Raw genomic sequence first — 57,671 nt, 5'->3', positions numbered from 1 at the left:
ACAATAGCAGGATTTCTCATTCGTTCCTCATTCGAAATGACAGGGGGCGGGGTTGAGACGTGCTGCTCTTTTTTTGACAACCGTCGTCTCGATCCGCCGGCAGGCGGAGAGAGATCTTGCTACAGTTTAGTGTATTACCGTTTTATTCTCCATAAACCTTAGCAGGATTTCTCATTCGTTCCTCATTCGAAATGACAGGGGGCAGGGTTGAGACGTGCTGCTCTTTTTTTGACAACCGTCGTCTCGATCCGCCGGCAGGCGGAGAGAGATCTTGCTACAGTTTAGTGTATTACCGGTTTATTCTCCATAAACCTTAGCAAGATTTCTCATTCGTTCCTCATTCGAAATGACAGGGGGCGGGGTAGAGACGTGCTGCTTCTTTACGACAACTGTCATCTCGAGCGCAGGGAGAGATCTTGTGCTATTCCAAGACAGACATCTTTCATAAATGTAGCAGGATTTCTCCTCGTTCCTTATTCGAAATGACAGGGGGCGGGGTTGAGACGTGCTGCTCATTTTTTGACAACCGTCATCTCGATCCGCCAGCCGGCGGAGAGAGATCTTGCTAAGTTTAGGTATTACCGGTTTATTCTCCATAAACCTTAGCAAGATTTCTCATTCGTTCCTCATCGAAATGACAGGGGGCAGGGTTGAGACGTGCTGCTCTTTTTTTGACAACCGTCATCTCGATCCGCCGGCAGGCGGAGAGAGATCTTGCTACAGTTTAGTGTATTACAGGTTTATTCTCCATAAACCTTAGCAAGATTTCTCATTCGTTCCTCATTCGAAATGACAGGGGCGGGGTTGAGACGTGCTGCTCTTTTTTTGACAACCGTCGTCTCGATCCGCCGGCAGGCGGAGAGAGATCTTGCTACAGTTTAGTGTATTACCGGTTTATTCTCCATAAACCATAGCAGGATTTCTCCTCGTTCCTCATCGAAATGACAGGGGGCAGGGTTGAGACGTCTTGCTCTTTTTTTGACAACCGTCATCTCGCAGGCGGAGAGATTGCACAGTTTAGTGTATACAGGTTTATTCTCCATAAACCTTAGCAAGATTTCTCATTCGTTCCTCGTCGAAATGACAAGGGGCAAGGAGAAAACGTGCTGCTTCTTTACGACAACTGTCATCTCGAGCGCAGGGAGAGATCTTGTGCTATTCCAAGACAGACATCTTTCATAAATGTAGCAGGATTTCTCCTCGTTCCTTATTCGAAATGACAGGGGGCGGGGTTGAGACGTGCTGCTCATTTTTTGACAACCGTCATCTCGATCCGCCAGCCGGCGGAGAGAGATCTTGCTACAGTTTAGTGTATTACCGGTTTATTCTCCATAAACCATAGCAAGATTTCTCATTCGTTCCTCATTCGAAATGACAGGGGGCGGGGTTGAGACGTGCTGCTCTTTTTTTGACAACCGTCATCTCGAGCGCAGGGAGAGATCTTGTGCTATTCCAAGACAGACATCTTTCATAAATGTAGCAGGATTTCTCATTCGTTCCTCATTCGAAATGACAGGGGGCGGGAAAGGGACGTGCTGCTTCTTTACGACAACTGTCATCTCGAGCGCAGGGAGAGATCTTGTGCTATTCCAAGACAGACATCTTTCATAAATGTAGCAGGATTTCTCCTCGTTCCTCATTCGAAATGACAGGGGGCAGAATAGAGACGTGCTGCTTCTTTACGACAACTGTCATCTCGAGCGCAGGGAGAGATCTTGTGCTATTCCAAGACAGACATCTTTCATAAATGTAGCAGGATTTCTCCTCGTTCCTCGTCGAAATGACAAGGGGCGGGGTAGAGACGTGCTGCTTCTTTACGACAACTGTCATCTCGAGCGCAGGGAGAGATCTTGTGCTATTCCAAGACAGACATCTTTCATAAATGTAGCAGGATTTCTCCTCGTTCCTCGTCGAAATGACAAGGGGCGGGGTAGGGACGTGCTGCTTCTTTACGACAACTGTCATCTCGAGCGCAGGGAGAGATCTTGTGCTATTCCAAGACAGACATCTTTCATAAATGTAGCAGGATTTCTCCTCGTTCCTCATTCGAAATGACAGAGGGCGGGGTAGGGACGTGCTGCTCTTTTTTTGACAACCGTCGTCTCGATCAGCCGGCAGGCGGAGAGAGATCTTGCTACAGTTTAGTGTATTACCGGTTTATTCTCCATAAACCTTAGCAGGATTTCTCCTCGTTCCTCGTCGAAATGACAGGGGGCAGGGTTGGAACGTTCTGCTTCTTTACGACAACTGTCATCTCGAGCGCAGGGAGAGATCTTGTGCTATTCCAAGACAGACATCTTTCATAAATGTAGCAAGATTTCTCATTCGTTCCTCATCGAAATGACAGGGGGCAGGGTTGAGACGTGCTGCTCTTTTTTTGACAACCGTCGTCTCGATCCGCCAGCCGGCGGAGAGAGATCTTGCTACAGTTTAGTGTATTACCGGTTTATTCTCCATAAACCATAGCAAGATTTCTCATTCGTTCCTCATTCGAAATGACAGGGGGCGGGGTTGAGACGTGCTGCTCTTTTTTTGACAACCGTCATCTCGAGCGCAGGGAGAGATCTTGCTGTTCCTGGCAGATATTCTCCATAAACCTTAGCAAGATTTCTCATTCGTTCCTCATTCGAAATGACAGGGAGCGGGGTTGAGACGTGCTGCTCTTTTTTTGACAACCGTCGTCTCGATCCGCCGGCAGGCGGAGAGAGATCTTGCTACAGTTTAGTGTATTACAGGTTTATTCTCCATAAACCTTAGCAAGATTTCTCATTCGTTCCTCATTCGAAATGACAGGGGGCGGGGTAGGGAAAAATCCGAAACGATTACAGCGCTTTTCTGATTTTTTCTACCAATTCTATGGACGGTCTCACTATGCTTGTATCAAAACCTTTTCCTTCCAAAATCCGCCGGTAGGATGCCGTATGCAGGTCCGCGAAGCCATCCGTAAACTCATGCATGACACCATTGATAATCATTTGCCGCTTGGGCGGCACATCGGGTTCAATGCTCAGATGCCAGCGAACACGGGCATTTTGCAGCTCTATTGTTCCGATACTTTCTGTCGGGGTCTGTTTTTCCGTCTGCACTTCTTTAACATCCCCAAACAGCCACACCACCAAATCAAACAGGTGAATACCGATATTCGTGGCAATACCTCCGGATTTACTGATGTCTCCTTTCCAGCTGGCATGATACCATTTTCCACGAGGAGTAAAATATTCAATCTGCACATCTGCTACCTCTTGCGGAGATGCTTCTGTCGCCTCCTTCAGTTGCTGCAATTTGGGATGCAGCCGTAATTGTAAAATGGTATAAATGTGTTTTCGGGTGTACTGTTGAGCTTCCTCCAGATGGGCCAGGCTTTCTGTGGTCAGCGTCAGCGGCTTTTCACAAATGACATCCGTATTCAGTTTTAATCCGGCGTAACAGTGCTCCTCATGTAAATGATTAGGGGAACAAACCACCAGATAATCAACCGGCTCTTTATCCATTAAAAAATCATAGAACGCAGACTCCTCTGTAAAGAATGCACAGTCCGGAAAATACGGATCCAGTATACCCACCGAATCCGCGATATCCAGCGCCGCCACCAGGTCGCCGCCCACCTCTTTGATGGCTTTCAGGTGGCGTGGCGCGATATAGCCGGCAAGTCCTATGAGAGCGAATTTTTTTGTCATCTGCAGCAGAGATTATATCCTGACAACACGGTTATTTTCGAGCTTGTATTTTTTATGGTCAATAGGGCAGGTGGCTGCTCCGTCTTCAAACACCAGTTTACCGCCCGCTTCGCTCATCCAGCCGGTTTGCCGGGCGGGATTACCCGTTACCAGTGCATAATCCTTCACCTCTTTTGTTACCACGGCACCTGCCCCGATAAAAGCATATCTTCCAATGGTGACCCCGCAAAGGATGGTGGCATTCGCACCGATGGTGGCCCCTCTTCTGACAATGGTTTTTTGGTATTCTTTCTTACGTTCAATAAAACCTCTCGGGTTGATGACATTGGTAAATACGGCGGATGGTCCAATGAAAACATCGTCTTCGCACAACACCCCGTCATACAGGGAAACATTGTTTTGAATTTTTACGCCATCCCCGATTCGTACATTATCCGCCACAAAAACATTTTGCCCCAGTATACAGTTATTTCCTATCACCGCATTCATCACATGGCAGAAATGCCATATTTTACTGCCGTGTCCAATGGCTGCACCGTCATCTACTACAGCGGTTTCGTGTTTATAATAATGCAGGGACATTCTTTAGTTGTTTTGAAAAAAATCACTGATTGCCGTACAAATATACAATAATTGTGTTTCGGAAATTTCAGGATAAATTGGAAGCGACAAGACGGATGAACACAGACATTCCGTGTTCGGTAAACGTATCTTATCGTTAAAATAGGCCTTTTGCCGATAGGCGGGTAAGGGGTAATAAACTGCAGTGGAGATATGTTTCTCTTTCAGGAATTGCTGCAATGCACTTCTTTGTTCCGGTGCCACCCGGATGGTATATTGATGGAAGGTGTGTCCGCTGTTTTCAATTGCTGCGGGAAGCTCAATGGACGGAATTTCTTTTAAATGCTGATGATAAAAAGCGGCGGCTTTGCGTCGCTGTTGGATATATTGTTCCAGGTATTTCAGTTTAACATTCAATACCGCGGCCTGCAGGGTATCCAGCCTTGAATTGATACCGATGGTTTCATGCGTATATTTTTGAGATTGTCCGTGCGATGCAATACGGCGCATCCGGGTTGCCAGGGCATCGTTGTTTGTAAGGATGGCACCCCCGTCTCCGTAAGCGCCTAAATTTTTGGTGGGGAAAAAGGAGGTGGTGACCACAGAATCGCGTTGAATGTTTTTTTCACCTCCCAATGACTGGGCATTATCCTCTATCAAAAACAACCGATGTTCTTTGGCGAATAAGGCAATTTCAGTCATATCTGCCGGTTGTCCGAACAAATGAACGGCAATTATAGCCCTTACATCTTCGGTATATACCTGCCGCACCTGTTCCATCCCTATATTAAAGGTAGTTAGGTCGACATCAGCAAAGACAGGTTCCAGTCCAAGCAGGGCAATCACCTCCACCGGCGCGATATAGGTAAACGCCGGAATGATAATTTTGCTGCCTTTGGGCAGATTCAGTGCCATAAGCGCTATCTGCAGGGCATCGGTACCGTTGCCGCAGCTGATGATATTTTTCATGCCCGTATATTCCTTCAGGTTCTGTTCAAATGCTGCCACAACGGGGCCTCCAATAAATACAGATTGCTGTAAACACTGCTCAATGGCGGCATCTATTTCCTTTTTTAATAGGGCATATTGCTGCTGCAAATCAACCATCGGGATTGTGTGCATATAGAAAAGATTATTCGTCTGATTTTTCATAAATTTACGCAGAATTAGCCATTCTTTATGCAAATCGCGCAACAAGCCCTCTCTGTTCTGAATAAAAAAACCACCTTTTATTTTCTCCTGGCGGTATTGTTGGCAGAAACCTTGTTTTTATTTGGCTATAACATCCATTATATCTCCGGCGACCAATATACCTACATGAATTATGTGAAGGGTTTTCAGCAGGGCAGATACACCTACTGGTATTTTCTGCCGCAGTATGTGCCGGACACCTTCCGAAACCCGGGATATCCGCTGTTTTTATACGCCTGCAGCCTTATAAGTGAATCGGTCATTTTCATCAAGATGGTGCAATTGGCGCTGTTTTTCGGTGCAATCTGTCTTATGCTGCGAATCTCTGACAGATACAAACAACCGCTGGCAGTAAAAAATCTATTCCTGTCCTTCGTCATCCTTAATTTTGTGATACTGCCTTACCCGGCGCTTATTTACCCGGAAGCATTGATGTTGTTTTTAATTACGCTTATCGTGTATGTGGAGGTTTGCATTCCCGTTAACAGCTGGAAAAAAATGACAGGGCTGGCTTTGCTGTATGGGTTTTGTTTCCAGGTTAGACCGGTCATCTTATTTATTCCTATCCTGCGTTTTTTATGGCCCCTGCTTCAGTATAAAAAGTTATCCCCGGCTAAAAACAGTGTTTTCCTGCTGTTGTTTATTGCCACCCTGCTGCCCTATGGTTTCTGGAATCTAAAACACCATCATCAGTTTAAGATTACGCCGCTGGAAGGAGGCGCCGGGGCCTTATATCTGGGTTATTGGAGCCCGAAAATGGTCAATTATGCGGCAGGAAGGTATTGGACAAATGCGACCTACAAAGATGCGCTCATTAATTTTGCGACAGACGAAGAAACCAGCAAAAACATTCCGGTCTTTAACCGTGAATGGGACAGTATTGAACGACTCTGCAGCAAGTACCTAACCGCTCAGGACAGCGCCAACCTGATCATAATGAAACAGCATCCGGAACTGTTTGCGACCTACAATGCGACCTACACGTCTGAAAGGGAACAATTATTAAGCACAATTGCCGTCAACCATTATTTATCAGACTTTGGATATTCCGTTAAACTGAAATGCTATACCTTCTTCAGGCTTTGGTATACGGGCTTGTCTCTGAATCAATATACCCTGATGAACAGGTTTGAACTAACCAGAACCGTCATTACTTTCATCGCTACTTCGTTCACCCTGCTGCTGTTTATCGGATATTTTTTGGTTTGTATGCTAAAACGGCGCGATTTGCTGGTCATCATTTGGCTGCCGCTCTTTTTTTGCCTCTATTTTGACATTTTTCACCTGCCTTTCGTGATTCAGTCCAGATATACTATACCTGTACGATTTTTATACTTATTTTCGCTGTCCTTCATGATCTATCAAATTCATTTCAATAAAACGGAAAAACATGAATCATAACAGAATATACGAATACCGCTTTGCGGATGTAGATATGCAGAAAAAGAATGTCGTTTGGAAAGAAATTGCTCATTTCCTGTACGATACACATTTAAACAAACCGCAAAAAACACTGGACCCGGCGGGTGGTTTATGTGAATTTATCAATCATGTCCCTTCTGCCGAACGCTGGACGATTGACCTTTCCGATGAGGTGAAAAAATTTGCCGCGCCGGATATTAAAACCATCATCGGAAACAACCTGGAAGTGGAGTTGCCGGAAAACTATTTTGACGGTGTTTTTATTTCCAATTTTCTGGAACACCTGAACTCCCAGTTTGAAGTGGCGGAATTTTTAGAACGTATGTTCAAGACGCTGAAAAGCAAAGGGCGTATCGTTATCATGGGCCCGAACTTCCGTTATACCTATAAAGATTACTTCAATTTTGCCGACCATACGGTTATCCTGACAGAACTGGGTGTCGCCGAACACTTATACGGCGCCGGATTTAATATCGTAAAAAACTATCCGCAGTTTCTTCCCTTATCTTTTCGGAGCAAAGGGTTTCTGCCCGTTAACAGTTTTATTATAAAGACATATCTGAATATGCCGTTTGCCTGGAAGTTTTTAGGCGAACAATTTTTACTGGTTGCCGAGAAACCTTAATTCATTTCGCGTTCGTCATGCAAAAGAAAAAAGTACTTTTTCTGTCGCCGTATCCATTCGGGAAAGCCGCCAGCCAACGGCTGAAATATGAACAATATTTTGAACACTTCGAAAAGAACGGTTTTCGCCCCGTCACCAGTTCCTTTGTAGATGATGACTTCTGGGAAATCATCTACAAACCGGGATTCCTGCTTCGAAAGGTGATGGGTACTCTGCGCGGCTACCTGCATCGTTTTCTGGATCTGTTCCGCCTGCACAAATATGATATCGTTTATATCCATTTATGGGCAACCCCGCTTGGCCCTCCGTTCTTTGAATGGATGATACGCAAACTATCCAAAAAAATCGTGTATGATATCGATGACATGATTTACAAATCGGAAGGCTCGGCGATGAACCATTTCATCTATATGCTGAAAGGAAAAGACAAGCCGATAGCGTTGATGAAGTATGCCGACCATGTCATTACCTGCACGCCGGACCTCAACGCATTTGCACTTCAGTATTGTAAACAATGTACCGATATTTCCTCCACGCTGGATACAGAACGGATGTTTCCGGTGAATACCTATACCAACGACAAGCCGGTAGTGATTGGCTGGACCGGCACCCATTCCACCGTGCCATATTTGTACCTGCTGACGAATGTCTTTCAGCAACTGGCAAAGGAACGGACGTTTAAGTTGCGTGTCATTGGAAATTTTACCTTTCATATGAATGGAGTGGATTACGAATACCTCGACTGGAAAAAGGAAGAAGAAGCAACGCAACTGCAGGGGATGGATATCGGAGTATATCCGTTGCCCATGGATGCCTGGGTGATGGGCAAGAGCGGGCTGAAAGCATTGACCTATATGACCTTCGGATTGCCGGTGGTAGCCACGAATGTAGGTGCTGCCATCAACCGGGTTATCACGGATAATGAAAACGGGTTCCTGGTAAAAACAGAGGCTGAATGGCTGGAGAAACTGAAATACCTGATAGACCATCCGGAAGAAAGGAAACGAATCGGTACGAACGCACGGCAAACTGTGTTATATAATTTTTCCATAGAAGCGAACAAACCCGTATATTTGGGCATACTGAAATCGTTGGTGTAAGTTCAACCATTGTAACGTTGCACTTCTTTCCAAACTTGTTTCGGAGTCTATTTGTGAACTAAAAATAATGCTGATGAAGTTCAGTATGAAAATATGGAGATGAAGAAAAAAATATATATCGCCGGCTGTGGCGGCATGCTGGGAGAAGCCTTCCACAAAATATTTCAGGATACATTTGAATTGAAATGTACCGACAAAGATATCAATGAGGATTGGTTGTCTTTTCTGGACTTCCGTGATTTTGAAGCCTATAAGAAAGACGTGTTTGAATTTAAACCGGATTATCTTTTTCACTTGGGCGCACATACGTCTTTGGAATATTGCGACACCCATCAGGATGACGCTTATTTAACCAATACCATTGCTGTCGAAAATGCCGTACATATTTCCAATGCACTAAACGTCCCTATGCTTTACATTTCTACCGCAGGGATTTTTGACGGAACACAGGATATATTTGATGACTGGGACAAACCCAATCCGCTCGGACATTATGCACGCAGCAAATGGGCCGGAGAGGTCTTTGTGCAGCAAAATAAAACCCGGCATTTAATCTGCCGGGCTGGCTGGATGATGGGAGCCGGACCAAAAAAGGATAAAAAATTTATCCAGAAACTGATGCAGCAATTAAAAGACGGGAAGAAGGAATTGTTTATCGTAAATGATAAACTGGGAACACCTACACTGACGTACGATTTTGCCCGCAATGTGAAGCTGCTGCTGGAAAAAGAGGTTTGGGGTTTGTACAACATGGTTTGCGGCGGCATTACCGGACGCCTGGAAGTGGCCACGGAGCTGGTGCGATTGGCAGGGAAAGAAAATGAAATAAAAATCACTGCCGTTGATTCCGATTTCTGGAAACAGGAATATTTTTCTCAGCGACCGCCAAGCGAGCGGCTTATCAATAAAAAACTGGATCTGCGCGGATTGAACATCATGCGCGACTGGAAGGTTTGTTTAAAAGAATATGTGGAGGAATATTATCAGGGTTACCTGGATTAATACCCTGTAATTGCCGTCCTCCCGAGCGAGGTACAAATTAGAGAACTTGACGATTTAAATAAATGCCCTTTCTTTATTGTCCTGAGCATCGGGTGGTTTGGGTACAATAAATTTTAGAGCTTATTCAACGCATCAATATATGCTTTGGCTGTCGCATAAATCACATCGGTATCATTTCCAAAACCATAATAAAATACCCCGTCTTTGGAAACCTGGATATGTACCTTTCCGGTATCATCACTACCGCCGGTGATGGCCTGCACCAGATACTCCTCCAGACGTACAGGCTGCTGCACAATTTTATCAATTGCTTTCAGCGTCGCATCCACAGGACCGCAGCCATCTGCAATTTCTACTGTTCTTACACCATTTTTCAATAATGCCACCGTTGCTGTCGCCTGATGGCGTTTACCACAATGAACTTCCAGATAATCAATCTCATAAATTTTGCCTTCGCGGCTGTGACCCATCATCTCCAGCAAATCCTCATCATAGATTTCTTTGCGCTGATCAGCCAATTCCAGGAATTTCTTATACGTTTCATCCAGTTCTGCCTGCTCCATCTTAAAACCGATGTTTTCGAGACGATGCTTCAATGCAGCACGGCCGCTTCTAGCTGTCAGCACAATCAATGACTCCGGCACACCCACATCATGCGGGTCGATGATTTCATAATTCTCCCTGTTTTTCAATACCCCATCCTGATGAATACCGGAAGAATGGGAAAACGCATTTCTGCCGACTATTGCCTTATTCGGCTGCACCGGCATGCGCATCAAGCGGGTAATCAATCGGGAAGTAGGATATATCTTTTTGATGTTGATGCCGCAATCCAGGTGTAAATTGCCCTCATGCGATTTCAAAATCATGGCAACCTCCTCGAGGGAAGTATTTCCGGCCCGCTCCCCGATTCCGTTCATGGTCACCTCCACCTGCCTGGCCCCGTTTTTAATCGCCGCTATGGAATTGGCTGTCGCCAACCCTAAATCATTGTGGCAGTGCGCCGACAAAATAGCCTTGTCAATATTTGGCACATTATTCATCAGATAGGCAATCTTGGCGCCGTATTGTTCCGGCAGACAATACCCTGTCGTATCCGGAATATTGACGACAGTAGCACCGGCAGCGATCACCGTTTCCACCATTTTCGCTAAAAATTCTAAATCTGCACGGCCTGCATCTTCGCAGAAAAATTCCACGTCATCTACATAATTACGGGCATACTTAGTCGCCCACGCCGCCTTCTCCAATATAGCTTCACGTGTTGTCTTCAGCTTATTTTTAATATGGATATCTGACGAGCCAATGCCTGTGTGAATACGGCCGCGTTTGGCCAGTTTCAAAGCCTCCGCCGCACAGTCAATATCTGCAGCCACCGCACGGGTCAGCGCACAAATGGTAGGCTTGAATATATTCTTGGTAATCTCTACCACAGATTTAAAATCCCCGGGAGATGAAATCGGAAATCCGGCTTCCAGCACATCCACTCCCAGTTCTTCCAGGGCCAGTGCTACTTCTATCTTTTCAATCGTATTCAGCTGGCAGCCCGGCACCTGTTCGCCGTCTCTGAGTGTTGTGTCAAAAATAAAAACCTTGTTGTTCATTTGGGTGGTTGGTTGACAGCGCACCGTTCACTGTTTTTAATGTGAAGCAACTGACTGTAATAATTGAAATGATGAATCAATTAAAATTACAAAAAGAATGCACGCATAGCATTCGTTAAGAAGTTAAGAATTGTTTAAATGAATGTGGTATGATGCTTAACCGGCGTGGAGGACAAAATGCTCCATGAGCAACACCTGCAGTTCGCCCACCATAAATCCCAGCACAGCACCCACGGTAATCAGAATCCATTCGTCCTGTTTGAAGGCAGGACGCAGAACGCCTTCAAACTCATCCGGCGTCAGTTCCTGCATTTTGGTGACCAGGGTATTTCTGATGTCCATGGCATCTTCGGCATATTTTTCAATGTGTTTCAACGCAACCGGCAGTTGCTTGACCATGTTTCCGGTAATGGCCGTTTTCATGGCTCTGTATTTCTCAGAACCGACAGCAAACACTACGATTGGCTTTAAAACGCCCGCCTGTTCATCCACCATCTGCTGTACATTTTTCTGAATCATATTGAATAGGTTATCGGATAATTTTCCTGTCAGTATAGATTCTATCATGTTGCTCGGAGTGAGGACTTTCTGGGCAATCAGTGCACCGTAGGCGGAGGCGACCTCCTGCTGCCGTTTGAAAAACAAGCCATGCCAGTTGAATAAACCAATATATTTTTTGGGGGTTTTAGGCAGAAAAATCATCTTCAATGCCAGCCAGTCGGTGAACCAACCCGTAAACAAACCAAATATGGGCATAATCAGCGGTTCCTGTGTCAGCATCCATACAATCATCTGCACCAACCCAATCAGGAAGCCAAAATAGATACCTGAGTTGCGGATGAACTGAAATTCTTTTTCACCGCTTTCCAGAAATATTTTATTCAGCAGTTCTTTGTCTTTGGTAAGATTTGTGATGACCATATCTTTCAGGTCAAAAACTTCGTCCAAGTTATCCTTGGTTTGCTGCATCAGCTGCCGCACCATGGCCGGTGATTCCTGTTGTATCCGTTTAATCAGCAATTTTTTGGCATTTTCCGGAATGCTTTCCCACAGGCCGGGCTGATAGTGGCTCATCACGTCGTGGGTAATCTTTTCCACTATCGGAAGCATGGGTTTTTCCAATTCTTTTGCCACCCGGTCAGGGTCGAGGCGTGAAAATATTTCTTTGGGTGTAATCAGTCTGGATGTCAGCGTATCACAGGCAATGGAACTCATGATGGCCGCCTTGCGCGGAATGATGCCCTGCCAACCCAGAAATGGTTTGATCCCGAAAAATTCCAGCGGTTCAAACATCATCCTGATGGCCACAATTTTAGTGGCATAACCAATCACAGAGGCGATGACGGGCATGGACAAATAGAGCCACCAGTGCTCTTTGAAATCCGCCATCGTTATCATTTGAAATAATAGAACCATAAATACAACAGATAGAATTACGAATATCGAGATTCTATTTTTGAAATACGAATATTTAAGAATGATTATGGCGATATCTTTAAAAAATAAGGCCATCGCTGGGCGATGGCCTTATTGACATTCTGGTCGTCATGCTGCAGTATTAAGCCGGTAATAATTTGGCTTTGATCTTCGCTTCAATTTCATCCGCCAGTCCCGGATTATCGGACAGCAGTTGTTTTACCTGATCCCTGCCTTGTCCAATCTTTTGGCCTTCGTAGCTGTACCAGGCTCCGCTTTTCTGAAGGATGCCCAATTCGGAACCCATATCGACAATTTCGCCTTCCTTGGAAATTCCCTTGCCAAACATGATATCAAACTCAGCCACTTTAAACGGCGGAGCCAGTTTGTTCTTCACCACCTTCACCTTGGTCTGATTGCCGATGACATTGTTTTCCTTGTCTTTGATTTGTCCGGCACGTCGGATATCCAGACGGATGGATGCATAGAATTTTAGGGCATTTCCGCCTGTAGTGGTTTCTGGGCTGCCAAACATCACACCTATCTTATCGCGCAGCTGGTTGATGAAAATACAGCTGCAGTCGGTTTTGCTGATGGCGCCGGTGAGTTTACGCATCGCCTGGCTCATCAGGCGGGCATGTAAACCCATCTTGCTGTCACCCATTTCGCCTTCAATTTCGCTGCGTGGTACCAGTGCCGCCACGGAATCCACCACCACCAAATCAATTGCAGCGGAGCGAATCAACTGCTCTGCGATATCCAGCGCCTGTTCACCGTCATCCGGCTGGGTGATGTACAGATTATCCGTATCCACACCCAATGCTTCCGCATATTTTTTATCAAAGGCATGTTCCGCATCAATAATCGCGCAAACGCCTCCTTGTTTTTGTGTCTGGGCAATGGCATGGATCGCCAATGTCGTTTTACCGGAAGATTCCGGCCCATAGATTTCAATAATCCTTCCGCGCGGAAAACCGCCAATACCTAATGCCAGGTCCAACCCCAGCGAGCCGGTAGATATCACTTCCGATTCTACGATGCTGTTATCGCCTAATTTCATTACGGTTCCTTTACCGTATTGTTTGTCCAATTTTTCCAGTGTCAGTTGCAGTGCTTTCGCTTTGTCGTCTTTACTCATAATGTGTTCGTTTTGTGATTTACAAATTTATACTATTAAGATACCGAAAGGAAGCAAATTCCATAAATTAAAATCAAAAAAAATACACACCGCCACTAATAAATACATAAAACACTAACACTCAAAAAATTATGATGAAAAATAAATCATTTGCAATTACAATCCCATATTTTTGTTTTGTCAAAATAAGATGAGTTGTATTAATTTTAAAGCATAGAAAATGGCTTTGAACAAATAACTAAATTTTAAGTTGACAAGATAATATAGTATTTTTGAAAGCTGGAACAGCTTAGACGTGCCGTTAAGTAAACCGCTCCTTACGAATGAAAAAAAGAATTACCAATCTCTATGTTTTAATCCATGCTTTAGGTGATTTGCTTATCCTGAATGTCGCCTACTTTCTAGGGCATGTCTGGGGTTTTTGGAATTACGTGCAGATGTTTGATACCAAGTATCTGCAGCTGTGGATTTATCTCAACGTCATTTATCTATTTGCAGCACAGCTTTCCGGTACGTTCGACATGTACAGAAACACGCGTTTCTTCACGTTGCTGTCCGCTTTGTTGAAATTGTTCTTTCTGGAGGTTGTTTTATCTTTTTCCTATATCGTTGTCTTTAAAGATTACAACCAGACTTTCAAGTTGTCGCGCGAGGTGCTGATGATTACCTATATCACTGCGTTTATTTTCACAATGATCTGGCGGTTCGGTTTCATAAAAATCGTGCGCATATACCGGGCGCGAGGCTTTAACAACAGAAAGGTAATGATTATTGGTGCCGGTGAAACGGCGCAGGAATTTAAGACCATGCTGGAGCATAAAATAGAATACGGCTACCAGTTTCTCGGATTTTATGATAATAATCCGGAAAAATATACGGAGAATGTCAAAAAGCATATTTTGGGAACGGTGGAAGACGCCAAAAGATATGCGGTGGAACATCAGATAGATGAAATGTTCTGCGCCCTGCCGTATGATGATGAAGAAAACATTAAAGGGCTGATACAATTTGGCGATGAGAACCTGATTCGTGTTAAAATCGTTCCGGATCTATCCCGCTTTCTGACACACCACCTCAATAAGGTTGAAATCGATTATTACGGACAAATCCCCGTGATGACCTTGCGCAGCGAACCACTTGAAAACATTGTCAACCGCTTTATCAAGCGACTGTTTGATATCGGATTTTCCATACTGGTGCTGTTGTTTATCCTGTCCTGGTTTATCCCGTTAATGGCAGTCATCATTAAACTGACCTCCAGGGGACCGGTGTTTTTTATTCAAAAGCGTTCGGGCATTAAGAACAAATCTTTTTCCGTTATCAAATTCCGTACGATGTACGTAAACGGTGATGCGCACCACAGACAGGCAACGCGGCACGACCAGCGCATCACTCCCATCGGGAAATTTTTGCGAAAGACCAACCTGGACGAGCTTCCCCAATTCATCAATGTTTTCACGGGACAAATGTCCGTTATCGGTCCACGACCTCATATGCTGAAGCACACGGAAGAATATTCAAAAATTATTGATAAATTTATGGTTCGGCATTTAATCAAGCCCGGCATTACCGGGTGGGCTCAGGTGAACGGGTATCGAGGCGAAACCAAAGATGTGAATGATATGGAAGGAAGGGTTCGCGCGGATGTCTGGTACATAGAAAACTGGAGCTTCGGACTGGATGTCAAAATAATTATCATGACCATCATCAATATGCTACGAGGTGAAGAAAATGCATTCTAACAAATACGCTCTCTTATATTTACTGTTCTCTTTTTCTATTTTTGCGCAGGCTCAACAGGAAAATATGCCGCTCAACCGAAACATGGTGCTGAGCTATGAGAAGTATCTAAACGGCTGGGATAAGGGGGTCTTTCATAGCGCCGTAAAACCTTATAAAGCGGCAGAAGTTTACAATTTCGTTTATCCGGATACGGTACAGCATTTCGAAAGGATGCCGCATACCAACTGGTTCAGCAAACTGGTGAATCAGGTAGGGTTCGAAAATATTTTAGAGTTTGATGAGAAAGGTTATGTCAAACACTTCGGAAAAATCCTGGCGAAGGACTCCGTTTTTTATGAAGACAATATCTACGATACCCAATACAAAAAACGAAAAGTGTATGTGGCCGTCAATCCTATTTTCAATGTCGGGTTCGGATATGACCTGACGGAAAAGAAAGTATTGAGCTATAACCAGAAAGGGCTGGAGCTGCGGGTGGATATCGGCAGCAAGGTTACCCTGTACACTTCCTTCATTAACACGGTTGGAAAATTCCCTCCTTACGTAACCATTTACAGTTTGCTGACCAGCGCCATTCCGGGCGAAGGTAATATTCGCAACAGGGGCAGCGGCGGGCTGGATTTCTCCAGTATCAATGCGTATTTATCCTATTCTCCTGTGAAGCAGTTCAACATCGAAGTCGGTAACGGAAAACATTTCATCGGTGACGGATACCGTTCCTTATTTTTATCGGACAACTCTTACACATATCCTTACATAAAATTCACCACCACCGTATGGCGCATCAAATACACCAGTATCTACGCCGAGCTGATTGACAACCTGAATAACTTCAACGATTTCGGGCAAGGCTATCCGCGCAAGCTGGCGAATTTTAATTACTTAAGTATCGATGCGGCAAAGTTTCTGCAGATTGGCATATTTGAAGGCATCACCTGGAGAAGGACCACCGAAAAAGGAAACACCTATTTCAATTACAACTACATCAATCCCATTTTAGGAATACGTGCCTTTCAAAAGAATCTGGCACCCAACACAACCAAGGTGTATGGCCTGAACATAAAGGTTACATGCCCGAAATACATCGTCTTATACGGGCAGTTCATGTTTAACCGTTACGGTAAGAAGAATACTTCAGACCGCAGGATGGGATGGCAGGCCGGTGTGAAATATTTCGATGTGGGCGGCGTGAAAAACCTGAACCTGCAGGTGGAATACAACAGTGTCCGGCCTTACTCTTATCAGGGACAGGACAGCGCAATCGGCTATTCACATTACAACCAGGCGTTAGGACACCCGATGGGGGCGAACTTCAACGAGTTTCTGGTAATGGCCAATTATCAATACAAACGGGTGTATGCATCCTATAAAATGTCGTACACGCAAACCGCTACAGATACCTCCCTAAACCAGAATTACGGAAACAACATTTTGGATATCGGCTCACAGGCGACGACGACGACGAATGTAAAAATACAGAATGGATTTGGCTATAATGTGATGGACCATGACATACGTGTGGGATATATCCTGAATCCAAAACTCAACATGATTATCGAAGCAAAGGGACAGTTTCGGAAATATACCTCCAAGGTGGCCAATACCACTGACCTTAAAAGCAATTCTTTTATGATCAGCTTCGCCACAAACATCTTCAACCGATATTACGATTTGCCTGTTTTGTTTTAATTAATAAAGGTTAATTGTCCGATTTAACCAATAAAAACCGTATTTTTGCAGTCTATTTTTAATAAGAAAAAGGATTTATGCGTAAAATTGGATTCAGTCTGTTCTTTTTATTTTGTACCACCGTTATGGTGTTCGGACAGCAGGATGCCTCCACGGCTGGCCCCAAAGGAATATCGGAGGCTGTAAAGAAGAGAATCAATAAATCTAAAGACCGACTGGTACTGGAATTTTGCATGATGAACGCATTCATCAAAAAAGACGGCGGCGTTACTGTTCCGAATGATTTCAGTCTGGAAAACTTCAACCGCGGATTCAACGCTTACTTTTATTACGATTTGATTTTGGGCAAGAAAACCAAATTCCAGCATTTCAGCCTGGCGCCCGGAATTGGCGTAGGCTCTGAAAACTATTATTTCAAAAAATTCGGCATGAGCTGGATAGGAGATACCGCCACCCGTTTTTATGCATTCGGCGACTCCATCTCTTCCAAAAAGTCCAAACTGAATATGACCTATATCGACATCCCGTTTGAATTCCGCTACCGTTCCAAACCTCATAAAAAAACAGGTATGGCTATCAAGGTATCGGTAGGATTCAAGTTTGGATTCCTGGTAGGCAGCAAATGGAAATACGAAGGGGAAGAGTTAAACAACAGCGGTAACAATATCAAATTTAAACAACTGGGTGTTGCCAATATGAATAAGCTGCGTTACGGCCCTTATATCCGGGCCGGTTATGGCCTGTTCAATCTGTTCTGTTATTATTCCCTGTCCAATACGTTTGTGAACAACAAAGGACCCAGGATGAATCCGATTGTATTCGGATTATCTATAAATGGATTGTAACCTGAAATACTTACCGTAAGGAATACAAAAAAACGCACATCATATGATGTGCGTTTTTTGATTTATCATGCCATGATAATCGTGGCATAAATTACAGCTTGCGTTTGACTTCTACCTGTTCGAATGCTTCGACGATATCGCCCACCTGTATATCGTTATAGCCTTTTATTTTCAGGCCGCATTCGTAACCTTTCACCACATCTTTAACGTCGTCTTTGAAACGTTTCAATGATTCCAGCTCTCCCGTATGGATAACAATACCATCCCGGATGATTCTGATTTTATGGTTACGCGCCACCCGTCCGTCCAATACATAACAACCTGCGATGGTTCCCACTTTCGTTACCTTAAACACTTCGCGGACTTCAATATTACCAACAATCTTTTCTTCGAATTTCGGCTCTAACAAACCTTCCATCGCCGCCTTGATTTCGTCGATTGCATCATAGATGATGTTGTAGTACTTGATTTGAATATCTTCTTTTTCCGCCAGCACTTTTGCATTCATGGATGGCCGCACCTGGAATGCACAAATAATCGCATCGGATGCGGATGCCAGCAACACATCAGACTCGCTGATAGCTCCCACACCTTTGTGTATGACATTCACCTGAATTTCTTCCGTCGTTAATTTCAGTAAAGAGTCGGCCAATGCTTCCACCGAACCGTCCACGTCACCTTTGATGATTAAGTTTAATTCCTTGAAATTACCCAAAGCCAGACGGCGTCCGATTTCATCGAGTGTGATATGTTTCTTAGCACGCATTCCCTGCTCCCGAATGATCGTAGCGCGTCTGTTCGCTGTTTCTTTTCCTTCATCTTCATCTTCGTATACTCTTATCTTATCACCTGCAGTTGGTGCTCCCAACAGGCCCAATACCTGTACCGGTGATGATGGCCCTGCCTTCTCAATACGAACACCCCGCTCATTGGTCATGGCTTTTACTTTTCCAAAGTATTGTCCGGCCACCACAAAGTCACCGATTTTCAGAGTACCTTCCTGCACCATGATGGTAGATACGTAACCCCGGCCTTTATCCAGCTGTGCTTCAATGACAGAACCGATAGCCGGTTTATTCGGATTGGCTTTCAAATCCAGCATTTCGGATTCCAGCACTATCTTATCTAATAATTTATCAATGTTTAAGCCTTTTTTTGCGGATATTTCCTGACACTGGAATTTACCGCCCCATTCTTCCACCATGATATTCATCTGAGACAACTGGTTCCTGATGTTATCGGGATTGGCTCCGTCCTTATCAATTTTATTGATGGCAAAAATCATCGGAACTTCCGCTGCCTGCGCATGCGAAATGGCTTCTTTGGTTTGTGGCATGATGCTGTCATCCGCCGCAATTACTATTACTGCTATGTCTGTGAGCTTTGCACCACGCGCACGCATCGCGGTAAACGCTTCGTGACCCGGTGTATCTAAGAACGTAATGTGTTCCCCTTTGACGGTTTCCACTTCATATGCTCCTATATGCTGAGTGATACCGCCCATTTCTCCGGCAACCACATTAGCACTTCGTATATAGTCCAATAAAGATGTCTTACCATGGTCAACGTGGCCCATGATGGTTACAATCGGAGGGCGCTTTACCAAATCTTCCGGCTCATCTACGTATTCTTCTTCCTCATCGTCTTCATCCGCCAGGTTGATAAACTGCACCTCATATCCAAACTCACTTGCCACTAATTCTATCACTTCCGCATCCAACCGCTGATTAATGGAAACGAATACCCCCAATCCCATACAGGAGCTGATGACCTGTGTTGGGGAAACATCCATCAAGCCGGCTAAATCACTTACGGTAATAAACTCGGTGAGCTGTAAAACATTGGACTCCTGGTTTTCACCTTCCGCCCGGGTGGCGTGTTCGTCCCGCTTTGTTTTTCTATATTTGGATCGGTCTGATTTTGCTTTCGTTCCCTGCAATTTTGCCATAGTGGAACGAATCTTTTCCTGAATATCTTTCTCTGAAATTCCTTCTTTAGAATCCGCGGGTTTTGCTCGTCGGTTATCCGGTCTGCTGGTAGCTGTTCTGGTTGGGCGGGTATCTTTAGAGGGCTCAAATTTCTTGATGTCTACTTTTGTCTGAGAAATACGGGCTCTCTTCTGCTTATCATCCTTGCCTTTGTCTTTCTCTTTTTCCCGTCTGATTTTTTCATCTTCACGGTGTATGTCTTCCGGTCTTCTTTCCTGTTTAATGGGTAATTCTATTTTGCCTAATATTTTAGGTCCGGACAGCGTCTCGGTTTTTGCGCGGATAACCTCGTCCTGTGCTTTTTCTGCAGGGACAATGGCAGCTTCTGTTTTTTCCGTTACCGTCGTTTCTGTATTATCCGGCTCCGCAGCTGTTTCTGTAGTCTTTTTAGCTGTTTTTTTAGGCTTTTCTTCCTCTGTTTTAGCTGCTTCCTCCTTCTTTTTCTCTTCTGACTTTTTAGGTTTCTCCGTAAGGTCAATCTTTCCCAAAACCTTTGGTCCTTCAACGTCTGTTTTCGCAATTTTGTGAATTACCTCTTCCGTTTTTGCTTCTTCCTTTGCCGCCTGAATGGCTTCTTTGATAGAGATTTCCTCTTCTTTCCGTTTTCCGATATTGATTTGTTCTGCCTTCTCTTTGATAGCAATCGATTGCACAAAATCTCGCAGCAATACGTTATACTGCTCTTCGGTAAGCTTGGTGTTCGGCTTGTTCTCCACGTCTTTGAAGCCTTTTTCATGCAAGTGGTCCACTATGGTAGACGTACCAACATTCAGCTCCTTCGCCGCACTTGCTAATCGTATGGATTTCCCTTCTGACATATTTCTTGTTTAGTCAATGGTCAATGGTCAATAGTCATGTGGTTTAATATCTCTATTGACCAACGACTGGTGGCTAATGACTATTCATGTTATTCAAATTCTGATTTTAAAATCTTGATGACATCGTCAATGGTTTCTTCTTCCAGATCTGTTCTGCGCACCAGCTCATCTCTGTCCAGTTCCAAAACGGATTTAGCGGTATCGCAACCAATCGCTTTTAATTCATCTATGATCCAGCCTTCAATTTCATCTGAAAATTCATCCAAATCCACGTCATCCTCCACTTCCGTATCGGTGTCTCTGAACACATCTATCTCATATCCGGTCAATTTGCTGGCTAATTTTATATTGAAACCGCCTTTACCTATTGCCAGGGAAACCTGATCCGGTTTTAAATAAACCGATGCTCTTTTCTTTACCTCATCCAGTGCAATACCTTCAATTTTTGCAGGCGTCAAGGAACGCTGCAGCAACAGGTTGATATTGTTGGTGTAGTTGATAATGTCAATGTTTTCATTTCGCAACTCGCGGACAATGCCGTGAATACGGGAGCCTTTCATGCCGACACAAGCACCAACAGGGTCAATTCTGTCATCGTAAGACTCTACAGCCACCTTGGCTCTTTCACCCGGCTCGCGCACGATTTTTTAATCACAATCAAGCCATCCATAATTTCAGGAACTTCTTGCTCCAATAGTTTTGCGAGGAAAGAAGCATCTGTGCGCGACAAGATAACCAGCGGGTTGCTTCCGCGTAATTCCACATTCTTAACGACCGCCCTGATGGTATCGCCTTTTTTATAAAAATCGGTTTTGATCTGTTCGCTCTTCGGCAGAATAAGTTCATTACCGTCATCATCCAGCAACAAAATTTCTTTCTTCCAAACCTGATACACTTCCGCGGAAATGATATCGCCCACCCTGTCTTTGTATTTTTTGTAGACTTCGTCTTTCTCCAAATCCAGTACCCTTGAAATCAAGGTTTGGCGGGCCGCCAAAATAGCGCGTCTGCCGAAAGATTCAATGGTGATTTCTTCGTACAACTCTTCTCCAGCTTCCATGTCGGGTTCCACTTTTTTCGCAACAGAAAGCTCCACTTCCGCCAGGCGGTCTTCTACTTTTCCATCCTCTACGATAGTTCGGTGTCGCCAGATTTCCAGGTCGCCTTTGTCGGTATTCACGATTATGTCAAAGTTCTGGTCGGAGCCGTATTTTTTACGCAGCAAGGTTTTGAAAACATCTTCCAACACCCGCATCATGGTTGGGCGGTCAATGTTTTTAAAGTCTTTAAACTCCGAGAACGATTCTACTAATTCTGCACTGTTCATGGCAATTATAGTTTAAAATTGAAATGTTTTTTAACTGATTTTATTTCCTCAAAACCATATACATGTTCTTCTATGGTTTCTGTTTTTTTTAGTTTAATAATTTCTTGTACAGTAATCTCCTTTTCTGTGGCGGCCTGCAATTCCCCTGTGATTTTCAATCCGTTTTTCAACACCACATCCACCTGCCTGCCGAGCTGCTTTTGAAATTGCCTGGCAACCTTCAGGGGCTCATCCATACCGGGAGAAGAAACATCGAGTGATAAATTGTCGCTCATCAGTCCGTTCTCTTCCATAAAATGGTGGATATGCCGGCTGATCTGAGCACATTCATCAATGGTAATGTTGGTTAGCCCGTCTGCAAAAACTTCAATCTTACCGTTTGAAAGAACTTTTACTTCTACTAAAAACAAGTTGGTTCCTTCAAAAAAAGCCAATAACTCCTGCTCGATCGTTTGTTTTAATTGAACCAGTTTATCCATCACGCTGCATGAAATAAGCCTTTTTATCAGCTCATTTGTTTTTTGTTTTTAAAGCGAATCCCATACGCACCTTTCTTAAAAAATTAAAAGAAACGTACTAAAAAAGAGGACTTCGAGTCCTCTTCAATTCTTAATTACGGTGCAAATATACGCATTTAATCTTAATATCCAATTCTTTGTGACCATTAAAATGCAATAAAACCTCCGGCTAATTCGTAAAAAAAGCATAAATACCGGAAAAACAACCCTTCTCTATTCATAACAAACTGTTTTTCAGACAATTGTCCACTATAAAACAACGGAATTTTATGATAAAAGTCATTTTCGAACCATCGGAATAATTGTACATTTGAAAAAATGAAACATCTGACCATCATACGGCACGCCAAATCAAGTTGGGAAAATCCGGAATTGGATGACATGGTTCGTCCGCTGAATACGCGCGGCAAACAGGCGATAGTTCTCATTGGAGATTATTTAAAAAATAAAAAGATAGAACCGGATCTGATCATCACCTCTCCGGCAACACGGGCTTTGCAAACAGCCATTGGTATAGGAACTGTTTTAAAATACAAGACTGAAGATCTAAAAATAGAGCAGGCTATTTATTTTGGGAACACAACTTCTGTTATTCGTGTTATAGAAAACACAGACAATCGTTTGAAGGATGTTTTCATATTCGGGCATGAACCCGTTTTGTCTTCCGTGATTATTACGCTGAGTGGTGAGAATCCGGATAAATTTCCCACTGGTGCCGTCTGTCGTATACGATTTGATGCAACCAACTGGAAAGACATCACCCTAAAAAAGGGGATATGTGAATTTTTTGTGAATCCTAAATTATTGTCTGAAAAATAAGTATTTTCATCACTCACACATGGCAAACCATCCAATCATCAACAGGGAATTAAGCTGGCTCTCCTTTAACGAGCGCGTATTGCAGGAAGCGGAAGATAAGACTGTTCCGCTCATTGAACGGCTTAAGTTTCTCGGCATCTTTTCGAACAACCTGGATGAGTTCTTCCGTGTGCGCGTCGCGACCATCGCCCGCCTGATAGATTTTCAAAAACAAGCCAAACAAGATCTGGGTTTAAATCCGGCAAAGCTGCTCGATGAGATTCAGGATAAAATTGAGCTGCTGCAAAAAAGATTCAATCAAACTTTTCAGGTTATCCAGAAAGAGCTGGAGAAGGAAAAGATTCTCATCATTAATGAAAAACAATTGGATAAGGAGCAGGGTTTGTTTGTCAAAAAATATTTTCAGGAAAGAGTCCGGCTGGAAATTTTTCCCATCATGATAGACAAGATGAAAGCATTCCCCGTTCTGCAGGATTCGTCCATTTATCTGGCTGTCCGGATTTATAAAACCAAAAAGGAACCCATCTACTCTTTGATTGAAGTGCCGTCGCACAGCATATCCCGTTTTGTCGTGTTACCCCCGAGAAAAGACAAACAATACATCTTATTTCTGGATGATGTCATTCGTTTCAACCTAAAAGATGTTTTTCAGATTTATGATTTTGACAAGATTGACGCCTATACCATCAAATTTACCCGGGATGCGGAGCTGGATATCGACAACGATATTTCCACCACTTTCCTGGAGTCCGTAGAAAAAAGTTTAGAGAAGCGTAAGAAAGGAGAAGCTATACGCTTCATCTATGACGCTGAAATGCCAAAAGACTTTTTAAACTTTTTGGTGAAAAAGATGAACCTGGACAAGGAAACCCATGTCGTTGGCAGTGTCCGTTATCACAACTTTAAGGACTTCATCCGCTTTCCGGATTTAGGAAGGACTGATTTATTAAACCCGGCTCAAACACATATTGCCCACCCGGATCTGCATAAGACAAGAAGCATCCTTGCCAAAATGAAAGAGAAAGACATTCTCCTTCATTTTCCGTATCATTCGTTTGATTATTTTCTGGACCTGTTGCGCGAAGCGGCCATCGACCCGAATGTGTCGCACATAAGGGTTACGCTGTACCGTGTATCTTCCAATTCTCATGTGATTAAATCGTTGATCACGGCCCTGCACAATGGCAAAGACGTGACGGTATTTATTGAGCTGCGCGCCCGTTTTGATGAAGAAGCGAATATCGAGTGGGCGAATAAATTAAGAGATGCCGGTGCACGTGTCATAACAGGTATTGCGGGACTGAAGGTGCATTCCAAATTGTGTTTAATAACACGCCGCGAGAAAGGTAAGAAAATATATTACGCCTGCATCGGCACCGGAAACCTGCACGAAAAAACGGCCCGCATATACACCGACCTGATGGTGCTGACCAGCAACCAGGTTATCACCAAAGAAGCCCGGCAGGTGTTCACATTTTTTGATAAAAACTATTCGGTACCCAAAATCAACAAACTGCTGATAGCGCCATTTAATCTGCGTAGCAAACTGACGCATCTCATCAACAAGGAAATCAAGCACGCCCGAGAAGGAAAGAAGGCGGAGGTTTTTTTCAAGCTGAACAACCTGGTGGATGAAGATATGATTAACAAGCTCTACAATGCCAGCAAGGCCGGCGTAAAGGTAAAGCTGATTATCCGAGGCATCTGTTCGCTGATTCCGAACATTCCGGGTATCAGCGAAAACATAGAGGCTATCAGTATCGTAGATAAATTTCTGGAACATTCGCGTGTTTTTATTTTTCACAATGACGGAAAGCCGGAATACTATTTTGGTTCCGCCGATTTAATGACGCGCAACTTAGATTTCAGGATTGAAATCGTCACACCCGTGTTGGATGATAAATTGCAAAAACTGATACAGCAAACCATGACCATTCAATGGAATGATACTGTGAAAGCGAGGGTGTTCAACAAAGAACAGAACAATGTGCGTAAACTAAAAACGCTGAGTGCTACGGCAGTCCGCAGCCAGGATGTGACCTATAACTTCTGGAAGGAATATGCGGGGAAGAAAAAGAGCAAATAAAACCCACCCCTTTGTCCCCTCCGAGGAGGGGAAAACGCAAGTGCAACTCTTTACGTTAGTGCATTTTTATTATTCTGTAAGCCTTCCGGTTTTTTATGTAATCATTTCATACTTGCATTGTCCGAATTTCCGCTCTTGAGAGGGGACAAAGGGGTGTGTAAAAAACTTTGGTACGGGTGGTAAAAAGAAATAAGTTTCTCCTAACGGTACATGGACACACATCTTGGCGTTTAGTCCGTTGGGAGTATCAATGACAAGAATTTCAATTTACAGCCTGACAATTTTATAACTCCCCAACTGATCACCATGGGTATCGCGGATGGTGATAATGTACTCACCCTTTTGCCAGCTTTGGGTATTGACTCCGATATGATTATTTCCTGCTATGTAAATAGCATTACTGATTTGTTTTCCGGTGATATCATAAACTGACAACTGTATGTCTGACACTTTGCTGTCCGAAATATCTACGTATATCAAATCACTTGAGGGGTTTGGATATACTTTCATTTGCAGTTTAGAAAGATCCGGTTCTTTAATGGCTGTAATAACATTAGATGTGCTTGAATTTATAAAACCCTGCCCAATACTATTATTACCATCAGTAATAGTTTTTACCACAATTTCACCCACCGTAAAACTTAGTTTTGCATTGCTTTGATTCATAGTTGCGCCACTGGTGGTAACAGCTGAAGATTTTATATTCTGTGCATGTATAACATTATATACCATACAAAAAACAAATAGATACTCTATATTTATCCTCATAAATTATTTTGTGTATATTCCTGAAAATTTAGCTCCTGCACAATTTTTGTTGTTGTATCCTCTGCTTACATATTCTGAATTTGTTGTTTTAAATGTACCGCTAACTATATTAATGACAATACTGCATTGAGTAGCCGTTATATTCTGACATGTAATGTTTACTGTTGGATTTTGAATGTAAGATTCAGTATTCCATTTGTTTAAATATATATCGCTAACCGATTGTGTTGTAGTTGTAAATGATGTTCCACCTGATGGCAGAGACAGATTGGTGTAATTTGCATAACTAAACCTATCATTAAGGTTATTTAAGATGCAGTCAGAAAAAATGGTATTACTTATGTATACTGTATCATTATTATCAATGGTTATTGAATCAATTCCACCTCCAGATAAATAATTTATATCTCCACCATAGTAACCATAAAGTTTATCCTCTTGTTGGAAACAAGTGTTTAGAGTGGTAAATGAGACCTGGTTTCCATATGATGTTCCGTTTGCATTAGTAGCAAATGCTCGTACATAATAAACAGTAACTGTTGTTAGGTTATTGGAATTAAATGAAAATGTGCCTAAATATCCAGAGGGAGGGGGACTTATTGTCATTAATAAATTAGCTGTAGTGGGAGTGGGAGTGGTGCTTAAACACAACCCCCTGGTTAATATAATTTCACCTCCATCATTAGTTACATTACCTTGCAATGTGGCTGATGTTGATGTTATTGAAGTAGCACTATTAGTCGTTACAGTTGGCTTTGTGCCACTTCCTACACCTGCAGGTAATTTTGCAAATCCTCCATTTGATAAAAAGATAGTATCATTTCGTATACTTAACGTCTGAAGTTCATTTGTAGCACTTGTGTCATGATCAAAACTGCTTAAAGGGACTTTTGCAAATCCTCCATTAGTTAAAAAAATGGTATCTTTTCTAACGCTTAATGCCTGTAACTCATTAGTTGGACTTGTATCTCTATCGGTTGTATTTCCAGCATTTCCTGCACTTTTGGCATACAAAGCATAAGGAACACTTAGCAGCTGTGTGGATCCCATTGTAACAAAGTTAGTGCCTCCGGTTGCATCTAAGCCAACCCGTAAGTAATAAGTGTCATTACTCCAGTCTATAGTATTAAAAGTACCGCTTTGCACAGCCCCTGTACCAACAGCCAAATTAAATAACCCAAGCGCATCTGTATTGGTAAAGTGATTCTCTTTATAAACTATTGTACCTGTTACCGCACTGCCCTTAAGTACACTTAATTGTACTCCAATGGTTTGGTTGGCTATAGGATTATTGCTTGCATTTCGTGCCACGCCGCTATAATTAAATGCCTGTGGCGGAGCGGACTGGGCTGCCAGCTTGCCGGAGGCCAATATGAAGCAGAGAATAGCTGTAAAATAGTTCATCGTTCGTTTCATGGTAAATCATTTTAGTCTATACAATCGAATCGCAGGTGTTGATGGATACTGGAAAAGTTTTATACCGGAATAATTAATATTCTTACTAAAGTAAGAATATTAATTATTCTAACCAATTTTTTTGACTTTATTGTTTATCGGTTGGTGTCCTCACCAAACGAAATGTGATGGTTGGTGAGGACACCAACCATTAGGTGAAAAGCATTGTATAATAATCTGCAAATTCCTGCGGAGGTTTTGTTGGCAAACTAAAAAAATAAAACCGTAACTTGCTATCGTAAATCGCCCGCATGAAATTCGCCGCTATAGATATTGGTTCCAACGCTGTCCGATTAATTTTCATCAACGTATATGAAACACCTGCCGGGCCGCAGTTTGTGAAAGATGCCATGTATCGTGTAGCCCTGCGTCTGGGGGAAGAGGCGTTTTTAAAAGGAAAGATTTCATCCGCAAAAGAAGAGGAACTGCTTTCCACTATGAAGGCGTTCAGGCATCTGATTGACATTCATAAACCCGTACAAATTATGGCCTGTGCGACTTCCGCGATGCGCGATGCGAAAAATTCGAAAGAAATCGTACAGAAGATTTATAAAAAAACAGGCATTCAGATTCAAATCATCAGCGGGCAAAAAGAAGCGGAATTGATCTTATCGAATCATGTAGAAAAATTTCAGCTGGAGTCCGATAAGAATTACCTGTATATCGATGTGGGCGGAGGCAGTACGGAGCTGATTTTATTATCCAAAGGAAAACTGGTGGATAAGTGGTCGTTCAATATCGGTACGCTTCGTATGACACTCGGAAAGGTGAAGGAAAAACACTGGAAAGAGCTCGATGTGTGGGTGGATCATTTCAAAGGCAAATACCAGCCGCTCTATGGCATCGGTTCCGGCGGAAACATCAATACCATTCAAAAACATTTTGTAAAACGAAAAGAGCAGGATGTCCATTTTGATGACCTGGAGCTTACCTTAAAATCCCTGGAAAAACTGACAATAGACGAACGCATCTTAAAATATGGCTTTCGGCCGGACAGGGCTGATGTAATCGTTCCAGCCGTCAAGATTTTTATGCACATCATGGCACGATTAAACATTGATACGTTATATGTTCCTAAGGTTGGTTTAGGCGATGGCATGATTCATGAGATGTACGACAAAATGGCGAAAAGCAAGAAGCTGAAAAAATAGAACGTCATCTTATAAATCATTGCTTGCCCTTGAGCCGTTCTCATAGAACATATTATTTTGCTGAATTGCATTGATGTTGTTGTCATACAACCTGAACTGAAATAATGGGGCACCAAAATTTTTCCCTTTCGGATAGAAACTAAACTGGAAATCCAGATAGGGTAATCCCAGATCCACACTTCTGTAACGAAACCCCAATCCTACCCCATATTGAAAAATACTCTGCAGGATGGGTTTCTTTTCATTTTCGCTGAGCCATGCCATATCACAAAAAGCGTACAGCATTGTTTTGCTGAGTGCAAATTTCTTATCTACATATAAATTACATTCCGCACTAAAGGTGATGCTTCTGGACCCCTTGAAGGATGGGGCATAAAAGCCTCGTATACCGTTTTCGTCATTTATGGTGAAATAACGGTCCACCGGGACCGCAAAGCCGATATTGGCACCGGCTTTCAGGATCTGCCGGAAAAACATATGCCTGGCAAAAGGAACCTTTTTAGATACATAATCCAGGTTGAATTTTGTAAACATTTGTTGTCCTGTTCTCTGCTTGATATAGCCGTTATATTCCGCCTGGGCAAACAAATATCCGAATTTGTTGATATAGATACCATAATTTGCCGTCAGGTTATAATACGTTCTTCTGCCGTAAATCTCATCTATCTGGGGCCCCACCCAAAAAGAGGCGCTGATACCCCTTGGAAAATATTCCGCGATATCTATAAAAAACGCATTCTTTTCCAAATAAAAATCCCAGCGCGCCAGCCCAAACCCAAAATTATAATTTTGCTGCTCCACAAATATTTCTTCGTAATTTTTGTTGACAATAAAGGGTCTGTTTCTGTAATTCATATAGTTGAGTTTTGCAGCCACTACAAATTTTAATTTCTTATCCTTACAGGACATCACCTTGTCCACCGGTACAGAGTATGCCAACCACAAGGAGTAGTAATGGGATTTTGTTTTTACGGTTTTGGCAGAATCCTGAAGGTTGTCATTTTGTCTAATGGTGGTATTGCTGAACAAATATTTTGCATCAAAGGCCCACTTTGTTTTAAAGCTGAAAAAATTCCTGTAAAAAGATACCAATGCTTTCTGGTTGAGTTTTTCTATTATAAACTGTGTGGTAAAATTGATTTGTGAAGACTGTATGTTTTCATATTTATACCTTCCTCCAACTGCCCATAAATTTTGCTTATTCAGATTGATGCCGGCAAAAATGCTGAAGGTATGCGGCAAGCCGAAGAAATTATACGTAGACACAGCCAGTGCAATCCGTTTGTTTATGTATCCCGCCGAAGCTGTCCATGATAATCTGTCCTGCAGAAAAATAACGACTGAAACACTGTTTTCTGACAGGCTGTCTTCTGCTATGAGAATTTTGACGTCTTTGAATTTATTTCTTTCCCAAAGTTGTTTTTCGGTATCGGCAAACAGGGTTGGATTTACCACATCTCCTTCCCTAAAAAATATATCCCCTCTTATAAACCACTCTTTGCTCTTAAAATGAATCGAGTTGCCAAATTTCTGTGCTTTGCTGATTTTTGCCGGACAACTGTCTTCCTTGCATCCGAATGGTTTGAAAATAATGATGTCGACACACGAAATTTTTTTGCCCAGAAAGGGCTGGTATTTTTCTACACCGGAAAAGTCCTTTCCATATCCTCTGTCGCTGTAGTTGATATACGACATGAACTTAAATACTTTCTTGACCTTTTCGCTGCGTTCTTCCTTTTTCAGTTCTTTGGGTGTTTGTTCCGTTGAACTGCTGTCTTCCTGAGCATAAGCAGGGAGCAGCAGGAGCTGAAAACAGCACCATAAAAATGCGGATAAAATTATTTTAACCTTGTTGCCGGACACAAAAAAGGGGTTCACGATATAAAGCAAACGGCTGTTGTTCATTCATACAGTATAACGCTTTATTATTTTTTTAATTTTAACTGGATGGTTTTAATAATAAGAGGCAAAATGGAAAGGAAGACGATACCCAATATGAATTTCTCCAGGTTTTTTTCTACAAAAGGAATATTTCCCAGGAAATACCCGGCCAGGGAAACGGATGTTACCCAAATGAACCCACCCAAAATATCGAAGGGTAAAAACGTCTTATATGTCATTCTTCCCACTCCGGATACGAAGGGTGTAACCGTTCGGACAATAGGCATAAAACGGGCAATGATGATGGTTTTGGTGCCATGTTTTTCAAAATAGCGGTGCACTTCTTCAATCCATTCCGGATTGACCAGCGGCTTGCCTTTAAACTTCCAGTTCAGCACATGTTCACTGAAATATTTACCCACAAAATAATTGACATTATCCCCCAAGACAGCCGCTATTATCAGTAACGGTATTAGTACATAAATATTCAGACCGGATGTTTGTGCACACAATAAGCCGGCCGTAAACAGGAGTGAGTCTCCGGGAAGAAATGGCATGATGACCAGCCCTGTCTCCACAAAAATGATAAGAAATAAAATAGCATAAATATACGGTCCATATTGTTGAAACAGTTGCAGCAACACTTCTTTTGTATGTGTCAGCAGTTCTAGTAAAAAATGAATCAATTCCATACGGTTGGTTTTACTAATTTAATACGGCAAGATACTGAATTTATTGATTTGTAAAAGATGGATTCTGTACTTTTGGTGTATTTCCTTTTGTATGCAAACGATTATTCTGCTGCTTATATCGAACTCATTCATGACGTATGCCTGGTACGGACATTTGAAAAATCCGAATTTAAAGATCTGGCAGGCTGTGCTCATCAGCTGGGGGGTGGCTTTTTTTGAATACTGTTTTATGGTCCCGGCCAACCGGATCGGCTATAAGACATTCAACGCCTATCAGCTGAAAATCATTCAGGAAGTCATCACGCTGACGGTTTTTGCAGGGTTTGCCTTTTTCTTCCTGGGTGAAAGGCTCCGGTGGAACCATGCCGTCAGTTTCATCTTTATTTTACTCGCCGTGTTTTTTATCTTCAAGAAGTGATACTTTTTGATTAACTTCCTTTTACCATAAAATACTTTTATGAAAAAGACACTGCTCTTCTTAATGTTGTCTACTTTATTCATTCCAGACATTGAGGCACACAACCCAACGGATTCGGTACTTCTAAACAAGTATTGGAATTTTAGGGAACGTTTTTCCAGTCGGTTTGTACGTATCGGAGACCGCCCGGGATTCAGCATGCCGATTGAACAATATCTTTACAGTGATTGCCGGCAAGATTGGATTTGGTGGAATTATCCTCCTCAATATATACAAGACGGATTTGGTATTTTATCGCCGGGCGGTGACCAGACATGCAACCTCGGGCATTATATTGGCTGGCTATCCACAGAATATGCATTGCTCAGCCAGAATAATCAACCAACCGACTCGGTAGTTCGTGAATTGTACTTTGCATTGAAAGCCTATTACCGGCTGGAGCGCAGCGCCAATGAAATCTTTCGAAACCCCAATTATTTCGGCTATTTTCTGCGTCAGGATGCACCAAATGACCTGCACCTTGCATTTCAGGACGCTTCGGTTTCTCCTGGCAAAAAACCCGTTTGCACCATCAGTGAAGAAGTGCAGCGGCAGTATAGCAAGGATTCGTTGGTGACTAATTTCACCTCTCAGGACCAGGTCGTACATCTGATGTATGGCATGGCATTGGCTAAACGCTATATCCCCTCCGCATTGATGTATAACGGCGAAAGTATTCTGGCATTAGCGGTCGAAGCCTCCCGAAGAATGATTTTCCGCTTTTATACAGATGCCTGGGATTTGAAGAATCCGCGGGGACAAAGTGTCGGCAATGAGCGAGGCGGACAGGCGCAGCCATGGGCATATGCATTCGATAAAACATGGGCGTACATTAATCCTCAGGGAAAAACATTCGGCGACTATACTTTTAATATTGTTGATGCAATACTGAAAGGGATTTATGATTGCTGCGGACACCTGGGTGGTATAACCCATTTTTATAACCGGCGGCTATTTATCTCTCTGGCGTCTACCAGCAATACAAAAACCATCACCTATAACTTTGATTATACCATGCAGGATGGGCTGTGGATTTATCCTGTAACACAGGGATTGTTGTATAACCTTCGATTAGACAGTAACCGGGAATTGAGATTGATGGATACACTGTATGCTGCCCTGACACAGGCTCCGGACAGCGGGACCTGCATCAATATCAATAACGGAAATCCGGATTGTGTCCAATCTCCGGCTGGCTGGCGCGGACAAAACAGGTGGTTTGGAAATATTGCCACCAGGGATACCATAACCGATACCAATAATCATCCTGCAGACCATTACGGATTGGATTATTTGCTGGCTTATAATTTATACCGTCTGTACACCAATCCTTCAGGCTATCGCAATACACATATCTCCTTTCCAACATTCAGCAAGCCTTATTCCACAAATAAAACGACAGATGTACAGATTTATCCAAATCCTGCTGAAAACGAATTGAAAATTCAATACTACCTGACTGTTCCTAAAACCATAACAATGAAACTCTATGATATAACCGGACGGTTGGTTAAAAATATTACTGATAATAATATTATGACATATGGTCATCATGAAACCGTTGCTGATCTTTCCGGTTTATCTGCAAACACCTATTTGTTGATGATTCAACTCGATGGGGAGGTGATAAGAAAGAAAATTGTCAAATATTAATCTTTGCCTTGAATCTGGTTATTCTTTAATTGACGAGGGGTTTGTGGATTTGTAGTACCTGAATCATTTTGATTGATTCCTTCCTCCGCATTAGAAGTGGGGATGGTAATCTTCGAGAAATCTACTTTTATGGTTTCCTCAGCATCCCAGTTTTCTTTGATGATAATAGGCTTTGATTCTTTATATATTTTCTCAGGTAATGTTTTTTTGGAGAAACTGCCGGAATTCCATATTCCGTTGTCGTTGACATCTTCTATCACCTCCACTTTGTAGGTGCCGGCAAAGAGCAACCCATAGTCAATTTTAACCGCCGGAGAATCGCGTAGAATTCGCTTATCCAATACTTTATCCGAATTATCTTTTAATAACACGATATAACTGGTCGAAATTTTTGGTAACTCATAGTTAATCAATAGATTACCAACTTTTTTTAGTGATACCGCTGAAAATGAAAATTCCTGTTTTTTGGAGTAATTTCCTACTAAATCTGAAAAGGCTGAATCCAAAACTTTAAGAGTATAGTTCATACCCGGTTTCCAGGCAGCTGCAATTTGATACGTCTGCATATCTTCTGCCCGTGAAACCATATATGGCATTTTCGAGTGTGATGTGTCTGTAAGGATTAATTTTGACGTATCCATATCGGATAAACTGCGGTAGGAACTGATCAATTTCAATGAAGTTGATTCTATAACCAAAAGTGATTTATTGTCGGTAGTATCATTAAAGAATGAAACCGGGTTATTAAATTTTCTGCTCTCTGTTTTTACCCTTAGAGAATCTATCAACTCGTCATGGTTTTTAATAATCAGATTAATGCTGCCTGTATCTTTCTCCATCTTAGGTAGATATACCGTCAGTTTTCCTTTTTCTTTCTCCTGAAAAGCAATGGGTTGCATCTCTTTCAAATCCGGTATTGAAACCGTAATCTCATCTTTGGTAAACGAAAGTTCTTTATTAAATGTAATATGAAAAATGCCGCCTTTGATCACTCTGTCATACTCTGCTATACGCAAATCAGCCACTTCGGGCATAAAGAGCTGAAAACTCAATGTATCCAGACTGGAGGCAATATGATAGAAACTATCCGTAAAACCGATTGCTTCTGTAGGCAAATCATAATAATAATTGCTGTTCTGGTCACTTAGTGCGAAAACCCTGTAATCACCCTCCTTCACATTTTCCAGTATAAAACTACCGTCACTTTTAATCTTCGTGATGTAGAACGGCCGCTTTTTTGTAAAAACAGAATCCGCTCTTTCATTATATAACAGCAGATAGGTATTTTCCGGAAATTTATCCAGCATTGTTTGTACCCTGCCTTTTACCTGCAAAGAGTCAATAAAACTGCCCGTTGAAAATAAAAATTTGAAATTGGGAAGAATATTACCCTCGTTATTATCTTTTATATTATCTCCGAAAAAGATACTGTAGGTGGTATTGGGCTGTAGTGTGTCTTTCCATTTAATGGTGAGTTCGTTCCTGGCCGCTTCTACCTTCGGAAAGGGCACCATATCCGGAGATATGATAATCTGATTTTTTGGGTTCTGTAATGGAAGTATCCATTCATCAAACACCACTTTTATCTCCTTCTTATTAAAATTGATACTGTAATTATCCGGTATGGATTTGGCTGCTTTAGGTGGGGTGGTATCTTTTTTGCCCCCTGTAGGTGCCACAACCTGAGCACAGGAAAAAACAATCAAACAATGCAGCAAGGTTATAATGCTGTAATATAACCGCTTTTTATGTCTGCTTTTTATTCTGTACATGGCTGTTTTAACATTATTGTGTAAATACTACCTTCCAAGATAGACCATTAAAACGGATATATCGGATGGATTTACGCCTGAAATCCTGCTTGCCTGACCGAGTGTTTCGGGTTTTATCTTGCTTAATTTCTGACGGGCTTCCATACTTAACGATGGCAGGCTCATATAATCAAAGTCTTGCTTAAGGCGTACATTTTCAATTTTATCCATCTTTTGCACCTGTTCCTGTTCTTTAGCAATATATCCGTCATACTTAACAGATATCTCCGCCTGTTCTACAAATTCTCTTTCAAAATGTTCCAAATGGGATTGCACGGCAGGTACATTTCTTATTAAGTCCATCAATCCTATCTGCGGCCGGGTGATGATCTTTTCCAACCTCATTTTCTGGCCGATTGGGCTGGTTTCCCTGGATTCCAAATAAGCATTAATATCGCCCGGCTCTATACTGAATTCCCTCAAAAAACGAATGATTTCATCCGTTGCCTTTCTTTTCTCAAAAACCCGGTCGAGCCGCTCCTGCTCTGCAAAACCCATTTTATAGGATAGTTCCGTCAGGCGCAAATCGGCATTATCCTGGCGTAAAAGGATACGAAATTCCGCCCTGGAAGTAAACATTCGGTAGGGTTCTTCAGTACCCTTATTGACCAAATCATCAATCAAAACGCCAATATATGCTTCGCTGCGTTTCAACACAACCGGTTCTAAATCATTAACTGCCCTGTGGGCATTTATTCCGGCCATCATTCCCTGACTGGCCGCTTCTTCATAGCCGGTAGTTCCATTGATTTGCCCTGCAAAAAACAGGTTTTTCACCAGCTTTGTTTCCAAAGACAGGGATAGCTGTGTCGGCGGGAAATAGTCATATTCTATGGCATATCCCGGACGGAACATTTTGACCTTCTCAAATCCCGGTATTTGGGTCAGTGCCTTATATTGAACATCTTCCGGCAAAGAAGTAGAAAAGCCGTTTACATAGATTTCCACGGTATTCCAGCCTTCCGGCTCCACAAAAATCTGATGCCTGTCCTTATCGGCAAAACGGTTGATTTTATCCTCTATAGAAGGGCAATAGCGTGGTCCCAGGCCTTTAATTCTGCCCTGAAACATCGGCGACTGCTCAAAACCTGTCTTCAGTATTTCATGAACCGTATCGTTGGTATAGGTAATCCAGCAGCAACGTTGTTCCTTTGGTTTTTCTATATTCCTATAGGAAAACCCTACAATATCTTCATCTCCGTTCTGTACCTCCATTTTAGAGTAATCCAAACTCCGTCCGTCCACCCGGGGTGGTGTACCTGTCTTCATCCGACCGCTTTCAAACCCCAATGAAACCAATTGTTCTGTAAGCCCAGTGGAGGCCTTTTCCCCGGCCCGGCCTCCACCAAACTGCTTTTCTCCAATATGGATAATTCCATTTAAGAAGGTTCCATTGGTTAAAACAACCGCTTTGGATCGTATTTCCATACCCATTCCCGTTTTAATACCGCACACACTTCCATTTTCAACCAACAGTTCGCCCACCATATCCTGCCAGAAATCGATATTCGGGGTGTTTTCAAGCATTTCACGCCACACCAAATGAAACTGCATGCGGTCGCTTTGCGCCCTTGGACTCCACATGGCTGGGCCCTTGGACAGGTTAAGCATCCTGAACTGAATCATGGTTCTGTCAGTAACAATACCCGAATAACCACCCATGGCATCTATTTCCCGGACAATCTGCCCCTTGGCGACGCCACCCATAGCCGGATTACAGGACATCTGGGCGATGGTTTGCATATTCATGGTTGCCAGTAATACCCTGCTGCCCATTTTAGCCGCAGCAACCGCTGCTTCACAACCGGCATGGCCCGCCCCAACAACAATAACATCATAGGCTGAAAACATAGCGCAAAGATATAGAAAAGATATAGATTAGAAGCGAGTGGCGGGAAATGAGATTTTATTGGGTCTTGAAATTCCACAAATTAATTCACATGTTTATAAGGTGGCTGTGGATTAGCGTGAATAAGTTTCACGTGAAACTACATACTTACCGCTCGATTGAAGCCAAATGAACAGATAATCCACATCCAAAATGGTACGCCAAGTATACAAATCCTATTACTATCCACAAAATTATTCACGTTGTGGATGAATGGTTGTTTTTGAGTATATAATGGAATTGCTGTGTTAATAACACGAATGAAGGTTTTGTTTCACGTGAAACAAAAAAGGGGAAGAATGATATTCTTCCCCTTTTATTGATAGATTGACCGGTTAAAACTTAGGACACAGTAATGGTGAATATGATTTCTTTTTGTCAAGTGGTTTTCCGGTATAAATGATGGATGCCTCAAAGGCACCAAAGGTCTTAACGGCCTGACTAAGTGTCCTTTTGATGGTTGCATCATAGCTTAAACCAATTTGTACACCGGAGAATGAAACTCCGGCTAAAGCGATAAGCGCTCCGTTACCATCATACCAAAGCCCGGCGGATACAGCCGTTTTATAAGGTTCTGATTTTCCGGACAAATTGAAGGAGAACGAAGATCCCGCAATCCACTGTTGTGCTTTTGCTTGATACATATACATACCATTGGGAGAAATTAATACAACCCGTTTAACATCTATTATCAGGCCGGCGTGGGCATTAAACCGGTAGTCTCTTTCATTGTCAGAATTAAAAAAGGTGTCTTTTGGTTTTAATACATTAAACATCGATGCACCCGCATAAGCTCCAATTGTCTTGGTAAACTGAGACGACCAGAATAATCCAACATTAATATTGGGTTTAAAAAACCTGTTTGTTGCAAAATTTTCGCGATTATTTATGGATAAATCAAATCCCGTTCCTGTAAACTGAGTGGAAAAAGCCAGATTACCTAAGTCCACAGAACGCTGCAGGAAGCCCACCTGAAAACCAGCACTTAGATAGTGGTTCTTATTTTTACCCAGACTCTTATGGTACGCCACAGAAAACATCAGTGTGTTGGATCGGATGGAAGACTGACGGTCATTCGTAAATAACACACCTACGCCCAAAATATCATCATTAAGCTTGTCTCTCAGCAAACCAAAATCTGCTGAAGCACTTAAGGTGTGGTACGGAGACGGCGTTTGCAAGGGAAGATACTGCATTCTGTAGTTGGCCACAGCCCGGTATAAGGAATTGATCTTGCCGGTAAGTGACGGATTTAAATTCAACGGTGAATTATAGAATTGTGAAAACTTATAATCCTGTGCATTTGTAATTATAGCAGAAAGAAATAATATTAAAATAAATAATACCCTGAAATGTAAAGTGTTCCTCATTCCCTAAGTTTTGTGTGTTGATTGAAAAAACAAAATAAACCCCTATACTTTTCCATGCACAATAAGTCATTGTGGAAAAGTGTAACTAATTTAGCATTATTTTTCATAAGTAGTTGCAACAGCTGGTTAATTTTTTGCTGAATTTCTTCATTTTTTTCTGTGCGGTAATATTCAAAAGTAGCATCCATCCAGCAGGTGCTGTGTAACATCAGTTGGGTGGCTTCATTTTTTAGCAAATCAAAAAAGAAAAAAGACCTGCTGTAACCCGCACGAAAACCAACCGTGTCCGGATATAGCAAAGAAAAATCGTGGCGTATGTTAACTTTACTAATCGCCCTGAAATAATCAGGGAAACATATCCTCAGGAAATGTTGCCTGGAATACAAAACCGGCTCTCCGATAATAGATTCAAGCAATGCTTTTTCCAAACCAATGCTTTCAATTTCCAAAGAACGGTAGGACGGATGAATGCCCGTTACATACCCCATATCACGCATAAATCTGATTCTTTGTTGCAAACTGCGTGATGACGGTGAGACCCTGGAATCATTGGCATTTTCGTCACTTAAGAGAAAAAAGAAAAAGGGCTGCAATGTATTCTTACTGCATTCTTCCAAAATAAAATCATATGTATCAAAAGGATCTTTTCGCAGCTGCAGTAGTGTTTTAAAAGCATCCATTTTTAAAATATCAGGCGGGTGTTTTATCCAGTTTCTTCCTAAAAACCGAAAGGCATTGTCTATGTCAAAAGTAGGCATGTATTCAAAAGAATATTGCCGGAAATTTAATGCAGGTTGTAACGCCGCCAGTTCTTTTCTTAAGAATTCCAGCCAGATGTCTATAACAGGAGAGAAATCAAATTCTTTCTTTGCCAAAATGGAATTGGAAGAAAGGTATCTGCCATGTATATCCCGTTCGTGCGGCAGGTATTCTTCATACCTGGAGAGCAGATAAAAGATACAGGAAAAGATATCAAAGCGGCAATCGTATGTATCCGTCGTTTGAAAGAAAACGGGAAAACCGTTTTCACGTGAAACAAAAATTTTTTGAGGGTGAATATCCCCTTCCAGCAGGAGTGAATCCTGGTAGACGGAATACCAGCCATTCCTGTTCCGGTTGGTATAACTGAGATAAAGATTTTCAGGTAGATGGTCGGCATCGGCGTTTTCCGTCAATTCATAAGCAATACCCAAATGCTCTTTAAATACAAAATCCAGCACATACCGTATTCTGTTGGTAACTTTGGGTGTGTAGATAACTATCATGAATCACTCAGGTATAAAAAGCTAAATTAGCCTGGTAAATGTTAATGGTTTACAATATAATCAGTTTGCCTGTTTTATCGTAAAAACCGCCACCAAAAAATACATGAGCGCTCCCTTTCTCATACACCTGCCCCAGTTTGAAGGTCCTTTTGATCTGCTCCTGTTTTTTATTGAGCGCGACGAATTGAGCATTCACGATATTCCCATTCATAAAATTACCAATGAGTTCCTGAATTACATACAGCACATGGAGCGGCTAAACATCGAAGTGGCCAGTGAGTTTATTCTGGTGGCGGCAACCCTGATGCGCATCAAGGCTAAAATGCTGCTGCCGAGAAAAGAACTGGATGAGGAGGGTAATGAGATTGACCCGCGTCAGGAGTTGGTTCAACAGCTGCTGGAATATAAACGTATCAAGGAAGCGGTGGAGGCACTGAAAGATTTGGAAAGCAACCGATCTTTGCGCTACTCCCGCGGAAACCAGAAAAAAGAAGTGGATCAGTTGATAAAACTGCTGGCAGAAGATGCCGAACTGGAAAGCATCACCCTGTTTAAACTCCTTAAGGCTTATCAGCGCACGATGGATAAATATAAGAATAAGACGGAAAAAGTCGTTCATACCGTCGCACCGTATAAATATTCTATCGAATCGGAGAAAGAAAAACTCACCTCGCTTATCCAGCATAAAACAAAAGCCTCTTTCCGTGAAGTGTTTACCGCCTGTGAAAGCAAAATTCACGCGGTCTTTATTTTCCTGAGTATGCTGGAACTTATACAACAGCACATTGTTTCCATTATTTTGGGAGAAGGCAAAAACAATTTTTGGCTCACTACTGACGTTATAGACTAATATCCATCTTTTAAGATATGCCGTTTAAGCAACATCCTGTTGTCATGCTTATTTTTTTTTCAGGATTTTTTTTGTCAAAAAATTCCTGTGCGCAACAGTATGTAGGTGCCGTAGGTATCAGGTTTAGCTATGGTTTTGGCATCACCGGAAAATATATCTTCAATCAGCAAAAAGGTCATGGTCTTGAATTTTTACTGCGTTACGGATACCACGGATTAATTATCAACAAACCCGGTGGGCATATCCAGGCATTATACGAAAAGCACTGGGAATTCGGCAAAAATGGAAACTGGGCGGTCTATGTGGGTGGTGGTCCGGGTTTTGGATTTGGAAAAGGAAACTCCCTTTCTAAAAACACCTATTTTGCGTTTTGCGTATCACCTATCGTCGGCATCGATTTCACCACCCGGCAGTTAAGGGTACCCATGGTGCTGGCTTTTGATTACAAACCGGCTTTTCACACCGATGTATTGATAAGCAAGGGCAGCCAAAAGCCGCAAACTGATTTTTCCTATTATGAGATTGCTTTTTCCGTGCGGTTTGCCATCAATGGAAAAAAGAGAAGATATTGAGGGCTTATTTTTTTACAAACCCCTTATTTTAGCCCTGAGTGAATCTTTCAGGTTGTCCCCGCAGCACATTCTGACCACTTTCTGAGAAACATTTTTCTTGTAAGCGGCATGGTTGTTATAATATTGAGTGCAAACCGGACATTTATTGATTTCTTCCATCAGCCGGTTTTCAGAATGCCTGTCTAATTCACCATCTAATAACAGCGCAATATCCGTTACCAGTTCATTGCAGTTGTGTGGTGGTCGTATATGATTCATCTGTTGTCAGGTTTATTATTTATATCCCATTTTTTCTGCATATTCCTTCAAACTCTCTTTCAGCATATTGCGCGCCCTGTGCAGCCTGGAACGAACCGTTCCGATAGGTATGTCTATAATTTTCGCTATTTCTTCATACGTAAATCCTTCTATGTCACACAACAGAATGACCGTTTTAAAATCCACCGGAAGCCTGTTCAGCGCCTCCGTGATTTCATCTCCCATCATTCCATCAAAAATATCTTCCCGCAGGTCAAATGCCACGCCACCCTTCTCTTCGTCCGCATCCTGATAGGCAATGATATCTTCGTAATCTACCTTATTGGGTTGTTTCGCTTTTTTACGGTATTCGTTAATAAAAGCATTCTTCAGTATTTTAAACAACCAGGCTTTCGCATTAGTTCCCTTTTGGTATAAATTAATGAAGCGGAAAGCCTTCATCAGTGTGTCCTGCACCAGATCATTGGCATCTTCTTCATTATACGTAAGGTGATAGGCAAAATTGTACAATGCATCCGCATGAGGCAATAATTCATCCTCAAATAACCGTTCATTCTCCATGGTGGGTTCTGTTGACACGCTGGGGGCAAAGGTAGCAATATTTTAAAACTATAACTGTAAATTTGTACGGAAGCTCCTCATCTATTGGAAAAACGCTCATCGATATATACTACACTTGCAGACTATTTGGTGGAATATGGATTATATGCGGTAATACTGGGTCTGTTTCTTTCCAATGCACTGAAAAGCATCGGAATCGTTACAATCTGCTTCAGTATCCTGTTTCATAAAAATTCAATTCGCCATCTGAAAAAGTTACTGGATAACCGCTTGTATTTAGCATCTGTAAGTTTAGCGTCTGTTTATATCCTGTCTGTTTTCAACAGCACGGATTATTACACCTACTGGCAGCTGACAAACATCAAATGGCTGTACTTTTTCTTTCCGGTGGCCATCGCAAATTATTCCGTTCCTAAATCAAGCATCCGTAATCTGATGATAGTGGGCATCTGTTGTGTATTGTTTCAATCCGCGCACAGTTTGTACTATTTGTTCTCCTATGATACCGAATCCCTGAAAAATATATATGCAACGGGAAACATTATCAATACCTTTAAAATTCATCATGTACAGCTATCCATCTTATACAGCATCCTTATTTTTGTACTGTATACTTTTGTTACAAAAAAAGAATTAGACAGACGCATCAGAATAGCAGCAGGATTCTTCTGTGTATTATTTTTTTTCATCGTACACCTGTATGCGGTTCGCAGTGGTATTGTACTAACCTATCTTTTTTTAACGGGTTACACTATTTTCGTTTTCAAAAAAACGAGCCGTACTACCGGTTTTGTCTTGTCCGGTTTTATCGTATTGGGGGTACTGTTGTTTTTATCCTTATCAACCGTTCAAAACAGAATAGGTTATCTGAAATACGATCTGGAACAATATTCCAGTAAAAATAAAGACGCCATTCAATATACGGACAGCAGAAGATTAATCTCCATCAACGTAGGTATGGAAATCATATTGCAGCATAAATTCTTTGGCTGTGGCCTGGGTGATATTAATAAAGCAAGTGCAGAAATCTACAAAAAAATCTATCCCGGCCTGGATAAAAAATACTATTATCTGCCGCACAGCCAGTACATCTTTTTTGGTGCCTGTTTTGGTGTATTTCTGGGGTTAATCGTTTGCCTGTTGTTCGTTTATCCTTCCTTCTATTTCTTTCAGGAAAAAAAGTACGTCTTCTTTATTATCAGTTTCGGGCTGATGCTGTTTGCCTTATGGGATGCCTGGTTCGGCACGCTATTCGGAAACTGCCTCTACTTATTACTCATCGGATTCGGACTTAAAAACAAATGGGCTTAAACGTTTTACACATCAACAGTCATACTACCTGGCGCGGCGGAGAGCAACAGGTAGATTCTATCTTTAATGGATTTTATAAAAACATCCAAACCTTTCTTTTTTGTCCGGAAAATTCAGTTTTAGCGGAACGAAATGAACAGTTCAAAGAGCGAGTTTTCACCTATAAAAAGCACTTCGGGCTGGATGTACCGGCTGCCTTCCGGTTAAAAAAAATAAGTAAAGAAAAATCGATTGATTTGATTCACCTGCACGATTCCCATGCCATCAATACGTATTTGGCAGCGGTATTTTTTGGTTTGAAAACACCTTGTGTAATTCACCGGCGCGTCAGCTATCCGGTAACTTCCGTATGGAAATACAATCATAAAAACATACTGAAAATTATCTGTATCAGCCAGGAAGTAAAGAAAAAGATGCTAAAGGTGGTGCCTGAAAACAAACTGACAGTGATTTATTCCGGAATTGATCTTAAAAAATACAGAAAAATAAAATCTGACGATAGTAATAGCACAAACGGCTTAAGAAAAGAGTTGGCCATTACGCCTGAAAAAAAAGTAGTGGGTATCGTAACTTCTATAGAGCAGGAAAAAAATGTAGAAGAATTTGCAGAAATAGGCCGGCAACTGGCACAACATCGAAAAGAGGTGGAATGTGTGGTTATTGGAGGTGGTTCACAATTAAAAACAATCAGTCAGCAATACCCTTTTATCCATTTTACTGGATTCAAAAATACGGTTCCGGAACTGCTTCAGGATATGGATATTTTTCTGTTTACCTCTCACTCGGAAGGATTGGGAACTGCCGTTTTAGAAGCTATGGCTGCCGAAGTGACGGTGGTTTGCCGTAATTTTCCGGTTGCGCTTGAAATCATTCAGGATAATAACTCCGGGTATATCTATAGTACAGTAGAAGATGCTGTTCAGAAAGTAAACATTCTATTAGATGATTCGGAAAAAAGGCTGGAATTTTCCGCAGCGGCACTGCAGATGGTACAACAATTTGACGTAACTTTAATGAATCAACAGATAGAAAATTTGTATTCATCTTTCCATCTTAAACAGTAACTGTGGCGGCAATTGGTCTTCTTTTCGGTTCTTTCAATCCGGTTCATCACGGACACCTGCTCCTGGCTACCTATATCCGGGAGGCTGCTCAGCTGGATGAAATATGGTTCGTGGTATCTCCTCAAAATCCGTTTAAAAAAAACAGCGATTTAGCCGATGAAAACCACCGACTGGAAATGGTAAAATTAGCGGTGCAACATACAAGCTATTTTAAGGTAGCTGATATCGAGTTTAGTTTACCCAAACCGTCCTATACCTGTACTACCTTAAAAGAGCTGAACCGGCAATATCCGGCCCACAAGTTTCATGTTATCATAGGAGGTGATAATACAGCCAAATTTCAGGAATGGAAAGAATCCGGCTGGATACAGAAAAACTACACCATAATTATATATAACAGAGGTATACCTGATTCCGCAGCAGCTATTCAAAATTCAAAATTCTACTCACTACCATTGTTGGATATTTCCGCCACTGAAATCAGGCAAAGGATAAAAAATAAAAAGTCCATCAGGTATTTTATCCCGGAAAACGTGGAACAATATATAGCGTTTCACAAGCTTTACCGGTAAGCGACAAGTTATACACATAAATGTTAGCTTCAATTCAAAACCCCTGATTTTATTAGGCTGGTTGTACACCATAAAATATGTTCAAAATTTGTAAAATATGTGAATCAATGTGTATAGAATATTCTTTCCACAACTTTTAAAATCACTGTAAAATATTCTCCGCGGGCAATAGCAGTTATAAAAATTTTAAACACAGTAAATACGAATTAATACACCGGACGGGTACGGAAAAAGTATACACAACAACCTATGGATAAAGTAGTGAACAAGTGTTTGTAAAGAAGATGGGATAAGGAACAGGAAATTATGAAATACCTAATAAAAGCGGATATATTACAGTTATAGGTCTTAAAATAAAAGTATGTGGATAATAGGTGGATAAATAATAGTGCTAATAAATCTTACTACTTACTACTTATTACTTACTACTTTTTTATCAACGAATTCACACCGGTAATTTATAATAGTAAAAAAATATTTTAAATAGATTATTAATATTATTATACTCAACAGACAGAAGTTTTAATTTTTAGTTTTTTCGAAAAATCAAATTACCTTTAAACTTCAATTTACACCATGGCAGAAGTATCCGATTTAAAAGAAAAAATTTCCCGGCTGGCGCAGGTCGGCTATCTCGATATCCACATCGATCCGACGCTCGATTTGTTTGCCGAAATAGACAGCCTGAAAAAGCAAAAAAACGCCGTTTTACTGGCGCATTACTACCAGGAAGCCGATATTCAGGATATCGCGGATTATATAGGCGACAGCCTGCAGTTGGCGCAGAAAGCTGCCGCCACCACGGCAGATATCATCTTGTTTGCCGGAGTGCATTTTATGGCAGAAACCGCCAAAATACTGAACCCCACAAAAAAAGTCATCCTGCCCGACCTGAAAGCCGGATGTTCGCTGGCAGACAGCTGCCCTCCGGAGGATTTCGCTGTATTTAAAAAAAAATTCCCCGGCTACGCCGTCGTTTCGTACATCAACTGCTCTGCTGAAATCAAGGCACTGAGTGATTATATCTGCACCAGCTCCAATGCCGAGCATATCATCAATGCCATTCCCTATGACCGCGGCATTATCTTCGCGCCCGACAAAAACCTGGGCGCCTACCTGTCCAAAAAACTGAACCGGGAAATGGTGCTGTGGGACGGTTCCTGCATGGTGCACGAGATCTTTTCGCTGGAGAAAATTACACGGCTGAAAGAGAAACACCCGGAGGCTAAATTCATCGCCCATCCGGAGTGTGAAGCCGCCGTGCTGGAACTGGCGGATTACATCGGTTCCACCACGGGCCTGCTGAAATTCACCCAGGCCGACGATGCGCAGGAATACATCGTGGCCACCGAAACCGGCATCCTGCACAAGATGCAGCAGGCCTCGCCGCACAAAACCTTCATTCCCGCGCCGCCCAACAACGGCTGTGCCTGCAACGACTGCCCGCACATGAAGCTGAATACACTGGAGAAAATCTACCTGTGCCTGAAATACGAACTGCCCGAACTGCTGATGGATGAAGCGTTGCGCATACAGGCAAAAATTCCGATTGACCGCATGCTGGAAATCAGTGAAAAGGCGGGATTAAAGGGGTAAGAAACTTATCTATCCAGCCGTTTATATTTTGATTTTTAACCCCTATATTTGAAATAGGTACAGGAAAAATAATCGATATAACTAAGTTGGCTTCAAGCGTAAAGGACGACACCACATTGTACGGAAACAAATGCTATTTCCAAAGAAAACGTAAACCATTTTGACAGGTGAATACGGATATAAGGACGATACCACATTAGGACAGCGAGTAAGCCTACACTCATTGCCTACCCTTCTGTGTTTTATTTTTTTTCCACTGCACAAAATATCTTGAAATTCGCCAGCCCGCATTGCCACCGCACCAAAGACCGGGTTTCATATCGAAATCAATGTTTATTTTGCGTAATTTAACCGACTAAAAATTGTAAATATTTAAATTAAAGTGAATCAAGACCCGGAATAAATAACAAGAGATAATTTTGACAAGCAACGAATTGCTTGCGTCTGGGTTATACAGGACAAAGACAAAATAACCTGAAAGCAGCTCTTGGTGTCTTTCTTCGCTATTATTTGACACGGTCACTTTAACCGGATAAGAGTGGTCAACTTCACTGGATTTTACACGTATTGACAGTTTGGTGTTTCAACCCGGCCACCTTCGGGTGCTGCAATCCGTTATAGCTATTTTGGAAGGGTCACCTGAAGAAGTTTGTAAATAGCGGTAAATAACAAAGATAAATTCCTTATGACCAAAATTCTCAACATTTGAATGATTGAAAAATATATTGTAATTTAAAAAATGAAAATTAAGCTTTTTCTTATATTTTTTGTCACTTTGGTGTTTATTATAAAAACTTTTTCACAAAGTGATGAATCCGTGATTTTCACTTTTACCGAATCAGGGAAAGTAACTCAAAGCAATGGTAAATATAGTGTTTGGAAAAACGATAAAAGAATTTTCAAAAACTTAAAATATGTTGAATACCTGGTTTCTTTTATTCAGGTATTGGATAAAAGAGATAGAATATTCTATATAGATAAAGATTTTAAAAAGAAGAAAGAAGCAAAATTTTCCTACGGAGTTTGTGGCACTGTGCCGGAGTATGTTTATGAAATTGTAGAAAACAAAACGAATTATTCTGTCGTGTTTTATACCGGCTACGATAACAAAAAACCACATCTTGTTGAAACTGACACGATTGATAAATCAGGAATTACTGCTATTAATTTCAGCAATGGAAATAGCTATATCCGGTATGATGGAAATCACAGTGTGGGAAAAATTTTCCCGGTTTATCCACATGCAATTATTATCACCAAAGGAAGCCAACAGGGTATTTTTTACGATAATAAATTAGAGATGTTTGATTCGGTTAAATTTATTGATGATTTATATTTGGTTTAAAAGAAAGGACTTTACGGATATTATGGAATTACAAAAGAAATGAAATATAAAAAATTATATCCTTTTGAATACGGGCTTGCTCGTTTTGAACTTCCTAATAAAAGAACAGGTTATATTAATAAAGATGGTTACGAATTTTATGAAAATTAAAAAGCAGATACGTATTGAATTCGGCTTTCAGTATTTATGAAAAGTATGATTATACCCAATAACATATTAGAATCCAGGAAAAAAGTATGGATTGCTTTAGCTGAATTTTATCTGGATAATGCTTTAACAAGTGTCGATTATCAAAGATTAGAAACTACTTTCAAGTCGTCAAAATTGGATTTAAAAGAAATTAAAGATATTGATTTATATGAAGTGCGTCCCTCACTATATCCAAATCTTTTTAGTCCGGCCGGAATCTGGAGCCAGTTTGATGAACAGTGGTTAATAAATAAATGCGAGTCTAATTTTAAGAAGAAGAACAGGCTCACTCATATATTAAGATGCAGAATTTTAAGTATCTTTATTAAAAATCCTAAGTTCAAGTAATAAATGCAATTAAAAGTTTCAAACATAGTGGGCTTTCACCCACTATATTTGAAGTGCTTAAACTTAATTGCAAATGAATCGTACATTTAAACAACTCACCGCAGAGCAAAGGTATCAAATAGCTACCTTATTGTCAAAACAATTCAATCAGAAGCAGATTGCCGAATACATTGGTAAGAGTACGTCATGTGTCAGCAGGGAGATTGCCAGAAATAAGATGTATTCCGGCAGATATGATGCTAAGAATGCACATCAGTACGCTGTGTTCAGGCATCAGATCAAGCAAAAGCATAAATACTTTACGGACTCCGTACAATTGCTGGTAGCCCATCTTTTACAACAAGAGCTATCACCGGAGCAAATCAGCTGCCGTCTAATGCTAGAAGGTTGTACCAAAGTCAGCCATGAAACTATTTATCAATATGTTTGGAAGGACAAAAAACAGGGTGGAGTACTATATCAATACCTGGCTAGAAAGCAAAGATGCAGAAGGAAACGTGGTAATAAGTCAGATTACAGAGGACAGATACCTAACAAAGTCAGTATCGAACAGCGTCCAATGCAGGCTAATAACAGAGAACGGTTTGGAGATTTTGAAGTAGATACCATTATCGGAGCGAATCATAAGGGTGCTATATTGACAATGGTAGACAGAAAAACATTGTATACCAAAATGGTCTTATTAGATGGAAAACACGCAAGTCAGGTGGCTCGTCAAACCATAAAAACCCTATACAATTTTCGACCTTATTTGCACACCATCACTTCTGACAATGGTAAGGAATTTGCCAGACATGAAGATATAGCCCAACAGCTCGGTGTTCAATACTTCTTTACACATCCATATTCCAGTTACGAATGTGGAACGGTGGAAAATACCAACGGTCTTATTCGCAGATATATTCCTAAAAAATCGTCTTTTGAATACCTGACGCAAGAAAAATTAAATGAAATAGAAAATAAACTCAACAACAGACCTAGAAAAAAACTCAGCTTTTATACCCCAAATGAGATAGCAAATGCTATTTTTACTAACGATAAACCTATTTTAAACAAAATTGCATTTATTACTTGAATTCAGCATTATAAAAAATAAAACTATGAGATACAGTATATATTTAAGCGTAGCTATTATTATAGTGTTTGCTTGTTTATCCTGCAATTCTAATGCTTCCGAAAAAAAAGAAAGCGTAAAAATGAATACTGAAGTTACAGATGTTAAACAATCAATCATTAGCGGGAAGTGGAAAATAACAAAATATGTTTTTTCTGAATTCTCGGCAATGGATGACAAAACAGCCGGTGAGTGGTTAAAAAAAACAGTATCATTTTCAAAAGATGCAATTATCCCATTTAAAGAAATTCCTTCCTATAAAGAAATTTTTCCTAACGATACAGTTTGCAAAAACTTTGAAATATTGAGAGATACAGTATTCCCTGCTAAAGAATTTTTTATCCAATATAATTCGGATGTGATGAAATTAGGGATAACAAGTGAAAAAATCCGGTGCTTGTCAACCAATAGCCCCGAAACGCCTGTAGAAGAAATTTTTGTTTTAGATGATACCCATGTGATTATAAGATGGGATGGTGTCTTTTTCTATTTAGAAAAAGAAATTAAATGAAGAAAATCATTTGGGTTCTGATTTTTTTAAATGCAGCATTGATACTTAATGCTCAACCTTTATCAACCAAAACAGGGATAGACGATTCATTGCTGATTCAAAAAGCAAAAGAAATTTTGAAATATTGTAAAGCAAAGCAGTACTACAAATTAGCTAAATACATTCACCCAACAGATGGTGCCCGCTTTTCACCTCTGGCACATGTTGTAGCAGAAAGTGATCAGATTTTGTTCGCTAAAGATTTTAGGAAACCTAACAGAAAAACATATTTTTGGGGTTACCGGGATAACTCCGAAGATTCAATAATATTATCAATACCAGACTTTTTTGATGAAATTATATTCACAGATAAAGCCCTCTTTCACAATCAAATAGAATATAATAATTTTTATGCGGACAATGATATTTCCAATAACATGGATGTTTATTACAAAAATGATGATTTTCTGGGTTTCTATTATCCAGGCGGAAAAGAACCTGATAATTTGGACTGGAAAATAGTGCGTCTTGTATTCAGAAAATATAAAACAACACATTATCTTGTAGGTATTATGTGTGAAATTTTACTAAGATAGTTCTGACGTGTGAAAATTGTTGGCAGTTATAATTTTGTAAACCTGTAGCGGGATTTAATAACTAAAACGGTAAACATATTTTAGGACGGATCAAATTTTGCCCCTGACATTTGAAAAGTGTATCATTTTGAATTAACATAATTGTACACAACTTGTAATTGAAATACATATTACATAGATTAATTATCAACACATTATAAAATAATGCCAGCAGCCAACACAGGTTTTCAATTGGTGCAGGTGGCGACATTGATTTAGAAATTCATGTAGAAAAGCTTATTGATATTTTTAGAAAATAAAGCTGACACAATTGGACCCTTAAATAAAAAAAGGAAGAATGATCACTGCAAATATGCATACCGTTTTTCGACACCCTTCACTCAGATAGCAGGAATAAGAAAGAAAAAAACTGAAAACTAAAAAATATGGCACTGATTCATCCTCACATTAACTTCAATGGAAATGCCGAAGAAGCGTTTACGTTTTACAAATCAGTATTCGGCGGAGAGTTTGCAAAAATTATGCGTCTTAAAGACCTCTCAGGCCCTGAATTCCCCGTAGCGGAAAATGATGCCAACAAAATTCTGCACATTGCCCTACCTGTTGGCAAGAACATTTTAATGGGCAATGACGTTCCGGAAAGCATGGGACCGGTCAATGAGAATGAAAACCGATCTAAAATTGCTATTAGCGCAGAAAGCCGTACAGAAGCCGACAGGTTATTTTACGGACTTTCAGCAGGCGGAAGTATTGAAGTGCCGATTGCTGACAGTCCCTGGGGTTCCTATTTCGGGATGTTCAGAGATAAATTCGGTATTGAGTGGATGGTGGATTTTGACCCAACCTATAGCGGAAACGTATAAGCAAAAAACAATGCACCTATACAATTAAGTTTACTGCTAAACAGAAGCAAGATTTCTCGCTCGTGTCTCACTCGAAAGGACGGCGATGTTCATAGAATAAGCAGTCTGCACTTTTATTGCACACTGTCCTTTCTACCAACAAGAAAGAGCCTGCTGCAACCAGGCTTATTTCTAAAAAGGAGGAAGATTTCTCGCTTCACTCGCAATGACGATGATGACAATAAAAAAAAGAGCAGCGGTCGCTGCTCTTTGGGTTCTTAGGTTTCCGGACGTTTAGGGTAGGGTTTCTATGTTTCCGGACCTTAGTTTGGTTTTTTTGGTTTCTTTTCTAAGGGTTGGTTTTTTATGTTTCCAGCTTCAGCTGTTTGATGATGTAAAGATGCAGCAAAACCCGACGGAAATAAAAGATGATTTTACACCAAACGTGACATGCTTATTTTCCGATTTTTAAAAAGATGAAATCCGTATCTTTTCAGCCATGATTAAAGGGATAAGCATCACCATCATTGCGGATGGCATAAAAAATGAAGAGGATAGCCGATTGTTCGCAGATACACTATTGAAAGCACTGCCCAATGAAACGCAGTACACCGCTGCCCAAAGATATGCCAAATTTACGGATACGTATAAACTGGAATTCACGGTACCCACAAGTGCCCATACCACCCGGCAGGAGCAGTTGTACCGGCTGCACCTGCTGGCAGACCGTATGGCTGCGCCCTGGCTGGTGTATTTTGACGGAGCGGGAAACAATACCGAACTGATTTTTAACCGCGATGAACACACCCGTGCCGCACTGCCCGAATTTTCTTCCATTCGCTGGGCACTCCTGCAATGGATTTATTGAGTATTTTTGAAAAGAAATTGTGTAACAACAGTTGTCTGTTTATAAAATCAACCATGACCAAATCCCGTTTAGAAGCGTTCAGTGATGGTGTCATCGCCATCATCATTACCATTATGGTCCTGGAATTAAAGATTCCGCACGAGGCCACGCTGCCTGCCCTTTGGGAATTGGCGCCGGTCTTTATCAGTTATGTGCTGAGTTTTGTGTATGTGGGCATTTATTGGGGCAATCACCACCATTTGCTGCACACGGCGCATCGTGTAAACAGTAAACTCATCTGGTCCAATATGTGTCTTTTGTTTTTTCTTTCCCTGATTCCGTTCACCACGGGCTGGATGGGAGAGAATCATTTCGCCCGGATTCCGGTAGCCACCTATGCCGTCAATTTATTATGCTGCGCCATTGCCTTTTTCATTCTTCAGGCTGCCATCGCATCTGATTTGAAGCAGCGCACCCGACTGACAGAAGCCCTGAAGACACAGGAAAAGAAAGGCATCCTCTCACTTGTCATTTATGCCGTTTCCATCCCCTGTGCATTGTTCTTTCCGTTGGTTTCAGCGCTGTTATTTGCACTCACCGCTATCATGTGGTTGGTTCCGGATAAAAATATTGAACGCGCACTGAGAGATCCTGACTGAGCAGGGGGGTATCAGAAAAAACTCCTTCTTTTTCCTTATTTTAGAGCTGTGACAGCAACAAAACGTATTTTATCGGCGGTATCGCCTCGGATGAGCGCATCTTCAAATACCAGATGGCGGTGGTGGAAAACCCCGTTTATCTACCATTCCCGGAACACCATACCCATGATACGATGGAAACCTATGCAGAAATTTATTCCGCTGATGGACACCACGAAACCGTTTAACATCGTTGGAAATTCGATGGGGGGTATCATGACGATGGAACTGATACGCCATGTGCAGCCCGAGAAGGTGGTGTTGATTTCTTCCGTGAAAAGCCGGAGCGAAATGCCGTTACTGCTGAAGCAGATGAAATTCACCAATATGCATAAACTGCTTCCCGGACAGGGTTTCATCCATTCGATTCAATTCGGGAGCATGTTCAAACGGGAGGTGCTGAAAAAACCCGGACTGCGCCATCTGGCCGTCAGTATGGCAAAAAATAACTCCCCCAAATTCTTGTACTGGTGTGTGGATGCGATTGTAAAATGGAACGGCAGGGAAGATTACAGAAAAGATATTATCCATATTCACGGAACGAAGGATGAGATGTTTCCATTCAGGAATATTAAAAACGCCATTCCGGTGGAGGGCGGCTCCCATTCCATGCTCCTGATACAGCATGATATGGTCAATAAGATTTTACAGGAACAGCTGAGTCGTTAAGCATAAACGCGTAATGTAAAACTGGAAAAATCCGGGATTATGCACTGTTGTTTTCGGAAGAAAACTCTATGATATAAATTCGAATCAGCAGCAGTAAGGATGAAACGAGCAGGGCCCGAAAATCAGCCCGATAAATCCAAAAAGCTTCAATCCGGTAATGACACCGAATAATGTAATCAGAGGATGAATATTGGCATAGGCCTTGAGAAAGACCAGCCTCAGCAGGTTATCAATATTTAATACCACCAATGCACAGTAGACGGCGAGTCCCAGCGAATCACCCGCATTTCCATGGATATATAAAAATACCGCCAGGGGAATCCAGATCAAGCCGGAGCCGACAAAAGGTATAACCGGAACAAACAGCGGTTACAAACCCCACAACATCGGATCCTTGGTGCCGAAAATGGTATAACCGATATAGGCGCAAAAACCCTGGGCAATGGCGATTACCGGTATGCCGATGGCATAGGATACCACGATGTTTTTTGTTTCTGCAGTAATCAGTTTTTGTTTTCCGGCATTCAAAGGAATGTATTTTAACAGGATCATTTCTAATTTTTGCATTGATCAGCAGAAAAACAGCAGGAAGTACACGGTGGAAATATTCATGAATGCATTGAAAGCTGAATTGAGAAAATCGAGGAAGATTGAAGATACCAATGCCGGAATATTGCCCAATGATTCTTTGGAAAGTATTGTAACGCCGATGGAGGCCGAAACACGTTCTATGATTGCCTTTACGCCGGCAAACAAATCACCGGCATTCTCTGAAAAATTGTGCACCTTCGGTAATACAAAATAGGTGGCAAGGCCAAAGGGTATCAATAAAATCACAGCATCCAGAAATATTAGCAGGGTGGTTGCAAGATACTTATTCCATTTTTCTGATAGATCAGAATGAAGAAAGGTTTTCTGTTTAAAATATATAGGGTTACTGCACCCAAAATTCCGGGCACCAGAAACTGAAGCTGTAAAAAATAAGCAGCCCGAGCGCCACTAAAAAAAGAATGCAATTTGCCGGAACCGTTCGTTAAAAGTCTGCATGATGATCTTCCTATTTTAAATAAATAAGGGATAAAGTTTTCAGTAGCAAGATAAGCTAAAAAAAAATGTTTTTTTGTTGAACTATTTACATCTAAATAATGTTAAATGCTTGTCTATATCTGTTTTTGAGGGTATAATTGCGCCGTGAAAATGCTGTTCACCTATATGATTTTATTTGCCATGACATTCATGGTGACCAATCCATTGTATTTTTACAGTCCGAGCCCAGCAGTATGGCAGAAATGGCGGAAGAGGAACATCAGCAAAAAGATACCGCTAAAGAGACTAAAATTTTCCCTTACATTTCAGCAGATATAAAAAACAGGGCAATCGGCATTTTTAATGCCCTGCAAAAAAACAGACTTGCCCAATATCAGCATCTTCCAATAGATGAAGATCACTCCATGGCTGTCTATTTTCCGCCCGATGCGGCATAATCATTATTTCTTCCAATGGTTTTCCTTATAGAAGACCGTTAACTGGTCAGGGAAAAGCCTGATGATAATCATACACACACAGTAAACATCTTATTATGCAAAAATATTTCCGAACATGGAAGCAGGACCTTCCTGCCGGTATAGTCGTTTTCTGGTGGCATTGCCGCTTTGCCTTAGTATCGCACTCGCATCCGGGTGCCTTTTTCTCCGGCATGATTGCCGGTATTGTAGGGGATTGGTTGTCGCATCCATTAGTAATTCCCAACTGAGCGTCAGTGGTCCCGCTGCGGGACTGGCGGCCATTGTGCTGGTATCAATTCAACAATTGGGTGCGTTCAATGTTTTTTTACTGGCAGTCGTATTAGCCGGTATCATGCAGGTGGTATTGGGCTTTTTTAAAAAGCCGGAACCATCAGCAATTATTTCCCATCAAACGTCATAAAGGTAGCATGCTGACGGCAATCGGAATCTTAATTATTTTGAAACAGATTCCGCATGCATTTGGCTATGATGCGGATATAGAAGGAAACCTGGATTTTATACAGGCAAACGGAGAAAATACATTCACAGCACTTCTGCACCCTTGCAGCATATCAACCTGGGCGCTACACTGATAGCGGTAACAGCCCTTGCGATCTTGATTCTTTGGGGAAAACCGTTTATTAAAACAGAGCGGGTTTTATTCCCGGTGGTTTGGTGGCTGTAATTGTCAGTATTGTCTTAAACGAACTGTTCGTAACCACGGGCTCTTCGCTTGCCATAACTGAAAAATCGCATCTGGTGAATGTGCCTATCGCCAACGGCCTGAATGAGTTTCTGGGGTTTTTCACCTTCCCTGATTTTTCGCAGATTACCAATGTAAAGGTCATCACCATTGCTGCCACGATTGCAGTAGTGGCTTCAATCGAACTACTCTTAAGCATAGAGGCGGTAGACAATATTGATCCGCATAAAGAGTCCTCAACAAACCTGGAACTGAAGGCGCAGGGAATCGGAAATATCGTTTCCGGCCTGATAGGGGCTGCCCATAACCGTTGTAATTGTCAGAGTTCTGCCAATGTGAATGCAAAGCCGAAACAAAGGTGTCGGCCATGTTTCACAGTTTCTTATTGCTGGTGTGTTGCCCTGATTCCAACATTACAATAAAATTCCACTGGCGGCACTCGCGGCCATATTGCTCACCGTAGGTTATAAGCTGACTAAAATTTCAATATACAAAGAGATGTTTCAAAATGGAAAACACCAGTGGGTTCCGTTTATAGTCACGGTACTTGTGGTGGTGTTCACCGATTTATTGAAAAGGCGAGGCGTAGGATTGGCAGTCAGTATTTTTATATATTAAAAGGCAACCTGGCAAACGCATATTTCTTCCACAAGGAAGACTACCATGCCGGTGATAAATCAGGATACAGCTAGGCGGAAAGAAGTCTCCTTCTTAAACAAGGCAAGCATCAAGCAGACGCTGGCACACTTACCTGAAAAATTCGGTTGTCACCATTGATGCGTCCAAAACAACCTATAATGATTACGATGTACTGGAATTGATAAGAAATTTCAGAGAAGTCCAGGCCAAGGAGAAAATCACGCCGATACTGATTGGCTTCAAAGAAGAATATAAAATCGAGAATGACATACATGTACAATCCATTCATGAATTAAAATAAGCTGAAAATGAAAACATACAAAGAAACCCGAGATAAACACCACGCCGAGAATGAAGCCGGAAATTTTAAAAGAGGGAAATGACCGTTTTATAAAACTATAAGGAAACCGGAATTTATTACAGCAAAACATGTATCAGACGGACAGTGGCCTTTGCCACCATACTAAGCTGTATTGACAGCAGAACACCATCTTGCCGAATTAATATTTCACCGTGGACCGCGACATTTTTCGGTACGTATTGCCGGTACACGTAAACACGGATATACTCGGCAGTATGGAGTTTGCCTGTAAAGTAGCGGGGTCAAAATTAATTGTAAACGGGGCATTCAAAATGCGGTGCGGGTAAAGGCGCGTGCGACCATGTCGAAATGGGAAGCTGACAGAGCTGTTATCTAAACTGCAACCGGCTGTTTACCAGGAAAGAGTTCAAAAAAGACAGAACATCTGCGAACTATACGTTTGTTGAAACGCAGAAATCAATGTTAAACGTTCCGTAAAAGCATCATCGAACGCAGTTTCATTTAGAGCAGTTGGTTGAGAACGGGAGATTGGCGTAGTTGGCGCCATGTATAATGTTGAAACCGGCAAAGTAGATTTTTGCGATGATGTGATGTATATACGCGATGAGCAGAATATCGAA

Annotated in this window: 48 protein-coding genes and 2 pseudogenes; 28 read left to right on the top strand and 22 right to left on the bottom strand. The window is 41.6% G+C overall.

Translation table 11 applies throughout. The annotated features are described in order from the left end of the window. Window positions 1-2,822 precede the first annotated feature (2,822 nt). Genes IPM95_11040 through IPM95_11030 form a run of 3 tightly spaced genes read right to left on the bottom strand, consistent with a single transcriptional unit; the run spans window position 2,823 to window position 5,345 of the window. Window positions 2,823-3,677 (bottom strand): Gfo/Idh/MocA family oxidoreductase, encoded by an 855-nt coding sequence (locus tag IPM95_11040; GenBank protein ID MBK9329815.1) that lies wholly within the window; start codon window positions 3,675-3,677, stop codon window positions 2,823-2,825. A 12-nt stretch (window positions 3,678-3,689) separates the two neighbouring features. Further along, window positions 3,690-4,259: an N-acetyltransferase gene (locus IPM95_11035; GenBank protein ID MBK9329814.1), complete on the bottom strand. Its 570-nt coding sequence runs from the start codon at window positions 4,257-4,259 to the stop codon at window positions 3,690-3,692. Between the two features lie 3 nt (window positions 4,260-4,262). Then, window positions 4,263-5,345, bottom strand: coding sequence for a DegT/DnrJ/EryC1/StrS family aminotransferase (locus tag IPM95_11030; GenBank protein MBK9329813.1), 1,083 nt, complete (start codon window positions 5,343-5,345; stop codon window positions 4,263-4,265). Window positions 5,346-5,417: 72 nt separating this feature from the next. On the opposite strand from IPM95_11030, the gene IPM95_11025 reads away from it, so the two are divergent. From IPM95_11025 to IPM95_11010, 4 genes are all read left to right on the top strand, one after another. Beyond that, on the top strand, window positions 5,418-6,830 hold the full coding sequence (locus tag IPM95_11025) for a hypothetical protein (protein ID MBK9329812.1): 1,413 nt from the start codon (window positions 5,418-5,420) through the stop codon (window positions 6,828-6,830). Continuing rightward, on the top strand, window positions 6,820-7,476 hold the full coding sequence (locus IPM95_11020) for a methyltransferase domain-containing protein (protein MBK9329811.1): 657 nt from the start codon (window positions 6,820-6,822) through the stop codon (window positions 7,474-7,476). The genes IPM95_11025 and IPM95_11020 overlap by 11 nt, the downstream gene beginning before the upstream one ends. 17 nt (window positions 7,477-7,493) lie before the next feature. Continuing rightward, window positions 7,494-8,576 carry a glycosyltransferase family 4 protein gene (locus IPM95_11015; GenBank protein MBK9329810.1) on the top strand — a complete coding sequence of 361 codons (1,083 nt, stop codon included), beginning with the start codon at window positions 7,494-7,496 and terminating at the stop codon, window positions 8,574-8,576. 99 nt (window positions 8,577-8,675) lie between these two features. Next, complete coding sequence (locus IPM95_11010) at window positions 8,676-9,578, top strand: NAD(P)-dependent oxidoreductase (GenBank protein MBK9329809.1); 903 nt, start codon at window positions 8,676-8,678, stop codon at window positions 9,576-9,578. Window positions 9,579-9,691: 113 nt separating this feature from the next. Here the strand turns inward: IPM95_11010 and IPM95_11005 are convergent, their stop codons facing one another. The 3 genes from IPM95_11005 to recA all read right to left on the bottom strand — a co-directional run bounded on the left by IPM95_11005 (window position 9,692) and on the right by recA (window position 13,736). Beyond that, window positions 9,692-11,182: a 2-isopropylmalate synthase gene (locus IPM95_11005; GenBank protein MBK9329808.1), complete on the bottom strand. Its 1,491-nt coding sequence runs from the start codon at window positions 11,180-11,182 to the stop codon at window positions 9,692-9,694. Between the two features lie 156 nt (window positions 11,183-11,338). After that, on the bottom strand, window positions 11,339-12,580 hold the full coding sequence (locus IPM95_11000) for a DUF445 domain-containing protein (protein ID MBK9329807.1): 1,242 nt from the start codon (window positions 12,578-12,580) through the stop codon (window positions 11,339-11,341). Between the two features lie 160 nt (window positions 12,581-12,740). Then, window positions 12,741-13,736, bottom strand: a complete 996-nt coding sequence (gene recA, locus IPM95_10995) for a recombinase RecA (GenBank protein ID MBK9329806.1) — start codon at window positions 13,734-13,736, stop codon at window positions 12,741-12,743. 323 nt (window positions 13,737-14,059) lie between these two features. Between recA and IPM95_10990 the strand changes: the two genes are divergently transcribed. The 3 genes from IPM95_10990 (at window position 14,060) to IPM95_10980 (ending at window position 18,013) form a co-directional block, all read left to right on the top strand. Next, complete coding sequence (locus IPM95_10990) at window positions 14,060-15,478, top strand: undecaprenyl-phosphate glucose phosphotransferase (protein MBK9329805.1); 1,419 nt, start codon at window positions 14,060-14,062, stop codon at window positions 15,476-15,478. A gap of 64 nt (window positions 15,479-15,542) precedes the next feature. Then, entirely contained in the window at window positions 15,543-17,168 is a 1,626-nt protein-coding gene (locus tag IPM95_10985; GenBank protein MBK9329804.1) for a hypothetical protein, read from the top strand. 77 nt (window positions 17,169-17,245) lie between these two features. Then, window positions 17,246-18,013, top strand: coding sequence for a PorT family protein (locus tag IPM95_10980; protein MBK9329803.1), 768 nt, complete (start codon window positions 17,246-17,248; stop codon window positions 18,011-18,013). A gap of 91 nt (window positions 18,014-18,104) precedes the next feature. On the opposite strand, the gene infB is transcribed toward IPM95_10980, so the two are convergent. The 3 genes and pseudogenes from infB to IPM95_10965 all read right to left on the bottom strand — a co-directional run bounded on the left by infB (window position 18,105) and on the right by IPM95_10965 (window position 22,625). Then, window positions 18,105-20,819, bottom strand: a complete 2,715-nt coding sequence (gene infB, locus IPM95_10975; protein MBK9329802.1) for a translation initiation factor IF-2 — start codon at window positions 20,817-20,819, stop codon at window positions 18,105-18,107. A gap of 89 nt (window positions 20,820-20,908) precedes the next feature. Then, a pseudogene (gene nusA, locus IPM95_10970) lies at window positions 20,909-22,146 on the bottom strand (transcription termination/antitermination protein NusA). A gap of 5 nt (window positions 22,147-22,151) precedes the next feature. Next, on the bottom strand, window positions 22,152-22,625 hold the full coding sequence (locus IPM95_10965) for a ribosome assembly cofactor RimP (protein ID MBK9329801.1): 474 nt from the start codon (window positions 22,623-22,625) through the stop codon (window positions 22,152-22,154). A 357-nt stretch (window positions 22,626-22,982) separates the two neighbouring features. Here IPM95_10965 and IPM95_10960 point away from each other — a divergent pair, with 357 nt between their 5' ends. Together IPM95_10960 and ppk1 are read left to right on the top strand one after the other, a co-directional pair. Continuing rightward, window positions 22,983-23,483 (top strand): histidine phosphatase family protein, encoded by a 501-nt coding sequence (locus IPM95_10960; GenBank protein MBK9329800.1) that lies wholly within the window; start codon window positions 22,983-22,985, stop codon window positions 23,481-23,483. A 19-nt stretch (window positions 23,484-23,502) separates the two neighbouring features. Beyond that, window positions 23,503-25,569, top strand: a complete 2,067-nt coding sequence (gene ppk1 / locus IPM95_10955; protein ID MBK9329799.1) for a polyphosphate kinase 1 — start codon at window positions 23,503-23,505, stop codon at window positions 25,567-25,569. 267 nt (window positions 25,570-25,836) lie between these two features. Here ppk1 and IPM95_10950 read toward each other — a convergent pair whose 3' ends face one another. Further along, window positions 25,837-26,301: a T9SS type A sorting domain-containing protein gene (locus IPM95_10950; GenBank protein ID MBK9329798.1), complete on the bottom strand. Its 465-nt coding sequence runs from the start codon at window positions 26,299-26,301 to the stop codon at window positions 25,837-25,839. Between the two features lie 39 nt (window positions 26,302-26,340). After that, window positions 26,341-27,753 (bottom strand): hypothetical protein, encoded by a 1,413-nt coding sequence (locus IPM95_10945; protein MBK9329797.1) that lies wholly within the window; start codon window positions 27,751-27,753, stop codon window positions 26,341-26,343. Window positions 27,754-28,043: 290 nt separating this feature from the next. Here IPM95_10945 and IPM95_10940 point away from each other — a divergent pair, with 290 nt between their 5' ends. Then, window positions 28,044-28,943: an exopolyphosphatase gene (locus IPM95_10940; protein ID MBK9329796.1), complete on the top strand. Its 900-nt coding sequence runs from the start codon at window positions 28,044-28,046 to the stop codon at window positions 28,941-28,943. Between the two features lie 9 nt (window positions 28,944-28,952). Here the strand turns inward: IPM95_10940 and IPM95_10935 are convergent, their stop codons facing one another. Both IPM95_10935 and IPM95_10930 read right to left on the bottom strand, forming a co-directional pair. Beyond that, window positions 28,953-30,806 carry a hypothetical protein gene (locus tag IPM95_10935; protein ID MBK9329795.1) on the bottom strand — a complete coding sequence of 618 codons (1,854 nt, stop codon included), beginning with the start codon at window positions 30,804-30,806 and terminating at the stop codon, window positions 28,953-28,955. Window positions 30,807-30,868: 62 nt separating this feature from the next. Then, the gene (locus tag IPM95_10930) at window positions 30,869-31,516 is read right to left on the bottom strand and encodes a VTT domain-containing protein (protein ID MBK9329794.1); all 648 of its coding nucleotides are present in this window, start codon (window positions 31,514-31,516) and stop codon (window positions 30,869-30,871) included. Window positions 31,517-31,607: 91 nt separating this feature from the next. Between IPM95_10930 and IPM95_10925 the strand changes: the two genes are divergently transcribed. Together IPM95_10925 and IPM95_10920 are read left to right on the top strand one after the other, a co-directional pair. Beyond that, window positions 31,608-31,934 (top strand): DMT family protein, encoded by a 327-nt coding sequence (locus IPM95_10925; GenBank protein ID MBK9329793.1) that lies wholly within the window; start codon window positions 31,608-31,610, stop codon window positions 31,932-31,934. 39 nt (window positions 31,935-31,973) lie between these two features. Then, window positions 31,974-33,626 (top strand): T9SS type A sorting domain-containing protein, encoded by a 1,653-nt coding sequence (locus IPM95_10920; protein ID MBK9329792.1) that lies wholly within the window; start codon window positions 31,974-31,976, stop codon window positions 33,624-33,626. On the opposite strand, the gene IPM95_10915 is transcribed toward IPM95_10920, so the two are convergent. The 4 genes from IPM95_10915 to IPM95_10900 all read right to left on the bottom strand — a co-directional run bounded on the left by IPM95_10915 (window position 33,623) and on the right by IPM95_10900 (window position 39,960). Beyond that, window positions 33,623-35,398 carry an Ig-like domain-containing protein gene (locus IPM95_10915; protein MBK9329791.1) on the bottom strand — a complete coding sequence of 592 codons (1,776 nt, stop codon included), beginning with the start codon at window positions 35,396-35,398 and terminating at the stop codon, window positions 33,623-33,625. The genes IPM95_10920 and IPM95_10915 overlap by 4 nt on opposite strands. A 27-nt stretch (window positions 35,399-35,425) precedes the next feature. Next, window positions 35,426-37,288, bottom strand: a complete 1,863-nt coding sequence (gene mnmG, locus IPM95_10910; protein MBK9329790.1) for a tRNA uridine-5-carboxymethylaminomethyl(34) synthesis enzyme MnmG — start codon at window positions 37,286-37,288, stop codon at window positions 35,426-35,428. Between the two features lie 372 nt (window positions 37,289-37,660). Further along, window positions 37,661-38,695: a PorP/SprF family type IX secretion system membrane protein gene (locus IPM95_10905; protein ID MBK9329789.1), complete on the bottom strand. Its 1,035-nt coding sequence runs from the start codon at window positions 38,693-38,695 to the stop codon at window positions 37,661-37,663. Next, window positions 38,692-39,960: a hypothetical protein gene (locus IPM95_10900; GenBank protein ID MBK9329788.1), complete on the bottom strand. Its 1,269-nt coding sequence runs from the start codon at window positions 39,958-39,960 to the stop codon at window positions 38,692-38,694. Before IPM95_10900 ends, IPM95_10905 begins: the two co-directional genes overlap by 4 nt. Window positions 39,961-40,063: 103 nt before the next feature. Between IPM95_10900 and IPM95_10895 the strand changes: the two genes are divergently transcribed. Further along, window positions 40,064-40,810, top strand: coding sequence for a segregation/condensation protein A (locus IPM95_10895; protein ID MBK9329787.1), 747 nt, complete (start codon window positions 40,064-40,066; stop codon window positions 40,808-40,810). Between the two features lie 44 nt (window positions 40,811-40,854). Further along, the gene (locus IPM95_10890) at window positions 40,855-41,382 is read left to right on the top strand and encodes a hypothetical protein (protein MBK9329786.1); all 528 of its coding nucleotides are present in this window, start codon (window positions 40,855-40,857) and stop codon (window positions 41,380-41,382) included. Between the two features lie 12 nt (window positions 41,383-41,394). Here IPM95_10890 and IPM95_10885 read toward each other — a convergent pair whose 3' ends face one another. After that, entirely contained in the window at window positions 41,395-41,640 is a 246-nt protein-coding gene (locus IPM95_10885; protein MBK9329785.1) for a hypothetical protein, read from the bottom strand. Window positions 41,641-41,655: 15 nt separating this feature from the next. Continuing rightward, entirely contained in the window at window positions 41,656-42,201 is a 546-nt protein-coding gene (locus tag IPM95_10880) for a sigma-70 family RNA polymerase sigma factor (protein MBK9329784.1), read from the bottom strand. Between the two features lie 84 nt (window positions 42,202-42,285). On the opposite strand from IPM95_10880, the gene IPM95_10875 reads away from it, so the two are divergent. From IPM95_10875 to IPM95_10820, 12 genes are all read left to right on the top strand, one after another. After that, window positions 42,286-43,512 (top strand): O-antigen ligase family protein, encoded by a 1,227-nt coding sequence (locus tag IPM95_10875; protein MBK9329783.1) that lies wholly within the window; start codon window positions 42,286-42,288, stop codon window positions 43,510-43,512. Continuing rightward, window positions 43,503-44,576 carry a glycosyltransferase family 4 protein gene (locus IPM95_10870; protein MBK9329782.1) on the top strand — a complete coding sequence of 358 codons (1,074 nt, stop codon included), beginning with the start codon at window positions 43,503-43,505 and terminating at the stop codon, window positions 44,574-44,576. The genes IPM95_10875 and IPM95_10870 overlap by 10 nt, the downstream gene beginning before the upstream one ends. Window positions 44,577-44,578: 2 nt before the next feature. Then, the gene (locus tag IPM95_10865; protein MBK9329781.1) at window positions 44,579-45,148 is read left to right on the top strand and encodes a nicotinate-nucleotide adenylyltransferase; all 570 of its coding nucleotides are present in this window, start codon (window positions 44,579-44,581) and stop codon (window positions 45,146-45,148) included. Between the two features lie 576 nt (window positions 45,149-45,724). Beyond that, window positions 45,725-46,744, top strand: coding sequence for a quinolinate synthase NadA (gene nadA / locus IPM95_10860; protein MBK9329780.1), 1,020 nt, complete (start codon window positions 45,725-45,727; stop codon window positions 46,742-46,744). Between the two features lie 739 nt (window positions 46,745-47,483). Continuing rightward, window positions 47,484-48,089 carry a hypothetical protein gene (locus IPM95_10855; protein ID MBK9329779.1) on the top strand — a complete coding sequence of 202 codons (606 nt, stop codon included), beginning with the start codon at window positions 47,484-47,486 and terminating at the stop codon, window positions 48,087-48,089. Window positions 48,090-48,699: 610 nt separating this feature from the next. Then, window positions 48,700-49,701: an IS30 family transposase gene (locus tag IPM95_10850; protein MBK9329778.1), complete on the top strand. Its 1,002-nt coding sequence runs from the start codon at window positions 48,700-48,702 to the stop codon at window positions 49,699-49,701. A 25-nt stretch (window positions 49,702-49,726) separates the two neighbouring features. Continuing rightward, window positions 49,727-50,251 carry a hypothetical protein gene (locus tag IPM95_10845; GenBank protein ID MBK9329777.1) on the top strand — a complete coding sequence of 175 codons (525 nt, stop codon included), beginning with the start codon at window positions 49,727-49,729 and terminating at the stop codon, window positions 50,249-50,251. After that, window positions 50,248-50,826 carry a hypothetical protein gene (locus IPM95_10840; protein MBK9329776.1) on the top strand — a complete coding sequence of 193 codons (579 nt, stop codon included), beginning with the start codon at window positions 50,248-50,250 and terminating at the stop codon, window positions 50,824-50,826. Before IPM95_10845 ends, IPM95_10840 begins: the two co-directional genes overlap by 4 nt. Window positions 50,827-51,251: 425 nt before the next feature. Beyond that, a complete protein-coding gene (locus tag IPM95_10835; protein MBK9329775.1) occupies window positions 51,252-51,689 on the top strand; it encodes a VOC family protein in 438 nt (145 codons plus the stop codon). 478 nt (window positions 51,690-52,167) lie between these two features. Beyond that, window positions 52,168-52,536, top strand: a complete 369-nt coding sequence (locus tag IPM95_10830; GenBank protein ID MBK9329774.1) for a hypothetical protein — start codon at window positions 52,168-52,170, stop codon at window positions 52,534-52,536. Between the two features lie 53 nt (window positions 52,537-52,589). Next, window positions 52,590-53,174, top strand: coding sequence for a DUF1211 domain-containing protein (locus tag IPM95_10825; protein ID MBK9329773.1), 585 nt, complete (start codon window positions 52,590-52,592; stop codon window positions 53,172-53,174). 48 nt (window positions 53,175-53,222) lie between these two features. Continuing rightward, window positions 53,223-53,882: an alpha/beta hydrolase gene (locus IPM95_10820; protein MBK9329772.1), complete on the top strand. Its 660-nt coding sequence runs from the start codon at window positions 53,223-53,225 to the stop codon at window positions 53,880-53,882. A gap of 84 nt (window positions 53,883-53,966) precedes the next feature. Here IPM95_10820 and IPM95_10815 read toward each other — a convergent pair whose 3' ends face one another. From IPM95_10815 to IPM95_10805, 3 genes are read right to left on the bottom strand one after another with little or no spacing between them, the layout of a single operon-like run. Continuing rightward, entirely contained in the window at window positions 53,967-54,212 is a 246-nt protein-coding gene (locus IPM95_10815) for an AI-2E family transporter (protein MBK9329771.1), read from the bottom strand. Between the two features lie 39 nt (window positions 54,213-54,251). Then, window positions 54,252-54,434, bottom strand: a complete 183-nt coding sequence (locus IPM95_10810; protein ID MBK9329770.1) for a hypothetical protein — start codon at window positions 54,432-54,434, stop codon at window positions 54,252-54,254. An 18-nt stretch (window positions 54,435-54,452) separates the two neighbouring features. Further along, complete coding sequence (locus IPM95_10805; protein MBK9329769.1) at window positions 54,453-54,719, bottom strand: hypothetical protein; 267 nt, start codon at window positions 54,717-54,719, stop codon at window positions 54,453-54,455. A 443-nt stretch (window positions 54,720-55,162) separates the two neighbouring features. On the opposite strand from IPM95_10805, the gene IPM95_10800 reads away from it, so the two are divergent. Together IPM95_10800 and IPM95_10795 are read left to right on the top strand one after the other, a co-directional pair. Continuing rightward, entirely contained in the window at window positions 55,163-55,366 is a 204-nt protein-coding gene (locus IPM95_10800) for a hypothetical protein (GenBank protein ID MBK9329768.1), read from the top strand. A gap of 95 nt (window positions 55,367-55,461) precedes the next feature. Then, window positions 55,462-57,030, top strand: a pseudogene (locus IPM95_10795) (SulP family inorganic anion transporter). The last annotated feature ends 641 nt before the right edge of the window (window positions 57,031-57,671 follow it).

The sequence above is a fragment of the Sphingobacteriales bacterium genome (assembly GCA_016719635.1).
In the GTDB taxonomy this organism is placed as follows: Bacteria; Bacteroidota; Bacteroidia; order Chitinophagales; family JADIYW01; genus JADJSS01.
Note: the sequence above shows the minus strand (reverse complement) of the source record. Positions and strands in the feature narration are given on the sequence as shown.

What these genes read in the sequence shown, in the direction of transcription:
- IPM95_10915 (MBK9329791.1), bottom strand. Translation starts at nt 35,398, where the DNA reads ATGTACAGAATAAAAAGCAGACATAAAAAGCGGTTATATTACAGCATT.
- IPM95_10840 (MBK9329776.1), top strand. Translation starts at nt 50,248, where the DNA reads ATGAAGAAAATCATTTGGGTTCTGATTTTTTTAAATGCAGCATTGATA.
- IPM95_10845 (MBK9329777.1), top strand. Translation starts at nt 49,727, where the DNA reads ATGAGATACAGTATATATTTAAGCGTAGCTATTATTATAGTGTTTGCT.
- IPM95_10870 (MBK9329782.1), top strand. Translation starts at nt 43,503, where the DNA reads ATGGGCTTAAACGTTTTACACATCAACAGTCATACTACCTGGCGCGGC.
- IPM95_10980 (MBK9329803.1), top strand. Translation starts at nt 17,246, where the DNA reads ATGCGTAAAATTGGATTCAGTCTGTTCTTTTTATTTTGTACCACCGTT.
- IPM95_11020 (MBK9329811.1), top strand. Translation starts at nt 6,820, where the DNA reads ATGAATCATAACAGAATATACGAATACCGCTTTGCGGATGTAGATATG.
- IPM95_10825 (MBK9329773.1), top strand. Translation starts at nt 52,590, where the DNA reads ATGACCAAATCCCGTTTAGAAGCGTTCAGTGATGGTGTCATCGCCATC.
- IPM95_10960 (MBK9329800.1), top strand. Translation starts at nt 22,983, where the DNA reads ATGAAACATCTGACCATCATACGGCACGCCAAATCAAGTTGGGAAAAT.
- IPM95_10965 (MBK9329801.1), bottom strand. Translation starts at nt 22,625, where the DNA reads ATGGATAAACTGGTTCAATTAAAACAAACGATCGAGCAGGAGTTATTG.
- IPM95_11040 (MBK9329815.1), bottom strand. Translation starts at nt 3,677, where the DNA reads ATGACAAAAAAATTCGCTCTCATAGGACTTGCCGGCTATATCGCGCCA.
- IPM95_10925 (MBK9329793.1), top strand. Translation starts at nt 31,608, where the DNA reads ATGCAAACGATTATTCTGCTGCTTATATCGAACTCATTCATGACGTAT.
- IPM95_10810 (MBK9329770.1), bottom strand. Translation starts at nt 54,434, where the DNA reads ATGATCCTGTTAAAATACATTCCTTTGAATGCCGGAAAACAAAAACTG.
- IPM95_10950 (MBK9329798.1), bottom strand. Translation starts at nt 26,301, where the DNA reads ATGGTATATAATGTTATACATGCACAGAATATAAAATCTTCAGCTGTT.
- IPM95_10800 (MBK9329768.1), top strand. Translation starts at nt 55,163, where the DNA reads ATGGCAGAAATGGCGGAAGAGGAACATCAGCAAAAAGATACCGCTAAA.
- IPM95_10990 (MBK9329805.1), top strand. Translation starts at nt 14,060, where the DNA reads ATGAAAAAAAGAATTACCAATCTCTATGTTTTAATCCATGCTTTAGGT.
- IPM95_10920 (MBK9329792.1), top strand. Translation starts at nt 31,974, where the DNA reads ATGAAAAAGACACTGCTCTTCTTAATGTTGTCTACTTTATTCATTCCA.
- recA (MBK9329806.1), bottom strand. Translation starts at nt 13,736, where the DNA reads ATGAGTAAAGACGACAAAGCGAAAGCACTGCAACTGACACTGGAAAAA.
- infB (MBK9329802.1), bottom strand. Translation starts at nt 20,819, where the DNA reads ATGTCAGAAGGGAAATCCATACGATTAGCAAGTGCGGCGAAGGAGCTG.
- IPM95_11030 (MBK9329813.1), bottom strand. Translation starts at nt 5,345, where the DNA reads ATGGTTGATTTGCAGCAGCAATATGCCCTATTAAAAAAGGAAATAGAT.
- IPM95_10940 (MBK9329796.1), top strand. Translation starts at nt 28,044, where the DNA reads ATGAAATTCGCCGCTATAGATATTGGTTCCAACGCTGTCCGATTAATT.
- IPM95_10905 (MBK9329789.1), bottom strand. Translation starts at nt 38,695, where the DNA reads ATGAGGAACACTTTACATTTCAGGGTATTATTTATTTTAATATTATTT.
- IPM95_10830 (MBK9329774.1), top strand. Translation starts at nt 52,168, where the DNA reads ATGATTAAAGGGATAAGCATCACCATCATTGCGGATGGCATAAAAAAT.
- IPM95_11010 (MBK9329809.1), top strand. Translation starts at nt 8,676, where the DNA reads ATGAAGAAAAAAATATATATCGCCGGCTGTGGCGGCATGCTGGGAGAA.
- IPM95_10890 (MBK9329786.1), top strand. Translation starts at nt 40,855, where the DNA reads ATGCTTATTTTTTTTTCAGGATTTTTTTTGTCAAAAAATTCCTGTGCG.
- IPM95_11000 (MBK9329807.1), bottom strand. Translation starts at nt 12,580, where the DNA reads ATGATAACGATGGCGGATTTCAAAGAGCACTGGTGGCTCTATTTGTCC.
- nadA (MBK9329780.1), top strand. Translation starts at nt 45,725, where the DNA reads ATGGCAGAAGTATCCGATTTAAAAGAAAAAATTTCCCGGCTGGCGCAG.
- IPM95_10900 (MBK9329788.1), bottom strand. Translation starts at nt 39,960, where the DNA reads ATGATAGTTATCTACACACCCAAAGTTACCAACAGAATACGGTATGTG.
- IPM95_11025 (MBK9329812.1), top strand. Translation starts at nt 5,418, where the DNA reads ATGCAAATCGCGCAACAAGCCCTCTCTGTTCTGAATAAAAAAACCACC.
- IPM95_10930 (MBK9329794.1), bottom strand. Translation starts at nt 31,516, where the DNA reads ATGGAATTGATTCATTTTTTACTAGAACTGCTGACACATACAAAAGAA.
- mnmG (MBK9329790.1), bottom strand. Translation starts at nt 37,288, where the DNA reads ATGTTTTCAGCCTATGATGTTATTGTTGTTGGGGCGGGCCATGCCGGT.
- IPM95_10835 (MBK9329775.1), top strand. Translation starts at nt 51,252, where the DNA reads ATGGCACTGATTCATCCTCACATTAACTTCAATGGAAATGCCGAAGAA.
- IPM95_11015 (MBK9329810.1), top strand. Translation starts at nt 7,494, where the DNA reads ATGCAAAAGAAAAAAGTACTTTTTCTGTCGCCGTATCCATTCGGGAAA.
- ppk1 (MBK9329799.1), top strand. Translation starts at nt 23,503, where the DNA reads ATGGCAAACCATCCAATCATCAACAGGGAATTAAGCTGGCTCTCCTTT.
- IPM95_10880 (MBK9329784.1), bottom strand. Translation starts at nt 42,201, where the DNA reads ATGGAGAATGAACGGTTATTTGAGGATGAATTATTGCCTCATGCGGAT.
- IPM95_10885 (MBK9329785.1), bottom strand. Translation starts at nt 41,640, where the DNA reads ATGAATCATATACGACCACCACACAACTGCAATGAACTGGTAACGGAT.
- IPM95_10985 (MBK9329804.1), top strand. Translation starts at nt 15,543, where the DNA reads ATGCCGCTCAACCGAAACATGGTGCTGAGCTATGAGAAGTATCTAAAC.
- IPM95_11035 (MBK9329814.1), bottom strand. Translation starts at nt 4,259, where the DNA reads ATGTCCCTGCATTATTATAAACACGAAACCGCTGTAGTAGATGACGGT.
- IPM95_11005 (MBK9329808.1), bottom strand. Translation starts at nt 11,182, where the DNA reads ATGAACAACAAGGTTTTTATTTTTGACACAACACTCAGAGACGGCGAA.
- IPM95_10850 (MBK9329778.1), top strand. Translation starts at nt 48,700, where the DNA reads ATGAATCGTACATTTAAACAACTCACCGCAGAGCAAAGGTATCAAATA.
- IPM95_10895 (MBK9329787.1), top strand. Translation starts at nt 40,064, where the DNA reads ATGAGCGCTCCCTTTCTCATACACCTGCCCCAGTTTGAAGGTCCTTTT.
- IPM95_10855 (MBK9329779.1), top strand. Translation starts at nt 47,484, where the DNA reads ATGAAAATTAAGCTTTTTCTTATATTTTTTGTCACTTTGGTGTTTATT.
- IPM95_10945 (MBK9329797.1), bottom strand. Translation starts at nt 27,753, where the DNA reads ATGAAACGAACGATGAACTATTTTACAGCTATTCTCTGCTTCATATTG.